General features: G+C 65.0%; 46 protein-coding genes and 2 pseudogenes (1 of these 48 running past the window's edge). 23 read left to right on the top strand and 25 right to left on the bottom strand.

Going from position 1 to position 57,671, the window contains the following annotated elements; genetic code table 11:
- Nucleotides 1-103: 103 nt before the first annotated feature.
- Nucleotides 104-1,528 (bottom strand): hybrid sensor histidine kinase/response regulator, encoded by a 1,425-nt coding sequence (locus tag V3314_RS16460; protein ID WP_338459300.1) that lies wholly within the window; start codon nucleotides 1,526-1,528, stop codon nucleotides 104-106.
- Between the two features lie 45 nt (nucleotides 1,529-1,573).
- On the opposite strand from V3314_RS16460, the gene V3314_RS16465 reads away from it, so the two are divergent.
- The 15 genes and pseudogenes from V3314_RS16465 (at nucleotide 1,574) to V3314_RS16535 (ending at nucleotide 19,116) form a co-directional block, all read left to right on the top strand.
- The gene (locus V3314_RS16465) at nucleotides 1,574-2,539 is read left to right on the top strand and encodes an endonuclease (protein WP_015270262.1); all 966 of its coding nucleotides are present in this window, start codon (nucleotides 1,574-1,576) and stop codon (nucleotides 2,537-2,539) included.
- A gap of 146 nt (nucleotides 2,540-2,685) precedes the next feature.
- Nucleotides 2,686-2,994 (top strand): hypothetical protein, encoded by a 309-nt coding sequence (locus V3314_RS16470; protein WP_338459301.1) that lies wholly within the window; start codon nucleotides 2,686-2,688, stop codon nucleotides 2,992-2,994.
- A 48-nt stretch (nucleotides 2,995-3,042) separates the two neighbouring features.
- The gene (locus tag V3314_RS16475) at nucleotides 3,043-3,594 is read left to right on the top strand and encodes a YbhB/YbcL family Raf kinase inhibitor-like protein (RefSeq protein WP_338459302.1); all 552 of its coding nucleotides are present in this window, start codon (nucleotides 3,043-3,045) and stop codon (nucleotides 3,592-3,594) included.
- Nucleotides 3,595-4,149: 555 nt separating this feature from the next.
- Nucleotides 4,150-5,205 carry a 3-deoxy-7-phosphoheptulonate synthase gene (locus V3314_RS16480; protein ID WP_338459303.1) on the top strand — a complete coding sequence of 352 codons (1,056 nt, stop codon included), beginning with the start codon at nucleotides 4,150-4,152 and terminating at the stop codon, nucleotides 5,203-5,205.
- Nucleotides 5,206-5,285: 80 nt separating this feature from the next.
- Entirely contained in the window at nucleotides 5,286-5,567 is a 282-nt protein-coding gene (locus V3314_RS16485) for a peptidylprolyl isomerase (RefSeq protein ID WP_016715592.1), read from the top strand.
- Nucleotides 5,568-5,584: 17 nt separating this feature from the next.
- Nucleotides 5,585-7,522, top strand: a complete 1,938-nt coding sequence (locus V3314_RS16490) for an extracellular solute-binding protein (protein ID WP_230384958.1) — start codon at nucleotides 5,585-5,587, stop codon at nucleotides 7,520-7,522.
- On the top strand, nucleotides 7,519-8,577 hold the full coding sequence (locus tag V3314_RS16495) for a microcin C ABC transporter permease YejB (RefSeq protein WP_046616674.1): 1,059 nt from the start codon (nucleotides 7,519-7,521) through the stop codon (nucleotides 8,575-8,577). Before V3314_RS16490 ends, V3314_RS16495 begins: the two co-directional genes overlap by 4 nt.
- The gene (locus V3314_RS16500; protein ID WP_025339234.1) at nucleotides 8,577-9,593 is read left to right on the top strand and encodes an ABC transporter permease; all 1,017 of its coding nucleotides are present in this window, start codon (nucleotides 8,577-8,579) and stop codon (nucleotides 9,591-9,593) included. Before V3314_RS16495 ends, V3314_RS16500 begins: the two co-directional genes overlap by 1 nt.
- A gap of 140 nt (nucleotides 9,594-9,733) precedes the next feature.
- Complete coding sequence (locus V3314_RS16505) at nucleotides 9,734-11,128, top strand: sigma 54-interacting transcriptional regulator (RefSeq protein WP_338459304.1); 1,395 nt, start codon at nucleotides 9,734-9,736, stop codon at nucleotides 11,126-11,128.
- 285 nt (nucleotides 11,129-11,413) lie between these two features.
- Nucleotides 11,414-12,805, top strand: coding sequence for a GntP family permease (locus V3314_RS16510; protein WP_153671335.1), 1,392 nt, complete (start codon nucleotides 11,414-11,416; stop codon nucleotides 12,803-12,805).
- Nucleotides 12,806-12,815: 10 nt separating this feature from the next.
- Nucleotides 12,816-13,586 carry a 3-hydroxybutyrate dehydrogenase gene (hbdH, locus tag V3314_RS16515; RefSeq protein ID WP_046616677.1) on the top strand — a complete coding sequence of 257 codons (771 nt, stop codon included), beginning with the start codon at nucleotides 12,816-12,818 and terminating at the stop codon, nucleotides 13,584-13,586.
- A gap of 55 nt (nucleotides 13,587-13,641) precedes the next feature.
- Entirely contained in the window at nucleotides 13,642-14,121 is a 480-nt protein-coding gene (gene eco / locus V3314_RS16520) for a serine protease inhibitor ecotin (protein ID WP_046616679.1), read from the top strand.
- 147 nt (nucleotides 14,122-14,268) lie between these two features.
- Nucleotides 14,269-16,221, top strand: coding sequence for an acetoacetate--CoA ligase (locus V3314_RS16525; RefSeq protein ID WP_338459307.1), 1,953 nt, complete (start codon nucleotides 14,269-14,271; stop codon nucleotides 16,219-16,221).
- A 94-nt stretch (nucleotides 16,222-16,315) separates the two neighbouring features.
- A complete protein-coding gene (locus tag V3314_RS16530) occupies nucleotides 16,316-16,591 on the top strand; it encodes a peptidylprolyl isomerase (RefSeq protein ID WP_013972552.1) in 276 nt (91 codons plus the stop codon).
- Nucleotides 16,592-16,689: 98 nt separating this feature from the next.
- Nucleotides 16,690-19,116, top strand: a pseudogene (locus V3314_RS16535) (autotransporter outer membrane beta-barrel domain-containing protein).
- On the opposite strand, the gene V3314_RS16540 reads toward V3314_RS16535, so the two are convergent.
- Nucleotides 19,113-19,736 (bottom strand): LysE family translocator, encoded by a 624-nt coding sequence (locus V3314_RS16540; RefSeq protein WP_046616681.1) that lies wholly within the window; start codon nucleotides 19,734-19,736, stop codon nucleotides 19,113-19,115. The pseudogene V3314_RS16535 and the gene V3314_RS16540 sit on opposite strands and share 4 nt — an antisense overlap.
- Nucleotides 19,737-19,867: 131 nt before the next feature.
- On the opposite strand from V3314_RS16540, the gene V3314_RS16545 reads away from it, so the two are divergent.
- Together V3314_RS16545 and V3314_RS16550 are read left to right on the top strand one after the other, a co-directional pair.
- A complete protein-coding gene (locus V3314_RS16545; RefSeq protein WP_046616682.1) occupies nucleotides 19,868-20,677 on the top strand; it encodes an AraC family transcriptional regulator in 810 nt (269 codons plus the stop codon).
- Nucleotides 20,678-20,887: 210 nt separating this feature from the next.
- Nucleotides 20,888-21,502: a LysE family translocator gene (locus V3314_RS16550; RefSeq protein WP_338459308.1), complete on the top strand. Its 615-nt coding sequence runs from the start codon at nucleotides 20,888-20,890 to the stop codon at nucleotides 21,500-21,502.
- On the opposite strand, the gene V3314_RS16555 is transcribed toward V3314_RS16550, so the two are convergent.
- Nucleotides 21,450-22,175 (bottom strand): metallophosphoesterase, encoded by a 726-nt coding sequence (locus V3314_RS16555; protein ID WP_108480975.1) that lies wholly within the window; start codon nucleotides 22,173-22,175, stop codon nucleotides 21,450-21,452. The two genes, V3314_RS16550 and V3314_RS16555, sit on opposite strands and share 53 nt — an antisense overlap.
- A 75-nt stretch (nucleotides 22,176-22,250) precedes the next feature.
- Between V3314_RS16555 and V3314_RS16560 the strand changes: the two genes are divergently transcribed.
- The 3 genes from V3314_RS16560 (at nucleotide 22,251) to V3314_RS16570 (ending at nucleotide 23,825) form a co-directional block, all read left to right on the top strand.
- Nucleotides 22,251-22,766, top strand: coding sequence for a DUF3016 domain-containing protein (locus V3314_RS16560; RefSeq protein ID WP_338459309.1), 516 nt, complete (start codon nucleotides 22,251-22,253; stop codon nucleotides 22,764-22,766).
- 76 nt (nucleotides 22,767-22,842) lie between these two features.
- Nucleotides 22,843-23,586 (top strand): carbon-nitrogen hydrolase family protein, encoded by a 744-nt coding sequence (locus V3314_RS16565; protein ID WP_046616686.1) that lies wholly within the window; start codon nucleotides 22,843-22,845, stop codon nucleotides 23,584-23,586.
- Nucleotides 23,583-23,825, top strand: a complete 243-nt coding sequence (locus V3314_RS16570; RefSeq protein ID WP_046616688.1) for a hypothetical protein — start codon at nucleotides 23,583-23,585, stop codon at nucleotides 23,823-23,825. Before V3314_RS16565 ends, V3314_RS16570 begins: the two co-directional genes overlap by 4 nt.
- Before the next feature lie 4 nt (nucleotides 23,826-23,829).
- Here the strand turns inward: V3314_RS16570 and V3314_RS16575 are convergent, their stop codons facing one another.
- From V3314_RS16575 to V3314_RS16610, 8 genes are all read right to left on the bottom strand, one after another.
- The gene (locus V3314_RS16575; RefSeq protein ID WP_338459310.1) at nucleotides 23,830-24,330 is read right to left on the bottom strand and encodes a methylated-DNA--[protein]-cysteine S-methyltransferase; all 501 of its coding nucleotides are present in this window, start codon (nucleotides 24,328-24,330) and stop codon (nucleotides 23,830-23,832) included.
- A 268-nt stretch (nucleotides 24,331-24,598) separates the two neighbouring features.
- Nucleotides 24,599-26,239, bottom strand: a complete 1,641-nt coding sequence (locus tag V3314_RS16580; protein WP_338459311.1) for a fatty acid--CoA ligase — start codon at nucleotides 26,237-26,239, stop codon at nucleotides 24,599-24,601.
- Nucleotides 26,240-26,250: 11 nt separating this feature from the next.
- Nucleotides 26,251-28,029, bottom strand: coding sequence for an acyl-CoA dehydrogenase C-terminal domain-containing protein (locus V3314_RS16585; RefSeq protein WP_338459312.1), 1,779 nt, complete (start codon nucleotides 28,027-28,029; stop codon nucleotides 26,251-26,253).
- Complete coding sequence (locus V3314_RS16590) at nucleotides 28,022-30,556, bottom strand: MMPL family transporter (protein WP_046616692.1); 2,535 nt, start codon at nucleotides 30,554-30,556, stop codon at nucleotides 28,022-28,024. Before V3314_RS16590 ends, V3314_RS16585 begins: the two co-directional genes overlap by 8 nt.
- Before the next feature lie 15 nt (nucleotides 30,557-30,571).
- Complete coding sequence (locus tag V3314_RS16595) at nucleotides 30,572-31,567, bottom strand: YCF48-related protein (protein WP_196173910.1); 996 nt, start codon at nucleotides 31,565-31,567, stop codon at nucleotides 30,572-30,574.
- A 21-nt stretch (nucleotides 31,568-31,588) separates the two neighbouring features.
- A complete protein-coding gene (locus V3314_RS16600; RefSeq protein WP_046616694.1) occupies nucleotides 31,589-32,947 on the bottom strand; it encodes a DUF1329 domain-containing protein in 1,359 nt (452 codons plus the stop codon).
- 38 nt (nucleotides 32,948-32,985) lie between these two features.
- Nucleotides 32,986-34,941 carry a DUF1302 domain-containing protein gene (locus V3314_RS16605; protein WP_046616695.1) on the bottom strand — a complete coding sequence of 652 codons (1,956 nt, stop codon included), beginning with the start codon at nucleotides 34,939-34,941 and terminating at the stop codon, nucleotides 32,986-32,988.
- Between the two features lie 74 nt (nucleotides 34,942-35,015).
- Entirely contained in the window at nucleotides 35,016-35,594 is a 579-nt protein-coding gene (locus tag V3314_RS16610) for an alpha/beta hydrolase (RefSeq protein WP_046616696.1), read from the bottom strand.
- 206 nt (nucleotides 35,595-35,800) lie between these two features.
- Here V3314_RS16610 and V3314_RS16615 point away from each other — a divergent pair, with 206 nt between their 5' ends.
- Nucleotides 35,801-36,811, top strand: coding sequence for an AraC family transcriptional regulator (locus V3314_RS16615; protein ID WP_046616697.1), 1,011 nt, complete (start codon nucleotides 35,801-35,803; stop codon nucleotides 36,809-36,811).
- A gap of 155 nt (nucleotides 36,812-36,966) precedes the next feature.
- Here V3314_RS16615 and V3314_RS16620 read toward each other — a convergent pair.
- The 7 genes and pseudogenes from V3314_RS16620 to V3314_RS16650 all read right to left on the bottom strand — a co-directional run.
- Nucleotides 36,967-37,194 (bottom strand): annotated as a pseudogene (locus V3314_RS16620) (putative sulfate exporter family transporter); the annotation flags it as partial.
- 79 nt (nucleotides 37,195-37,273) lie between these two features.
- Nucleotides 37,274-37,600: a Rieske 2Fe-2S domain-containing protein gene (locus V3314_RS16625; protein ID WP_046616699.1), complete on the bottom strand. Its 327-nt coding sequence runs from the start codon at nucleotides 37,598-37,600 to the stop codon at nucleotides 37,274-37,276.
- Complete coding sequence (locus tag V3314_RS16630) at nucleotides 37,597-38,250, bottom strand: DsbA family oxidoreductase (RefSeq protein WP_338459314.1); 654 nt, start codon at nucleotides 38,248-38,250, stop codon at nucleotides 37,597-37,599. The genes V3314_RS16625 and V3314_RS16630 overlap by 4 nt, the downstream gene beginning before the upstream one ends.
- Entirely contained in the window at nucleotides 38,247-39,560 is a 1,314-nt protein-coding gene (locus V3314_RS16635; RefSeq protein WP_046616701.1) for an MFS transporter, read from the bottom strand. Before V3314_RS16635 ends, V3314_RS16630 begins: the two co-directional genes overlap by 4 nt.
- 188 nt (nucleotides 39,561-39,748) lie before the next feature.
- Nucleotides 39,749-40,801: a 3-keto-5-aminohexanoate cleavage protein gene (locus V3314_RS16640; protein WP_338459315.1), complete on the bottom strand. Its 1,053-nt coding sequence runs from the start codon at nucleotides 40,799-40,801 to the stop codon at nucleotides 39,749-39,751.
- Nucleotides 40,802-40,855: 54 nt separating this feature from the next.
- Nucleotides 40,856-41,704, bottom strand: coding sequence for a TauD/TfdA family dioxygenase (locus V3314_RS16645; RefSeq protein ID WP_046616704.1), 849 nt, complete (start codon nucleotides 41,702-41,704; stop codon nucleotides 40,856-40,858).
- A 13-nt stretch (nucleotides 41,705-41,717) separates the two neighbouring features.
- Nucleotides 41,718-42,698, bottom strand: coding sequence for a quinone oxidoreductase (locus V3314_RS16650; RefSeq protein WP_338459316.1), 981 nt, complete (start codon nucleotides 42,696-42,698; stop codon nucleotides 41,718-41,720).
- Between the two features lie 229 nt (nucleotides 42,699-42,927).
- On the opposite strand from V3314_RS16650, the gene V3314_RS16655 reads away from it, so the two are divergent.
- Nucleotides 42,928-43,134 carry a hypothetical protein gene (locus V3314_RS16655; protein ID WP_080958527.1) on the top strand — a complete coding sequence of 69 codons (207 nt, stop codon included), beginning with the start codon at nucleotides 42,928-42,930 and terminating at the stop codon, nucleotides 43,132-43,134.
- 183 nt (nucleotides 43,135-43,317) lie between these two features.
- Here the strand turns inward: V3314_RS16655 and V3314_RS16660 are convergent, their stop codons facing one another.
- Nucleotides 43,318-43,497: a hypothetical protein gene (locus V3314_RS16660; RefSeq protein ID WP_322492727.1), complete on the bottom strand. Its 180-nt coding sequence runs from the start codon at nucleotides 43,495-43,497 to the stop codon at nucleotides 43,318-43,320.
- On the opposite strand from V3314_RS16660, the gene osmE reads away from it, so the two are divergent.
- On the top strand, nucleotides 43,480-43,836 hold the full coding sequence (osmE, locus tag V3314_RS16665; RefSeq protein WP_135003059.1) for an osmotically-inducible lipoprotein OsmE: 357 nt from the start codon (nucleotides 43,480-43,482) through the stop codon (nucleotides 43,834-43,836). The genes V3314_RS16660 and osmE overlap by 18 nt on opposite strands.
- Nucleotide 43,837: 1 nt before the next feature.
- Here the strand turns inward: osmE and V3314_RS16670 are convergent, their stop codons facing one another.
- From V3314_RS16670 to V3314_RS16695, 6 genes are all read right to left on the bottom strand, one after another.
- A complete protein-coding gene (locus tag V3314_RS16670) occupies nucleotides 43,838-44,197 on the bottom strand; it encodes a hypothetical protein (protein ID WP_046616707.1) in 360 nt (119 codons plus the stop codon).
- Between the two features lie 185 nt (nucleotides 44,198-44,382).
- Entirely contained in the window at nucleotides 44,383-44,805 is a 423-nt protein-coding gene (locus V3314_RS16675) for an anti-virulence regulator CigR family protein (protein ID WP_046616708.1), read from the bottom strand.
- A gap of 239 nt (nucleotides 44,806-45,044) precedes the next feature.
- Complete coding sequence (locus tag V3314_RS16680; protein ID WP_085598810.1) at nucleotides 45,045-46,232, bottom strand: HlyD family efflux transporter periplasmic adaptor subunit; 1,188 nt, start codon at nucleotides 46,230-46,232, stop codon at nucleotides 45,045-45,047.
- On the bottom strand, nucleotides 46,222-48,384 hold the full coding sequence (locus V3314_RS16685; protein ID WP_338459317.1) for a type I secretion system permease/ATPase: 2,163 nt from the start codon (nucleotides 48,382-48,384) through the stop codon (nucleotides 46,222-46,224). Before V3314_RS16685 ends, V3314_RS16680 begins: the two co-directional genes overlap by 11 nt.
- Nucleotides 48,374-49,645 (bottom strand): TolC family protein, encoded by a 1,272-nt coding sequence (locus V3314_RS16690; RefSeq protein WP_338459318.1) that lies wholly within the window; start codon nucleotides 49,643-49,645, stop codon nucleotides 48,374-48,376. Before V3314_RS16690 ends, V3314_RS16685 begins: the two co-directional genes overlap by 11 nt.
- Nucleotides 49,645-57,671: the 3' portion of an Ig-like domain-containing protein gene (locus V3314_RS16695; protein ID WP_338459319.1), read on the bottom strand. Its footprint extends 355 nt past the window's final position; 8,027 of the gene's 8,382 nt are visible here — the last part of the coding sequence; its start codon lies off the right edge, out of view — the gene reads right to left on this strand; it ends in the stop codon at nucleotides 49,645-49,647. Before V3314_RS16695 ends, V3314_RS16690 begins: the two co-directional genes overlap by 1 nt.

Genomic DNA, 57,671 nt, shown 5'->3' on the forward strand with positions numbered 1-57,671 from the left:
TAGCTTGAACGGGGCTGCCATGCAGCCCATCGCCGGCAAGCCAGCTCCCACAGGTACAGCGTTGCTCTCGAGGTTGTCGCTGTACCTGGGGGAGCGGCCTTGCTCAGCCAGGCTTTGCCTGCGGCAGCTCGATGCGCACCCGCAACCCGCCACTCGCGGCAGCCAATGCGGTGATGCTGCCGCCGTGCAAGGCAACGGCCCGCTGGGCAATCGCCAGGCCCAGGCCAAAGCCGTCACCGTCATTGTCGGTGCCGCGGTCGAATGGCTCGAAGATGCGCTGCAGGCGCGCCGGCTCGACGCCCGGGCCATGGTCGCTGACGCTGACCTGCAACCATTGCCCGCCCGGTGCCAGCGCGGCCTCGACCAACACCTCGGTACCCGCTGCGGTGTAGCGCACGGCATTACGGATGATGTTCTCGAACGCCCGGTACAGCAGTTCTTCATGCCCATGAGTGATGAACGTGCCCTGGGCCTGCAAGCAAACCTGGCACTGTTTCATGCCAGCCTCGAAGCGGGCGTCTTCGACGATTTGCGCCAGCAGTTCGACCACATCGAGGCTGGCGAAGTCGTCCCCCTGCCGGGACTGGGCGCGGGCCAGGGTCAGCAACTGCTCGATCAGGTCGTCCATGCGGCGCGACTCGCGCTCCACCCGTTCAAGCATGTCCAGCCGGTCCGGTTGCTGGCGCATCAGGCCGATGGCGGCATGCATGCGGGTCAGCGGCGAGCGCAGTTCGTGGGAAATATCGTGCAGCAGGTTCTGCTGCGCCTGCACCAACGCCTTGAGCTGACCGGCTATGCGGTCGCAGTCTTCGGCCAGTTCGACGATTTCGTCGCGGCGCTTGCCCAGCCTGGGCTTGACCCGCACCTCGAAACGGCCCTGGGCGACCTGGCCCATGGCTTCGCGCAGCCAGGCCAGTGGGCGGGTCAGGTACAGGCTGCACAGCAAGGCGAACAGCGCGCTCATCAGCGTGCCGGTAAACAGCGGGCCCATGCCGCGCGGGCGTGGTGGCTCGCCAATGGTCGTGGCCACCGAAGCGCGCAGCACCAGCGGGCGGCCGTCACGGTCGCTCAGCGCCTGCTCGAACCGCGCCACTGATACCGCCCTGCCGGCCAGCAAACGGCCCTGGCTATCGTAAAGGCCCACCTGCACATCCGGCGGCTGCGGCAATACCTCGAGCAACTGTCGGCCAGCCTGCTCGCCGTAACGTTGCAACAGCTGCAGTTCGGTGGCCAGCAGCGAGCGCAGCGCCGGGGTATCACCACGCAGGTCGATGTTGTCGCCCCGGGCTGTCAGCAACAGCACCGGTACCTGGCTGCGCGCACGCACGCGCCGAAGCACTTCGATGCCCGAAATGCCCGGCAGCATCACGCCCAGCACCACCACCTGATAGTTGCCGGTCAATGCCTGGGCTTCGCCCTCCTCGCCAGTGTCGACGGCGGTGGCCTGGAACCCTTCGCGGGCCAGGTACAAAGGCAGCGACGACCCGCGCCGCCCACTGGTGTGGATCAGCGAGCTGGCCTGCCCCAAGGAAATGATTACAATGCATGCCCCAACCTGAAATATGTTTTTCCCATGAAATCACTGCTTTACGCCGTATCCTTACTGTTTTCCTTCACCCTCCCTGCCCTGGCCAGCCCACCGGCGACCTTCACCGAAGCCAAGGTGGTGGCCAAGCAGAAGGTGTACATGGACCAGGCCAGCAGTGCCATGGGCGACCTGTACTGCGGTTGCAAATGGGCCTGGGTGGGCAAGTCTGGCGGGCGTATTGATGCCGCCTCGTGCGGCTACCAGACCCGCAAGCAGCAGAACCGCGCCGAACGCACCGAATGGGAGCACATCGTGCCGGCCTACACCTTCGGCAACCAGCGCCAGTGCTGGAAGAACGGTGGCCGCGAGCATTGCGTGGATGACGACCCGGTGTTCCGCGCCATGGAGGCCGACCTGTTCAACCTGTACCCGGCAGTGGGTGAGGTAAACGGCGACCGCAGCAATTTCAACTACGGCATGGTTGCTGGCAATGCAGGGCAATATGGGCAGTGCACCACCAAGGTGGACTTCGTGCAGCGTGCTGCCGAACCACGTGACGAAGTGAAAGGGCTGGTCGCCCGCACCACCTTCTACATGTACGACCGTTACAAGCTGAGCATGTCGCGCCAACAGCAGCAGTTGCTGATGGCCTGGGACAAACAGCACCCAGTGTCGGCCTGGGAGAAAGAGCGTGACCGGCGCATTGCCGCGATCATGGGCCATGCCAACCCCTTCGTCACCGGGGAACGCAAATGGACCGCCAACTACAAGCCAGTCGGCAGTGGCGTGGTACAAGCGGTGCCAGCGAAGGCCGCCAAGCCTGAGGCCAAGCCGAGCCTGGCCAGTGCCGGGTCGGTGGGGGCTGTGCTTGGCAACCGCAACAGCCATGTCTATCACCTTTCCGTCGGCTGCCCGGGCTATACCCAGGTTACCGCGAAGAACCAGGTCACCTTCGCCACAGAGGGTGAGGCGCAGGCAGCGGGTTATCGCAAGGCGGGCAACTGCCGCTGAGCGCCTTCCTCGGGGCCCGCGCGGCACCTTTGCAATCGAGCGGGCTGCACAGCAGCCCGCAACAATGACCATCCGTCGCCCAGACGGCACCCCACTCCCCGCCCCCAGCCCAACGAATGACAGATCATCCGTAAAGGAGACGTTCCATGATCCGCATTCGCCCACTCTCACTGTGCCTTGCCCTTGCCCTGGCCAGCGTCACTGGCACCAGCTTCGCTGCCACTGACACAGACACCGACAGCCGCCCGCAAACCGACCAGTACGGTGGCAAGACCGCCGGTGAAGACAGCAGCGTCAACAGCCCAGGCAGCAGCAAAGCCAACGACAGCAGCGACACCGGCAGCAACAGCGGTGCCGCCGACGGCGCCGCTGGTGGCTCCAACAGCACCGGCGAAGCCACCGGCTCCGGCGCCGGGCACTCGGGTGGCACCGCCGAGGACCAGGACAGCCATTGAGACCGGCCTGGGCTACACTGCGCCGGAACGCCCTGCCAAGGATTCACCATGAACCTCAAACCCTGGCTGCTCGCCGCCCTGCTGCCGTGCAGCGCCCTGGCCGTCGCTGGCGGCCAGGGCGCACTGTCGATCAGCTCTTCGTCGTTCACCGATGGCGGCGTGATCGCCTTGCAACAGGTTGGCCCGGACCCGGCCTGTGGTGCCGGCGAAGAGCGCACCCCGCAACTGAGCTGGGACAACCTCCCCGCAGGCACCCAGTCGCTGGCCCTGATCATGTTCGACCCGGACGGCGGCAAGGGCATTGGCGTGGTCCACTGGATCGCCTACAACATCGACCCGGCCCAGGATGGGCTGAAGGAAGGCGCCGCAGGGTTGACCGGGCAAGGCGTGACCGTGGGGCGCAACTCGCGGGGCACACTCAGCTACCGAGGCCCTTGCCCACCCGCCGGCGACAACCCGCACCACTATGCACTGACGCTGATCGCCACCGACCTGCCATTGGGCACCCTGCCTGAAGGCCTGGACCGCAGCGGCCTGCTGCAACTGCTGCAAGGTCACGCGCTAGGGGCGCAGAGCCTGGTCGGGCGCTATGGCCATTGAACCGTGCGGTACAAAAACAATTGATCACCCCCATAACATTTATCCATTGAATGGCCCGGCCGAACTGAAGTAAGCTCGGGCTCATTCACTGGAGAGCAACATGCCGAAACACACCCGCAACCACGCCAACCACACCGGTCGCAGCCTGCGCCCTGTGCTGGCCGTTGCCGGCTGCGTGGCACCTGCCAGCTATTACTTTGGGTATTGGTTTAGCCACTAGGCGCCGATACCCACACGGCGCCCACCTTCGAGGGGCCGCCGAACATGAGAATACTCAAACCCCCGGTCGGCTCCCCGACCGGGGGTTTTGCTTTTCAGGCCTTTGAACAACACCGATTCACATTGAGGACAGATTCATGAACTACGCCACTTATTACTACGCAAACACCTACGCCTGGCGATTTAGCCAATCCCGTTCGGGCCAGCCTGCCGCCTCCGTTCGGTCTTCCACAGGTGGCAATGCAGCAGCCAATACGAATTCAACGATCTGTCGAACACCTCGATAGGGCCGACCATGCGGGCCAGAACCCGCCGTCCGCCCAGGGAAAAAACGCCATGCAAGCTTCCAGCCTCGCCCTGACCCAGCCGCAAGCGGCCAACACCACCGTCAGCCAGCGCCTGCCCAGCCCGCACCTGCTCAAACAGCAAATGCCGCTGTCCAGCGAACTTACCCAGCAAGTCCATGCCCACCGCCAGGCCATCCGCGACATCCTCGAAGGCCGCGACCAGCGCCTGCTGGTGATCGTTGGCCCGTGCTCGATCCACGACCCGCGCTCGGCCCTGGAATACGCCGACCGCCTGGCCGCGCTCAGCCGCGAAGTCGACGACAAGCTGCTGCTGGTGATGCGCGCCTACGTCGAAAAACCCCGCACCACGGTCGGCTGGAAAGGCCTGGCCTACGACCCGCACCTCGATGGCAGCGACGACATGCACGCCGGCATCGCCCTGTCCCGCGGGCTGATGCTGAACATGATCGAACGCGGCCTGCCGGTTGCCACCGAACTGCTGCAGCCAATGGCCGCCGGCTACTTCGATGACCTTCTGGCCTGGGCCGCGATTGGCGCGCGCACCACCGAGTCGCAGATCCACCGCGAAATGGTCAGTGGCCTGGAGCTGCCGGTCGGTTTCAAGAACGGCACCGACGGTGGCATCGCCATCGCCAGCGACGCCATGCGCAGCGCCGCCCACCCGCACCGCCACTTCGGCATGGATGCGCAGGGCTACCCGGCCATCATCGAGACCTTGGGCAACCCGGACACCCACCTGGTGCTGCGCGGCGGCCACAAGGGCCCGAACTTTGACGCCAACAGCATCGCCATGGCCCGCCAGGCGCTGGCCAAGGCCGGGCTGCAGGCGCGGATCATGGTCGATTGCAGCCATGCCAACAGCGGCAAGGACCCGGCGCGCCAGCCGGCGGTTTTCAACGATGTGCTGGAGCAGCGCCTGGCCGGCGACCGTTCGATCGTCGGCGTTATGATCGAAGGGCACCTGTTCGACGGCTGCCAGGCGCTGGGCAAGGGCGCGCTGAAATACGGCGTGTCGATCACCGACGGTTGCCTGGGCTGGGCCTCGACCGAAACGCTGTTGCGCCAGGCGGCACAAAAACTCTAGGTAGCGGGACGCAAGCCTGGCGAGACATACCCCGGACAAGTGCGCTAGGCTTGCCTTTTTTACCCCAAGGAGCAGTACCCATGGCCCGTGCAACCGCCCGCCACATCCTGGTCAGCAGCATCGATAAATGCAACGAACTGAAAGCCCAGATCGAAGCAGGCGCCGACTTCGCTGAAATCGCCAAAGCCAATTCCACCTGCCCGTCCAGCCGCCAGGGCGGTGACCTGGGCTCGTTCGGCCCGGGCCAGATGGTCAAGGAGTTCGACACCGTGGTGTTCAGCGCCCCGGTCAATACCGTGCAAGGCCCGGTAAAGACCCAGTTCGGCTACCACCTGCTGGAAGTGACCAGCCGCCAGGACTAAGTAGCCAGTAGCTGCTCATGTCCCCTGTGGGAGCGGCGGTGCGCCGCTGCGCTTTACCCGCGAATGCGTCCGTTCACGCAACGTCGTTGCCTGATCTGGCGCTTTCGCGGGTGAACCCGCTCCCACAGGCCCTGTGTTACCTTTTTCTGCTTTGTTTTTCCTTCAATAGCCAGGCTGCACCCACCCACGCCCTCACCGTCTACGGCGAAGCCCCCCGCTACAACGCCAGCTTCCAGCATTTCGACTACGTCAACCCCGACGCCCCCAAAGGCGGCATCCTGCGCCGCTCGGCCATCGAGATCGGCCAGTTCGACCATATCCTGCCGTACATCGACAAAGGCATCGGTGTCAGCGAGGTCGATGGCCTGTTGTACGCGCCACTGGCCGTGCGCTCGTTCGATGAACCCTACACCGTCTACGGCCTGATCGCCCGGCGCATGGAGCGCGGCCCGGAGGATGCCTGGCTGCGTTTCGAGATCGACCCGCGCGCCACATTCGCCGATGGCAAGCCGGTGCGCGCCGAGGACGTACGCTTTACCTTCGAGCTGCTGATGAGCAAGGGCAGCCTCAAGTACCGCACCCAGTTCGCCGATGTCGCCGCCGTCATCGTGGAAAGCCCGCACAGCGTGCGCTTCGACTTCAAGCCCGACCACGGGCGCACCCTGCCGCTGGACCTCGCCAGCCTGCCGGTACTGCCCGAACACGACTGGCAGCAGCGCGATTTTGCCAACGGTGCTGGCTTCGACAAGCCGGTCGGCAGCGGGCCGTACCGTATCGGGCGCATCGACAACGGCCGCAGCATCACCTTCGAGCGGGACGCCAACTGGTGGGCGCGCGATCTGCCGGTCAGCCGTGGTCGCTACAATTTCGACAAGCTGCGCATCGAGTACTTCGGCGATACCGAAGTGGCGCGGCAGGTGCTCAAAGGCGGCGGCTATGACTACAACCGCGAATTCTCCGCCACCGCCTACACGCTGGGCTACAACGGCGCGCAACTGGACGACGGCCGCCTGCAGCGCGCCCACCTGGGCCCGGCCAAACCGCAGGTGGCCCAGGGCTTCGTGTTCAACCTCGACCGGCCGCAGTTCAAGGACCGTCGCGTGCGCCAGGCGCTGGGCATGCTGTGGGACTACGAGTGGAGCAACCGGCAGATGATGCGCAACATGTACATCCGCCAGCAGAGCGTGTTTTCCAATACCCCGCTGGCTGCACGTCAACTGCCGGATGCCGACGAGTTGAAACTGCTCGAGCCGTTGCGCGGCAAGGTACCGGACGAAGTCTTCAGTACCGTGTTCACCGCCCCGGTCACCGATGGTTCGGGGATAATCCGCAAGCAGCAGCTGCAGGCATTGGCGCTGCTCGAGCAAGCCGGCTGGCGGCCCGAAGGCGACCGCCTGGTGAACAGCCAGGGCACGCCGCTGGCGTTCACCTTCCTCAACGGCCAGGCAGGCATGGAGCGCCTGCTGCTGCCGTGGAAGCGCAACCTGGCTCAGATTGGCGTGACCCTGGAAATCCGCAACGTCGATTCGGCCCAGTACGTCAACCGATTGATGGCACGTGACTACGACATGATCGTCACTGGCTACCCGGTCACCCTGTCGCCTGGTGCCGAACTGTACAACTACTTTGGCTCGGCAGCGGCCCACGACCCTGGGTCGAATAACCTGATGGTGCTGCAGGACCCTGCCGTGGACCGGCTGATCGACGGCCTGGTGCGCGCCGACACCCAGGCCGACATGCTGCATCACGCCCGTGCCCTGGACCGGGTTCTGCAATGGAACTATTACTGGATCCCCAATTACTACCCGCCCGGCAGTTCCACTGCCTGGTGGAACCGCTTCGGCCTGCCCAAGGTTCAGGCTGCCTATGACGAAGGCCTGGACACCTGGTGGGAAGTCAGCCCTACCGCGCTGACCAACGCGCAAATGGCCGAACGCCGGAAATCCTCGCCATGACCACCTACATCCTGCGCCGCCTGTTGCTGATCATCCCGACCCTGCTGGCGATCCTGTTGGTCAACTTTGCCATTGTCCAGGCCGCGCCGGGTGGCCCGGTGGAGCAGGCGGTGGCGCGCCTGCAAGGCATCGGCGGCGGCGCCCCCGGTGCCCGGGCCGAGGTGGTGCACGGCGAGTCACGTGCCACCCGTGGCCTGGACCCGAAACTGATCGAGGAGATCAAGCGCCAGTACGGCTTCGACAAGTCCGCCCCCGAGCGCCTGTGGTTGATGCTGGGCCAGTACGCCCGGCTGGACTTCGGCAACAGCTTCTTCCGCGGCGCCAAGGTCACCGACCTGATCCTCGACAAGTTGCCGGTCACCCTGTCGCTGGGCTTCTGGGCCACGCTGATCACCTACCTGGTGTCCATCCCGCTGGGCATCCGCAAGGCAGTGCGCCACGGCAGCCGCTTCGATGCCTGGAGCAGTGCACTGATCGTGGTCGGCTATGCCCTGCCCTCGTTCCTGTTTGCCCTGTTGCTGATCGTGCTGTTCGCCGGCGGCACCTCGCTCAGCTGGTTCCCGGTGCGCGGCCTGGTCTCGGACAACTTCCACGAGCTGAGCCTGTTGGGCAAGGTCGCGGACTACTTCTGGCACCTGGTGCTGCCGGTCGGCGCCCTGGTGATCGGCGGCTTCGCCACCCTGACGCTGCTGACCAAAAACGCCTTCCTGGACGAGATTTCCCGGCAATACGTGGTTACTGCCCGCGCCAAGGGCCTGAGCGAGCGTCGGGTGCTGTATGGCCACGTGCTGCGCAATGCCATGCTGCTGGTGGTGGCCGGCTTGCCGCAGGCGTTGATCACGGTATTCTTCGCCGGCTCGTTGCTGATCGAGGTGATCTTCTCCCTCGATGGCCTGGGCCGCATGAGTTACGAGGCGGCCGTGTCGCGCGATTACCCGGTGGTGTTCGGCACGCTGTTCATCTTCACCCTGGCGGGCCTGCTGATCCGCCTGATCGGTGACCTGTCGTACACCCTGCTCGACCCGCGTATCGACTTCGACACGAGGGCCCGCTGATGCTTTCACCGATTTCGCGTCGTCGCCTGCAACGCTTTCGCCGCAACCGCCTGGGCTGGGTTTCGCTGTGGCTGTTCGCCGCCCTTCTGCTACTGAGCCTGTGTGCCGAGCTGGTGGCCAACGACAAACCGCTGCTGCTGGGCTACAAGGGCGACCTGTACGTGCCGGCGCTCAAGCGCTACACCGAGCAGCAGTTCGGTGGCCAGTTGCCCTTCCAGCCAGACTACCGCAGCGCCTATGTACGCCAGCTGATCGAGCAGCAAGGTGGCTGGATGTTGTTCGCCCCGATCCCGTTCAGCGCCGATACCCCCAACTACGACCTGCAGGTGCCCACGCCCAGCCCGCCAAGCGCGAGCAACTGGCTGGGTACCGACGACCAGGGTCGCGACGTGCTGGCCCGGGTGCTGTATGGCACCCGGGTATCCTTGCTGTTCGCCTTCGCCCTGACCGTGGTCAGCGTGCTGATCGGGGTGGCGGCCGGTGCCCTGCAGGGCTACCACGGCGGCTGGGTCGACCTGGTCGGCCAGCGCCTGCTGGAGGTGTGGTCGGGGTTGCCGGTGCTGTACCTGCTGATCATCCTCAGTGGGTTCGTCGAGCCGGACTTCTGGTGGCTGCTGGGGATCATGGCGTTGTTCTCCTGGCTTACCCTGGTCGATGTGGTGCGCGCCGAGTTCCTGCGCGGTCGCAACCTGGAGTACGTGAAAGCCGCCCGGGCGCTGGGGTTGCCAGACAGCCAGGTGATGCTGCGGCATATCCTGCCCAATGCCATGAACGCGACGCTGACCTATGTGCCGTTCATGCTTACCGGGGCAATCACCACCCTGACTGCACTGGATTTTCTCGGTTTCGGCATGCCGGCCGGGAGCGCTTCGCTGGGAGAGCTGGTGACCCAGGGCAAACAGCACCTGGAGGCGCCGTGGCTGGGCTTTACCGCGTTCTTCGCGCTGGCGGTGATCCTGTCGCTGCTGGTGTTTATCGGGGATGCCTTGCGCGAGGCGTTCGACCCCAGGGGATAGGTTTTCAGGTCTGGCCTCTTCGCGGGTAAACCCGCTCCTGCAGGGTCACCACAAACCTTGAGGACTGTGGGGTACCTGTGGGAGCGGGTTTACCCGTGAAGAGGCCGGCCCTGCTTTTACAGATTTCAGGATTTCTACCCATGCACGACAGCGACAGCCTCAAGGACTACCCTCAGGTACGGCAACTGGCGATCCGCTCGTTGTTCGAGATCATCGAGCAGTCCAGCGAGGGCACGGTAATCGTCGACCGCCAGGCGCGCATCGTCTGGATGAACGAGCGCTACGCCCGGCGCTTTGGCCTGGCCGACGCGGCCAGTGCCATCGGCCAACCATGCGAGGCAGTAATCCCGGGAAGCCTGATGCGCGAGGTAGTGAGCAATGGCCGGCCAATCCTGCTGGACATGCTCGACACCCCGAACGAGCCGCTGGTGGTCATGCGCCTGCCCATCCACGATGACCAGGGCGCGCTGATCGGCGCCATCGGCTTTGCCCTGTTCGATGAGTTGCGCAGCCTGTCACCGCTGCTCAAACGCTACTCCAGCATGCAGCAGGAGCTGGCCTCGACCCGCTCGCAGTTGCGCGCCCGCCAGGCCAAGTACAGCTTTGCCCAGTTCGTCGGCAGCAGCGCCGCCAGCCTTGAGGCCAAGCGCCGAGCCCGGCGTGGCGCGAGCAGTGATTCGCCGGTGTTGCTGCTGGGCGAAACAGGCACCGGCAAGGAACTGCTGGCCCATGCCATCCATGCAGCGTCGGCGCGGGCGCACAAGGCGTTTGTCAGCATCAACAGTGCGGCAATCCCCGAGACACTGCTGGAAGCCGAATTCTTCGGTACCGCCCCCGGCGCCTTTACCGGCGCCGATCGCAAGGGCCGCAGCGGCAAGCTGCAATTGGCCGAAGGCGGCACGTTGTTCCTCGACGAGATCGGCGACATGCCGCTGGCCCTGCAGAGCAAGCTGCTGCGGGTGTTGCAGGAGAAGGAGTACGAGCCGGTAGGCTCGAACCAGATGCTGCGCAGTGATGTGCGCATCATTGCCGCCACCTCCATCGACCTGCAGGCCGCCATCGCCCGCGGGGCATTCCGCGCCGACCTGTATTACCGGCTGAATGTGCTGCCGATCGAGGTGCCGCCACTGCGGCAACGGCTGGAGGACCTGCCGGCGCTGTGCGAGGCCATCCTGGGGGAACTGGGCAGCCAGTATGAGCTGGAGGCCGAAGCGCAGCAGCTGTTGGCGAGGCATGCATGGCCGGGGAACATTCGCGAGCTGCGCAATGTGCTGGAGCGGGCCACGCTGCTGGCAGATCAGCCGCGGCTGGGGGTGGCGGATCTGCGGGCGGCATTGGGGCCGTTGAGCCCGGTGGCGGGTGAACCTATGCGGCAGACTTACCGTGAGGCGTGTGAGGCATTTGAGCGCGAGCTGATTGCCGGGGCATTGGCCGAGTATGCGGGAAATGTGCCGCAGGCCGCGCAGGCATTGGGGTTGGGGCGGTCGACCTTGTACAAGAAGATGGTAGCGCTGGGGATTTCGTCTCTAAATTGAGACTTATGTTTCTGATTTGAGATCGCTGCGAGGGCTTCGCCCTCGATCGCCGGCAAGCCAGCTCCCACAAGGTATTGCACCGCTTTCAGAACTTTTGGATAACCCTGTGGGAGCTGGCTTGCCGGCGATGGGCTGCAAAGCAGCCCCTACAGTCTCAAAATGTAGACAAGATATTTAGAAAAACAAAATTAATCATTTAAAATCATCAACTTACCCATCTGGCACGATTCCCGCTTTCTCCTGCTCACCCGATAAAAACAAGACTCACCCAGGAGACCCACCCCGATGACCGTGCTCATCGCCCTCGCTGCGCTGGCCCTGCTGATGCTGGCGGCCTATCGCGGCTACAGCGTAATCCTCTTCGCCCCCATCGCCGCCCTCGGTGCGGTACTGCTCACCGACCCGTCCGCCGTGGCTCCCGCATTCACCGGGGTGTTCATGGAGAAAATGGTCGGCTTCATCAAGCTTTACTTCCCGGTGTTCCTGCTGGGCGCCGTGTTCGGCAAGCTGATCGAACTGTCCGGCTTCTCGCGCTCGATCGTCGCCGCCGCCATCCGCGTGCTCGGCACCCGCCAGGCGATGCTGGTGATCGTGCTGGTCTGCGCCCTGCTCACCTACGGCGGCGTGTCGTTGTTCGTGGTGGTGTTCGCGGTGTATCCGTTCGCCGCCGAGATGTTCCGCCAGAGCAATATCCCCAAGCGACTGATCCCGGCAACCATTGCCCTGGGCGCGTTCTCGTTCACCATGGATGCCCTGCCCGGCACCCCGCAGATCCAGAACATCATCCCCAGCACCTTCTTTAACACCACCGCCTGGGCCGCGCCCTGGCTGGGCCTGATCGGCACGCTGTTCGTGTTCTGCACCGGCATGGCCTACCTGCAGCGTCAGCGCAACAAGGCCCAGCGCGCCGGTGAAGGCTATGGCAGCGACTTGCGCAACGAACCGGAAACCGCTGCCGACCTGGCGCTGCCCAACCCTTGGCTGGCCCTGTCGCCGCTGCTGCTGGTGGGGGTGATGAACCTGTTGTTCACTCATTGGATCCCGCAGTGGTACGGCACCAGCCACAGCCTGCAACTGCCCGGCATGAGCGCGCCGGTACAAAGCGACGTGGCCAAGCTCACTGCCATCTGGGCGGTGCAGGCGGCGTTGCTGGTGGGCATCCTGATGGTGCTGGTGTGTGCCTTAGGCGCCATCCGCACCCGCCTCGCCGAAGGCACCAAAAGCGCCGTGGGCGGCGCCTTGCTGGCGGCAATGAACACCGCCTCGGAATACGGTTTCGGCGCGGTGATCGCCTCGCTGCCCGGCTTTCTGGTATTGGCCGACGCCCTGCGCGGCATCCCCAACCCCCTCGTCAACGAGGCCATCACCGTAACCTTGCTGGCCGGCATCACCGGCTCTGCCTCGGGCGGCATGAGCATCGCGCTGGCGGCCATGGGCGACAGTTTCATCGCCGCCGCAAATGCCGCCAACATCCCCCTCGAAGTGCTGCACCGGGTGGCCGCCATGGCCAGCGGTGGCATGGACACCCTGCCGCACAACGGTGCGGTCATCACCCTGCTGGCCGTGACCGGGCTGACCCACCGTGAGGCCTACAAGGACATTTTCGGTATTACCCTGATCAAGACCCTGGCGGTGTTCGTGGTCATCGCCACGTTCTACGCCACCGGCATCGTCTAAGGAGCTTTGCATGACCCTCAAAGGCAAGACCGCACTCGTCACCGGTTCCACCAGCGGCATCGGCCTGGGCATTGCCCAGGTGCTGGCCCGAGCAGGCGCCAACCTCGTGCTCAACGGCTTCGGCGACCCTGCCCCGGCGCTGGCCGAGATCGCCCGGCACGGGGTGAAGGCAGTCCATCACCCGGCCGACCTGTCGGACGTGGCCCAGATCGAAGCGCTGTTCGCCCTGGCCGAGCGCGAGTTCGGCGGCGTGGACATACTGGTCAACAACGCCGGCATCCAGCACGTGGCGCCGGTGGAGCAGTTCCCGCTGGAAAGCTGGGACAAGATCATCGCCCTCAACCTGTCGGCCGTGTTCCACGGTACGCGCCTGGCCCTGCCTGGCATGCGAGCGCGCAACTGGGGGCGCATCATCAATATCGCCTCGGTGCATGGCCTGGTCGGCTCCATCGGCAAGGCGGCCTATGTGGCGGCCAAACACGGCGTGGTCGGCCTTACCAAGGTGGTAGGTCTGGAAACCGCCACCAGCAACGTCACCTGCAATGCCATCTGCCCTGGCTGGGTGTTGACCCCGCTGGTGCAGAAGCAGATCGACGATCGTGCTGCCAACGGTGGCGATCCGCTGCAAGCGCAGCACGAACTGCTGGCAGAAAAACAGCCCTCGCTGGCCTTCGTCACCCCCGAACACCTGGGTGAGCTGGTACTATTCCTGTGCAGCGAGGCCGGTAGCCAGGTTCGCGGTGCCGCCTGGAACGTCGATGGTGGCTGGTTGGCCCAGTGACGGGCGGCCTGGGCCTGGCGACGGTCTTGCATTCGTTTATCTGCAAGGAGGCCCTATGCGCCCAACCCCGATGACCGCGATCCTGGCCCTGACCCTGGCTGCCGCCGCACCTGCGATGGCAGCCAGCCTGAAGGACGTCGCGCCCTACCCCGAGGCGGAAAAAGGCTTCACCCGGCAGGTTATCCACCTGCCGGCCCAGGCTGATGAGTCGGCCTACCAACTGGAAATCCTCGCCGGCAAGACCCTGGAGGTGGACTGCAATCGCCAGCGCCTGGGCGGCAGCCTGGAGGAACGTACCCTGGAAGGCTGGGGCTACAGCTACTACCGCCTGGACAAGGTCAGCGGCCCGGCCAGCACACTGATGGCCTGCCCCGATGGCAAGAAGACCGAGGCCTTCGTGCCAGTGGTCGGTGAAGGCTTCATGCTGCGCTACAACAGCAAGCTGCCGGTGGTGGTGTATGTGCCCAAGGACGTCGAAGTGCGCTACCGCGTCTGGACCGCGTCGCAGGACGTGCAAAAGGCTAAAGTAGAGTAACGCGCAAGCCCCTGCTGCCAGGGGCTTCTTCGCGGGCACGCCCGCTCCCACAGGCTATCACCAGGCTGGACATCTACGCTGTACCTGTGGGAGCGGGCGAGCCCGCGAAAGCGCCCTCGAATCCAAATGATCATCTGGAGGTTCGGCATGAACGATGTGCTCTGGCGCCCCTCCACGGCGCAGATCGAGGCCAGCCGGATGGATGCCTTCCGCCGCCGGGTCAACCTGCGCTACAACCTGCAACTCGACGACTACCAGGCGCTGCACCGCTGGAGCATCGAGCAGCGCCCTGCCTTCTGGCAAACCCTTGCCGACTATTTCCACGTTCACTGGCATACCCCGCCGAGCCAGGTGCTCAGCGAAGGGCCGCAGATGCCCGATGCCCAGTGGTTCAGCAATGCCACCCTCAACTTCGCCGAACACCTGCTGCGCCGTCGCGACGACCGCCCGGCCCTGGTCGCCGTGCGCGAGGACGGCCAACGCCAACTGTTCACCCATGCCCAGCTGGCGGCCCAGGTGGCGGGCTTGCAAACAGCCTTCAAGGCCGCCGGTATCGTCCCCGGCGACCGGGTCGCCGCCATCATGCCCAATACCTGGCAGACGCTGGTCGCCATGCTTGCCTGCACCAGCCTCGGTGCGGTGTGGTCCAGCTCTTCGCCGGAGTTTGGCGTCCACGGCATCATCGACCGCTTCGGCCAGATCGAACCCAAGCTGCTGATTGCCTGCGCCGGTTACCAGTACGCCGGCAAAGCTGTCGACCAGGTGGACAAGGTCAACCAGGTATGCGCGCAACTGCCCGGGCTGGAACGGCTGATCGTGGTGCCCCATACCCGCAGCGGGACGCGTGTCGACCAATTCAAGGCCGCCAACGTCAGCTTGTGGGACGAGTTCTATCAGCCCGGCGGCGAGCCGCGCTTTACCCCGCTGCCCTTCGATCACCCGCTGTACATCCTGTATTCCAGCGGCACCACCGGTGTGCCCAAGTGCATCGTCCACCGCGCCGGCGGCGTGTTGTTGCAGCACCTGAAGGAACATGGCCTGCACAACGACCTGAAGGCCGATGACGTACTGTTCTACTACACCACCTGCGGCTGGATGATGTGGAACTGGCTGGCCAGCGGCCTGGCGGTGGGCGCCACGCTGGTACTGTACGACGGCTCACCCTTCCACCCCGGCCCCGAGCGCCTGCTGGACCTGATCGATGCCGAGGGCATCCAGGCCTTCGGCACCAGTGCCAAGTACCTTGCGGCGCTGGAGCAGGCGGGCCTGGAGCCTGCGGCAAGCCACCGCCTGACGCGCTTGCGCCTGCTGTTGTCCACCGGCTCGCCACTGTCGCCACACAGCTACGACTACGTGTACCGCAAGATCAAGGCCGACCTGTGCCTGGCGTCGATGTCCGGCGGCACCGATATCGTCTCCTGTTTCGTGTTGGGCAACCCGACCCTGCCAGTGCGCCGTGGCGAGATCCAGTGCAAGGGCCTGGGCATGGCGGTGGAAGTGTGGAACGAGCATGGCCAGCCGGTGCAGGGCGAAAAAGGCGAGCTGGTGTGCACGCGCAACTTCCCGTCCATGCCGCTGGGGTTCTGGCAGGATACGGACGGCAGCCGCTATCACGACGCCTACTTCAGCCAGTTCCCGGGGGTGTGGGCCCAGGGCGACTATGCCGAACAGCGTGCCGACGGCGGGCTGGTGATTCATGGCCGCTCCGATGCGGTGCTCAACCCCGGTGGCGTGCGCATTGGCACGGCGGAGATCTACCGCCAGGTAGAAAAGGTCGAGCAGGTGCTGGAAAGCGTGGCAATCGGCCAGGACTGGCAAGGCGATGTACGGGTGGTACTGTTCGTTCGCCTGCGTGACGGCCTGCAGCTGGATGACGCCCTGCGCCAGCACATCCGCCAGGTTATCCGTCAGTACACCACGCCCCGCCATGTACCGGCGGTGATCGCCCAGGTCGATGACATCCCGCGTACCATCAGCGGCAAGCTGGTGGAGTTGGCGATTCGCAATGTGGTGCATGGTCTGCCGGTGAAGAACACCGATGCCTTGGCCAACCCCGAGGCGCTGGAGCAGTTTCGGGATCGCGAGGAATTACAAACCTGACCCTTGTTACCGTCCCTGTAGGAGCGTAATCGCCTCAGCACAAAACTATGAGGCATAATGCCCACCTTTTTCGCCTCTGAAGCACAGGTACTCCATGAAAGCCCAAGCCCGTCACATCCTGGTCAAGACCGCTGACGAAGCCGAAAAGCTCAAGCAGCGCATCGCCAATGGCGAGGCTTTCGACGTGCTCGCAAAAAAGTTCTCCACTTGCCCTTCGGGCAAGCGTGGCGGCGACCTGGGTGAAATCCGCCCCGGGCAGATGGTCGGTGCCATCGACCAGGTGATCTTCAAGAAACCCCTGCGCGTGGTGCACGGGCCGATCAAGAGCAAGTTCGGTTATCACCTGGTGCAGACGTTCTACCGCGACTGATAGCCCCGGGCCACCTGACATTTTTGCCAGTTGTCCCCCTACCGTACAAAACATACAACTCAGGCAGTGGCCCCTCTAATGGACTTGGAGATTTGTCTATGCGCTGCCCTCGCCTGCTTGTACCTGCCGTACTCCCTCTGCTCACCTTGCCTTTGCTGTCTCATGCCCAATCCATAACCGTTGCAGAGGGTGAGAACCTGGGCGCCATCGTCCAGACGCCAGATGCTGATCAGGCCACCATCACCGGCGGCAATGTTGGGTCGTTGCAACAAGGCGACGGGCAGGACAAGTTCACTATGTCTGGTGGCACGCTAGAGACGCTCAATCAAGGCGGTGCCATGGACGAGTTCGTGATGACCGGTGGCACCATCACCGGTGCCTTCGAAGATGGCGACGAGGCCTGGTTCAAGGGTGGCAGCATTGGCCGCATCGACCTCAAGATGGCTGATAACTTCCTCGAAATGTCGAAAACCTTGGCGTGGAAACCATCGTTGTTGCCAACGTGGTCAGCGGCCTTGGCAACGATACTTACATCCTGACTGGCGGCACCATCGGTGGAGATCTCCGTACCAGCAGCGGCAACGACAAGATCAATGTCGAAGGCGTCAATCTTAAAGGCGAGATACGTGCCGGCCAGGGCGAGGATGAACTCAACTGGACGAGCGGCAAGATCGGCAATAAAGTCGACATGGGCGCCCACAACGACACGGCCACTGTCAGCACACTCGACTTGAGCAGTTCAACAGTGCTGTTGGACGGCGATTCGGGCACGGATACCCTGACGTTTCAGCAAGCCAAGGTCGGTCAGGGTGCCTTGTATATCAACTGGGAGACCATCAACCTGAACCAGGGCAGTCAGTTGACCCTGGACGACAGCTTGGCCCTGGGTGACCTGGGCTCCGATCAGCCACCGCTAGCCGCACCCACGGGGGACCGGTACCCTGCAAATTGACTCGACCAGCACACTGATCAGTCGCCGCGGCAGCATCGTCAGCATCCAGAATGGCAGCAAGGCATCCGTGGTAAACGCCGGCACCATAGACCTGAGCGGTGGCAGCGACGCTCAGGGTCGCCTGACCATCCAGGGTAACTACACCGGCATTAACGGCACCCTGCGCCTTAACAGCGTGCTGGCCGGCGACGGTGCCGCCTCCGACCGCCTGGTGGTCAGCCGTGGTGCGATTGACGGCTCTACCCAGTTGCTCATCAACAACCTCGATGGCGCCGGTGCAACCACCGCGCAGAACGGCATTCAAGTCGTTGAAGCGCGTGAAGGCGCGGTCAGCACGGCCACCGCATTTGTCCAGACCCAGACCCTTTCAGCCGGCGCTTACGACTACCGGTTGTTCAAAGGCGGCGTGACTGCAGGCAGTGAGAACAGCTGGTACCTGCGTTCCACCCTGGTTGCGCCACCCGCGCCAACCCCTGCGCCGGAACCGGGCGAGCCGACACAGCCAACGCAACCGGGCGAGCCAGTGGTGATCGCACCCGCCGCTACCCCGCCTGTCGCGGCCCCGGCCCCCGGCCAGGTCGATCTGCCAGCACCGGTGCAAGGCGAAAGCCTGCCGCTGTATCGCCCGGAAGTTGCGGTGTATGCCGCAGCGCCACGGGGCGCCGCGATCATCGCGCGCCAGGCACTGGGCACGTTCCACCAGCGTCAGGGCGACCAGCAGCTGCTGCAGGGTGACGGCGCCCTGCCCGCCAGTTGGGGCCAGGCCTATGGCGGCGCGCTACGTCAGCATTGGAGCGGCACGGTCAGCCCGAGCCTGGATGGCGATCTGTACGGCTTCAAGGTGGGCCAGGACCTGTACGCCAAGGTTGGCGACAGTGGTTATCGCCAGCATGTCGGTATCTACGTCAGCTATAGCCGCCTGGATGCCGACGTCAAAGGCTTCGCCCTCGCCGTGGAGAACCGCAGCGTCGGTGACCTGGAGCTTGATGGCGACAGCGTCGGCGCCTACTGGACGCTGGTCGGACCGCAAGGCGGCTACCTCGACGCCGTGCTGCAGTACACCCACCTGGATGGCCGGGCGCGTTCGGACCGGGGTGACAAATTGAACATCGACGGCCACGCCTGGACCGCCTCGCTGGAGTCCGGCTATCCCATCGCCCTGTCCGACCGCTGGGTACTGGAGCCGCAGGCTCAGTTGATCGCGCAAAAAGTCTCGCTCGACAGCGCCAGCGATAGCGTCTCGCACATCAGCCACGACGCCCAGGTCGAGCTGACCGGCCGGTTGGGGGTTCGGCTCGAGGGGGCGTTCAAAGGCAGCAGCGACCGCCTGTTGCAACCCTATGCGCAAGTCAACCTGTGGCACGGCGACGGTGGCCGCGATACCTTGACCTTCGATGGCGTCGACAAGATCAAGACCGATTACCGCTATACCTCGGTGCAACTTGAAAGCGGCGTGGTAGCACAGGTCAACGAAGCGCTGAGCCTGCATGGCGGCGTGCAGTACACTGCCAACCTGGACAGCCGCCAGCAGGAGGCCAGCGGCGTGAACCTGGGCCTGCGCTGGCAGTTCTAGCGCCGCGCAGCCAGCAGCCCGAGTCCGGCGCAGCCCAGCAGGGAGGCGCTGACCCGGTTGAACAGCCGGCGTGGGCCGGGCTGGCTGAACCAGCGCTGCAGGTACGCCCCCAGGCCGGCGTAGATGGCGATGGCGGCCCATTCCAGCAACAGGAACAACACTCCCAGCCAGAGGAACTGCTCGCTCACCGGGGTGGCGCTGCCGACCGAGACGAACTGCGGCAGGAAGGCGGTGAAGATCAGGATCGCCTTCGGGTTACCAGCGGCCACCCAGAACTCCTGACGTGCCAGGCGCCAGGTGCCGCGTGGGTGATCGCTTGCCACCACCGCCTCGCCCACCGGTGCCCGCCACAGTTGCCAGGCGATATAGAACAGGTACGCCGCCCCCACCACCTTGATGGCCAGGAACAGGTATTCGCTGGTGTGCAGCACCACTGCCAGGCCCATGGCCGCCAGGGCGATCATGCCGCTGAAGGCGACGATACGCCCGCCACCGGCCACGCAGGCCGTGCGCAGGCCGTAACGGCTGGCATTGTGCAGCGACAGCAGGTTGTTCGGCCCCGGCGCCATGTTCAGGGCAAAGCAGGCGGGGATGAAAAGCAGCAGGCTTGAGAGGTCCATTATTGTTTTCCTTGGGCAACAGGCGTCTATTTCGGCGGGTAGCGGGACTTGTGGTCAAGTTACAGCCAGAGGAAAAAACTGTATGGGTGCGTAGCGCCTGATAAGCTGCCGCGTATACCGAGGACCCTGCGATGCCCCGTTCCCATGCCGCGCTGTGGCGCGACCCGGCCCTGCCGCATGTCGAAAGCCGCCGCGCCTGCCATAGCCGCGCCTGCTACAAGCACCACAGCCACCCGACGTTTTCCATCGGTGTGGTGGACGCCGGCCACAGTCATTTCACCGGTGCCGGCGACGGCCAGCAACGCCTGACACCGGGAACGCTGGTGCTGGTCCCTGCCCGCCGCGTGCATGCGTGCAACCCAGAGCCTGGGCAAGCGTGGAGCTACCAGATGCTGCATGTAGATGCCGACTGGCTGGCGCAGCTACACATGGAGTCGGGGCTGGAGGGGGCCGGGCCTGGCGAGCCGGCACGTATCTGCCAGGTGCCGGAGGTGTATCGGCAGTTCTGCGAACTGAACAGCCTGCTGTTCTCCAGCGCCAGCAATGGCGAGAAGGATGCGGCGCTGATCGCCTTTCTGGGTGACATGGACTTTGCCAGACACGCGCCGCTGGCGCCGGCACCGGCACTGGCGGCGACCGCGTTGAGTGGGCTGATCGCGCACATCGAAGGTCAGGACCCGGCGCAGCTGAGCCTGGCGGTACTGGCGCAGCAGGCCGGGCTTGGGCGCTACCAGTTGATTCGCGCCTTTCGCGCCGCTACCGGTTTTACGCCGCATGCCTACCTGCTCAATGCCCGGGTCAACCGTGGGCGCCAATTGTTGAGTGAAGGGCAGCCACTGGCGGAGGTGGCCTATCAGCTCGGATTCGCCGACCAAAGCCATTTCCAGCGAGTGTTCAAGGCCCATGTGGGGGTGACGCCGGGGCAGTATCGGGGAGACTGAAGGCCTGTGCGGTCTCTGTAGGAGCGGCCTTGTGTCGCGAAAGGGCTGCGCAGCAGCCCCGGCAATCTGTACTGCGGAGCTGAAAACCTGGGCCGCTTCGCGCCCCATCGCGACACAAGGCCGCTCCTACAGGGGCCTGCAATATTGTTCAATACGGCATGAGCGCCGAGGGGCAGAGTCAGGCTTTTCCGCCAGAGCAGCCTCACCCCGATGCAACAGTTCCTGATCATCGCCCTCGCCCACTTTCTCGCCCTGCTTTCTCCCGGCCCGGACTTCTTCCTGGTCGCACGTACCTCGGTCAACGCCGGCTGGCACGTCGCGAGCGGCACATGCCTGGGTATCGCCCTGGCAAACGGCGTGTTCATCGCCATGGCTTTCACCGGCCTGTCGGTGCTGCAGGAAGGCAGCCTGCTGTTCACCATCCTGCAACTGGCCGGCGCCGGCTACCTGCTGTACGTCGGCACCCTGTTCCTGCGCCATGCCGGGCAAACCAGCCTGGGCGCAGTCGCTGGCAAGCAAACAGTGCACGGTTGGTGGCGGGGATTGGGCATGGGGTTCCTGTCCGGCATCCTCAACCCGAAAAATGCGCTGTTCTATGCCAGCCTGGTGAGCATGGTCGCTAGCGCCAGCATTGCCTGGAAATCAATCTATGCCCTGTGGATGTTCAGCATCGTGCTGCTGTGGGATCTGCTGTTTGCCGTGGCCATCGGCAACCCGCTGGTACTGCGGCGCTTTGCCCGCTGCCTGCCGTGGCTGGAGCGGGCCTCCGGGGTCATGCTGGTGCTATTGGCTGCGGCACTGTTGTTTCACCTGGCCTGGGGCTGACCAGTTGCAGGGTCCGCATGTCCATCAAGGTGAAATGGCCACTGGCCCAGCCACCGGTATCCAGGTGCCAGACGTTGCCCAGCAGCTTGGCTTCCAGTACCGGCGTGTGGCCCACCAACAAGGCACGCAGGCCCTGCACGGGCTGGGTATCTCCTACCTTCAGGCGCCGCCGCGACCATTGGCACACTTCCCGTATTTTGGGGTCGTCATCCAGTTCCAGCCAGGTCCTCAACACCGTCCAATCGGCATATGGGCTGTCGGCATGCAGCAGGCCAACCAGGCCCGCCGCACTTTCAACTTCTATCGCGATCGGCAGCTGCTCGAAGCGCTCCACGAAACGCAATTGCCGGGCCCTCGGCAGGTCCAGAAACCAGCCACCACCGGCGGCGCGGTACATATCCAGATCGAGCCGCCCGCCGCGCACGCGTGTGATTGCCAGGGCCTCGTGATTTCCCTGCACGGCATGGAACCAGGGCTGCGCCAGCCATTCCAGCGCCGCCTCGCTGTCCGGCCCACGGTCGACCAGGTCTCCCACGCTGAACAGGCGGTCCACGGCCGGATCGAAACCTACCCCATCCAGGCATTGCTGCAAGCGCTGGAAGTGACCATGGATATCGCCCACCGCCAGGTCACGCCCCCGCAGGTTGGCAATCAGACGCCGAAACCGTGCCATTACAATCTTCCTCTGCTGGTAGCGCCATGCCAGGGGTAAAATGAAGGCACACGCAATCTGCCCCGGAGGTGCATCATGCGTACCGCCCTCGTGTGTGCCGTGCTCATGGCGCTGTCACTGGACAGCATGGCACAAGGTGCCCCGGCCGCGCAGGTCGAGGTACGTTTCGAGCATCCGGAAAAATTCCGCGATGCCAGCCTCGACAGCCACGGGTACGAGCGTGGCGCCGACGCCTATGTGATGAACACCCTGACCCAGTACCTGCAGAAGCTTGGCCAACGCTACCTGCAACCTGGCCAGCAATTGGTCATCGATATTCGCGACATCGACCTGGCCGGGCGTTTCGAGCCCTGGCACAGCCAGGCCTACGATGTACGTTACATGCGCGAAATCACCTGGCCGACCATCGACCTCAGCTACACCCTCAGCCAACCGGGCAAACCCGACCAGCAGGCGCAGGAGCGGGTCAGCGACAAGATGTACCTCAGCCGCCCGGGCCGGGTCACGAGCAGCAGCGACCGCCTGTATGCCGAAAAGGCCATGCTCGACGACTGGTTCCGCCAGCGCTTCGCCGTGCACCCGGCATCCTGAAACTCCCTTCACTGGTACAGGCGCAGGTGCCGGTAGTATGCTCGGCCTTTCAACCTGTACCAGGGAAGGGTTTTTCATGAAGTTGTGCGCCGTGCAACTGGCGTCGCTCAAGGGCGATGTGCAAGCCAACCTCGAACGCCACCTGGCCTGCATCGAACAGGCTGCAACCCTTGGCGCGGAACTGGTGGTATTTCCCGAACTGTCACTGACCGGCTATGAGCCAACCCTCGCGCGCCAGGTCGCCCTCCCTGTCAGTTCGGCGCGGCTGGACCCGCTGCAGGCAGCCTGCGACCGGCTTGGTATCACCGTGGCCGTGGGCCTGCCACTACCGACACCTGATGGCATTCGTATCGGCATGCCAATTCTCAGCCCCGGTGTACCGCGCCAGGCCTATGCCAAGCGGCGCCTGCATGACGATGAACTGCCCTGGTTCACCCCAGGCGATCAAGCCTTGCTGCTGCAGGTCGGCGCCCACCGGGTAGCGCCTGCGATCTGCTACGAATCGATGTTCATGGCCCATGCGGCGGCCGCACGGGAACACGGTGCCGACCTGTATCTGGTCAGCGTGGCGAAGACGGCCAAGGGCATCCGCGAGGGTTATCTGCACTACCCCGAGGTGGCTCGTGAGCTGGGCATGACGGTGTTGCTGGCCAACTGCGTGGGGCCGGCCGATACCTTCATTGGCGCCGGTGGCTCGGCGGCATGGGACAGCCAGGGGCACCTGCTGGCCCGCCTGGACGACCGCAGCGAAGGGCTGATCGTGCTGGATACCGCCAACGCCAGTGCCATGGCGGTGCCTTTGGCACCGCACCCAGCATGATCTACTTGTTCCTGGCGTTGCTGAGTTATGCCTGTACCTACTACCTGACGGGGCTGCTGATTCAGGGGCAACTGGCCGATGTGGCCGAGGGTTTGCGCCACCGGCCCGATGCGCCGACGCCCGGCGAGTACCTGCGTGCAGTCAAGCCACATGCGCGCCGGGCTCATCGGCAGTACACCCTGGTGGCTGGCTCAGCGTTGGCCGTGCTGGTCTGCCTGGTCGCCAGCTGGTTCTGCTGACGCCTTACAGGTCCAGTGCCAGGCTTTGCCGGCCCTCCAGCGCCAACAGGTACTGCTTGGCCGCCAGGCCGCCGGCAAAGCCGGTGAGGCTGCCCGAAGCACCGATCACCCGATGGCACGGGGCGATGATCGAGATCGGGTTGCGGCCATTGGCGGCGCCTACCGCACGCACCGCAGTGGGGTTGCCGACCTGCCGGGCGATGTCGCTGTAGCTGCGGGTTTCACCGAACGGTATCGCCAACAGCGCGGTCCACACCTGGCGCTGGAATTCGGTGCCGGCAAAGTCCAGTGCCAGGTCGAAGCGCTGGCGTTTGCCGGCAAAGTACTCGCCGAGCTGGCGGGCGGTTTCAAGCAGTACCGGGCACTGGTCATCACGGTGCAGGGCGCCAAGGCGAACGCGGTTTTCCCGCTCCTCTTCCCAGAGTACGGCTGCCAGGCAATCGCCACGGGCTACCAGGGTCAAGGTGCCGACGGGCGACTGCATGAAGGTGAATGCGCTGGACATAAGCAGGCTCCTGCCAGGTTGCGATCAACCTACTGTACGCATCCACAGCCCTGCCTGCATCCGCTTTCTTGCTCAGGCAATCACGCTAGCGGAACATCGGCGTCGGCATATTGCCCGGGCCAGAGTGCCATCCACCGCGTCGCCTGCTTCGCGGGTGAACCCGCTCCCACAGGGACCCCACCAGCTGAAGGAATGTGCTGTACCTGTGGGAGCAGGCGCGCCCGCGAACACCGGCGCAGCCGGTGCCATCAGCCGGTTCTGCCAGCATTCAGAGAAAGGCCTGCCGGATCCGCTTCTTGTCGATCTTGCCAACGCTGGTCTTGGGGATCTCGTCCACGAAACGCAACTGCCGCGGTACCGCCCATTTGTTCAGGTGCCCGCTGTCGACAAACGGCTGCAGATGCCCGGCCAATTCTGCCCGGTCAAACTGCATGCCGTCACAACAGACTACCAAGGCCAACGGTTGCTCACCCCACTGCGGGTCCGGGATGCCGATCACCGCCACCGATGCAACAGCCGGGTGCTGGCTGATCAGGTTTTCCAGCGCCACCGAACTGACCCACTCGCCTCCGGTCTTGATCACATCCTTGATCCGGTCACGAATACGCACCACACCCGCCGGGTCGATGCAGGCCAGGTCGCCGGTATGCATCCAGCCCCCCAGCCACAACGCGGCACCCTGCTCCGGTTCATGCAGGTAACCCTGGGTCAACCACGGTGCACGCACCACGATTTCACCCAGGCTTTCGCCATCGCGGGGCACATCATTGCCTTCAACGTCGACGATGCGCAGGTCCACTAAAGCAATCGGCACGCCAGCATCGATACGCAGCGGCAGTTGTTGCGCCATGGGCAGTGCCAGCAGGTCGGCGCTCAGGTGGGTGATGCTGAGCAACGGGCAGCTTTCCGACATGCCGTAGCCACAATGCACGCTGATACCGCGCTCGCTGGCACGCTGCGCAAGGCCCAGGGTCAGGGCGCTGCCGCCCAGCAGCATCTTCCAGCCGCTCAGGTCGGCGCGGCGTCCTTCCTCGCTGTCGAGCATCATCTGCAGTACCGTGGGCACGCAATGGGAGAACGTCACGCCTTCGTCGCGGTACAGGCGCACCAGGCGGTTGGGCTCGTAGCGCCCGGGGTAGACCTGCTTGATGCCCAGCGCCGTAGCCACATAGGGCACGCCCCAGGCATGCACGTGGAACATCGGCGTGATGGGCATGTACACGTCGCCGCTGCGCAGCAGCGGCACCTCGCCGCACGCAGCCAGGGTGCCCTGCTCGACCAGGGTATGCAGCACCAGTTGCCGGTGGCTGAAGTACACGCCCTTGGGGTTGCCGGTGGTTCCGCTGGTGTAGAACAGCGTGGCCAGCGAGTGCTCGTCGAAATCCGCGAAGTCGAACTGCGGCTCGGCAGCCGACAGCAGCGCTTCGTACTCACCCAGCAACGGCACATCTTGCGCTGTGGGGCCGCCTTCGCCGAGGCGGATGAAACCCTCGACCGTCGGCAAATCATCGCGCAATTGCGCCATTAATGGCAGGAAGTCGTCATGCACCAGTACCAGCCGGTCCTCGGCATGCTTCATGGTGTAGCGCACCTGCTCGGTGGAAAGGCGAATGTTCACCGTGTGCAGCACCGCACCCAGCATCGGCACGGCAAAGAAGCACTCCAGCGCCCGGTGGCTGTCCCAGTCGAGCAAGGCAACGGTGTCGCCAGGCTTGACCCCGGCGGCGGTCAGCACATTGGCCAGGCGCTGAATGCGTTCGAGCAGCGTGGTGTAGGTGTAGCGCAGCTTGTCGGCGTAGACGATTTCCTGGTTCGGCTGGTAGCGCACGCCCGACAGCAGCAGGCGCTTGATCAGCAGCGGATAGGCGTAGGCCTGCTCGGCCGCGGGCATGATGCGAGTGGTGATCATGTCGGCGGCCCTCACAGTTGCCCGGCCTCGAGCAGGTACAGGCAGTCGCTACCGGCCCTCACACTGGCGCTCAGCGAATGAATGCGTGGCAGCAGGCGGGCAAAGTAGAACCGCGCGGTGCCCAGCTTGCCAAGGTGGAACGGCTCGGGGGCCGCATGACACTGGCATACCACGGCCATGCGTGCCCACAGGTAGGCGTAGAAGGTGTAGCCAAACACCTGCAGGTACTCCACCGCTGCCGCGCCAAGCTCGCGCGGGTTGCTCTGGGCGCGGTCGAGCAACCAGGCGGTGAGCTCGTCGAGGTTGCGCACGGCAGCCAGCAGCGGCGCACCGAACTCGGCGCACGCCGCAGGCAGCATCTTGGCAAAGGCGGTAATTTCCTCGGACACGCTGCGATAGGCCTGGCCGCCATCGGCAAACAGTTTGCGCCCCACCAGGTCGAGGGCCTGGATGCCGTTGGTGCCCTCGTAGATCTGGGTGATGCGGCAGTCGCGGATCAACTGCTCCTGCCCCCACTCGCGGATATAGCCATGACCGCCCAGCACCTGCTGGCCGTGCACGGTGGTTTCCAGCCCCATGTCGGTAAGGAAGGCCTTGGCCACCGGTGTGAGCAACGCCACCTTGGCCTCGGCCTGGGCGCGTGCGACCGGGGCCTCGCTGTACTTGGCCAGGTCCAGCTGCAGTGCCACATAGGTGGAGAATGCCCGCCCGCCTTCGTTCAGCGCTTTCATGGTCAGCAGCATGCGCCGCACGTCCGGGTGGACGATGATCGGGTCAGCGGCTTGCCCCGGCGCTTCGGTGCCGGTCGGCGCACGCCCCTGCTGGCGATCACGGGCATAGGCGATGGCACCCTGGTAGGAGCGTTCGCCCAGGGCCAGGCCCTGGATACCTACGCCCAGGCGCTCGTAGTTCATCATGGTGAACATCGCGTTGAGGCCGTTGTTCGGCTCGCCGATCAGGTAGCCGATTGCACCGTCGAAGTTCATCACGCAGGTGGCCGAGGCCTTGATGCCCATCTTGTGCTCGATCGACCCGCAACTCACCGCGTTGGCCTCGCCCAGCACGCCGTCGGCGTCAACCAGCACCTTGGGCACCAGGAACAGCGAGATGCCCTTGGGCCCGGCTGGCGCATCCGGCAGCCGCGCCAGCACCAGGTGGATGATGTTCTCGGTCAGGTCCTGCTCACCGCCAGTGATGAAGATCTTGGTCCCGCTGATGCGGTAGCTGCCGTCGGCAACCGGCTCGGCGCGGGTGCGAATCAGGCCCAGGTCAGTGCCAGCGTGCGGCTCGGTCAGGCACATCGAACCGGCCCAGCGCCCTTGGTACATGGGCGGCAGGTACAACGCCTTCAACGACTTACTGGCATGGTTGAGCAGCGCCAGGCAGGCCCCGGCGGTCAGCATCGGGTACAGGCCGAACGACAGGTTGGCGGCATTGAGCATTTCTTCGAGCTGGGCGCCGATCACTTTCGGCATGCCCATCCCCCCATATTCCGGGGCACCAGCCACACCCACCCAGCCATCTGCGGCGAATGCCCGGTAGGCATCGGTGAAGCCATCGGGGGTACGTACCTGGCCCGCCTCCCAGCGGCAACCCTGCTCGTCACCACTGCGGTTGAGTGGCGCCACCACCTCGGCAATCAGCCGGCCGGCCTGTTCGAGCACGGCCCGGGCAGTATCCCCATCGACCTGCTCGGCCAGCGCGGGCGTTTGCGCCCACCAGGCCGGGATGTCGAACACTTCGTTGAACAGAAAATCCATGTCGCGCAGTGGCGGAAGGTAATCAGACATGAGGCGAACACTCGGTTTCTTGGGTTTGCGGAAGCGACGTGGCCTGGGCCTCGGCAGGTGCCGGGGCGGCCTGGCCACGCAGGAGGAAATGCGACAGCGCAGGGATCAACACCAGCGCGCCGAGCATGTTCCACAGAAACATGAAGGTCAGCAGCAGGCCCATGTCGGCCTGGAACTTGATCGGCGACCACGCCCAGCCGACCACGCCGGCTGCCAGGGTGATGCCGACCAGCCCGACCACCCGGCCGGTGAAGGCCACGGCTTTCTGGTAGGCCTGGGCCAGGCTCAGCCCGGCGCGCTGGTAGTGCAGTTGCACGCTGAGCAGGTACAGCGCGTAGTCCACGCCGATGCCTACGCCCAGTGCGATCACCGGCAAGGTGGCGACCTTGACGCCAATGCCCATGGCTACCATCAGCGCCTCGCACAGTACCGAGGTGAGTATCAACGGCAGGATCGCCACCAGCGTGGCGCGCCAGCTACGGAAGGTGAACAGGCAGAACAGCGTGACTGCCAGGTACACCAGCAACAGCATGCGGTGGTTGGCCTCGCTGACCACCACATTGGTGGCGGCCTCGATACCGGCGCTGCCGGCGGCCAGCAGGAACTGCTGTTCGGTGCTGCTGTTGGCCTGGGCAAAACGCTCTGCCACGGCGGCCACCTGGGCCAGGGTGTCGGCGCGATGGTCCTTTAGGTAGGCGATTACCGGCATCAGCGAGCAATCGTTGTTGAACAACTCAGGGGCGTTGACCGATGCCTGCTGGGCGGCGTAGTTGAGCACGTCCTGGTTGCGCTGCAGGCTGTTCAGGCGCGGGTTGCCTTCGTAGGTGCCGGCGGTGATCTGGCGCACGGCATTGGCCAGCGACACGGTGGTCTGCACACCCGGCAATTGCTGCAGCTCCCAGGCCAGGCGGTCGGCAAGCACCAGTGTCTGGTATTGCAGGCAGCCTTCCGGAGCGGTCTTGACCATCACCGCGAAGGTATCGCTGGACAGCGCGTAGTGCTGGGTGATGTAGGCATTGTCGAGGTTATAGCGGGAGCCGGCGCGCAACTCGGGGGCACCGCTGTCGAGGTCGCCGATTTTCAGTTGCAGGCTGCCCCAGATACCGAGGGCGCCCAGGGCCAGCGCCACCAGCAGTGCGACGCTGGCCCATTTGCGTTCGGTGAAGCGGTCGAGCAGGTCCCACAGGTTGATTGGGGCTGCGTTGCAGCCCTTCGCGGGCATGCCCGCTCCCACAGGTATCGCGCCGTCCCCGTGGGAGCGGGCGTGCCCGCGAAGGCCCCAGCGCGCATCGATAGCCAGGGCTCGTTCAGCGGCCCTGCGGCCCACGCCAACATAAGACAGCGCCACCGGCATCAGCAGCAGCGAGGTGAAGATCAGCACCGCCACGCCGATGCTGGCGGTGATCGCCAGGTCCTGAATCACCGGTATGTCGATCAGCATCAGCACGGCAAAGCCCACCGCATCGGCCAGCAATGCAGTCACCCCGGCCACGAACAGGCGGCGGAAGGTATAGCGCGCTGCCACCTGACGGTGGGTGCCACGGCCGATGTCCTGAAGGATGCCGTTCATCTTCTGCGCCGCGTGGGATACGCCGATGGCAAAGATCAGGAATGGCACCAGGATCGAATACGGGTCGATGGCGTAGCCCAGCCAGGCCACGATGCCCAGCTGCCACACCACTGCGGTCAGTGAACACAGCACCACCAGCAGGGTGCTGCGCAGGCAACGGGTGTAACAGTAGATGATCAGCAGGCTGGTCAGCACCGCCAGGGCGAAGAACGCCATCACCTGGATCAGCCCGTCGATCAGGTCGCCCATCAGCTTGGCAAAGCCGATCACATGGATGCGGTACTGGCCGCTGGCCTGGCACTGGCTGCGCAGTTGCTCGAGCTTCTGCGAGAAGGCGTGGTAGTCGAGGCCCTTGCCGGTGGCCGAATCCTGGTCGAGCAGCGGCACGACCAGCATGCTCGACTTGAAGTCCCGCGCCACCAGGCTGCCGACGATGTTGGCGCGCTCGATGTTCTGCCGCAGCTGCTCGATGTCACCCGTAGCGCCTTGGTAGCCGTCGGGCATCACCGGGCCGCCCTGGAAGCCCTCCTCGGTCACCTCGGTCCAGCGCACCGCAGGGCTCCACAGCGACTTCACCCAGGCCCGGTCCACGCCCTGGCTGAGGAACAGCTCGTCGTTGATGTGGCGCAGGGTCTGCAGGTAGCCCGGGTCGAAGATGTCGCCCTGGGTGTTCTCCACTACCACCCGCACCGCATTGCCCAGGCCACGCAGTGATGGGCGGTTTTCCAGGTAGTTTTGGATGTAGGGGTGGCTCTGCGGCAGCATCTTGTCGAAGCTGGGGCGCAGCTCCAGGCGGGTCAGCGCCATGTAGCCCAGTACCAGGGTCGCCAGCAGCATGCACAGCAGGAACGGCAGGCGATGGTTGAACACCAGGCGCTCCAGGCAATTGCCCGAGCGTGGGTCGAAATCGTCGAGGTTGCGGATCACCGGCAGGGTGTCTTGGCGGGTTGCGGCCATCAGGGTCTTCTCTTGTTATGGGTGCAGCGTGGGGTTGCCGGCCTGGTTGCGCACGCCCCGCTCGCCCACCAGGACCAGGCCGTTGCCGGTATCGGTGGCGAGCGCGGTCACCGGGCCACGGGCGCTTTGCGGCACCGGGCTGAAGCTTGCGCCATCATCCCGGCTGAGCAGCAGGTCGCCAGCCTGGCTGGCCAGCCATAGCTGGCCGTCACGGTCGACACCGGCGGCGGTGAGGCTGGTGTTCACACCCGTGCTGACCGGTTGCCATTGCCGGCCGCCGTCGGTACTGCGGTAGGCATGCCCGCGCAAGCCGTAGACCAGCAGTACGCCAGGCTTGCCGACAGCACCGAACAGTGTGCCGGCGTAGGGTGTCTCGACACGGCTGAAACGCTCACCGTCCTGCTTCAGCAGCAGGCCTTGCTCGCCGGTGATGTACAGCTCGTCACCCACCGCGGCCAGGCTGGTCAGGTGCAGGCCTTGGGGGTTATCGCTGTGGTCGAGCCAGGGCTGCCAGTGCTCGCCGCCATCAACGGTGCGTAACAGCAGGTTGAACACGCCGACCGCATAGCCATTGCGGGCATCGCCGAACCAAACGTCGAGCAAGGCATTGTCGCTACCTGTGCCCGGCAGTTGCTCGGCCAGCGCCCGGCCATCCAGCTGCTTCTGCCAGTGCACGCCGCCATCACGGCTGTGCAGCACCACGCCATCGTGGCCAACCGCCCAGCCGAGCTCGGGCGTGGCGAAGCTCACGGCATTAAGATCGGCGCTGACCGGCACCTGGGCCTGCTGCCAGTGCGTGCCATGGTCGTCGGAGTACAGGATGTGCCCACGCGGGCCCACCGCGACCAGGCGCTGCCCAGCCAGGGCTACATCGCGCAAGGCGCTGCTGGCGACAAGGGCGCTGGGCATGGCGGGCAGGTCCAGCACATCGGTGAAGGGCGCAGCCTGGGCCGCGCCCTGCAGCGCGGCCCAGGCCAGAACTACCACGCTGCATCGTTTGAAGACAGACATTGCCACCTCTGCTCCGTGCGCTCAGCGAATGCCGTTGCCGGCCAGCGACTCGGGCGACCACTGGGTTTTCGACAGCGGGTCGATGTAGCGGATGCCGCCGTAGGCACCGACTACGCCATTGAGGTTGTAGGTGCCGCCGATCAGGTCGTAGATCATGAACGGCGTGGCGTCCGGGGTCTGTTTGTCGTAGCTCTGGGTGAGGAAGGCGAACGAGCCGCGGTACAACTGGCCACGGGCGTCGTACTGGTCCGAGGCCAGAGCGATCCAGCTGTCTTCATCGAGGTAGAAGCGGCGCTTGTGGTAGATATGGCGCGCACCGTCCTTGAGCTTGCCTTCCACCACCCACACCCGGTGCTTCTCCCAACGCACGAACTGCGGCGCCAGGTGGTTGGGGGTGATCACCTGCTTGACGTCGGTGTTGTAGGTCAGCTGATAGGTGTTGTACGGCACGTACATTTCCTGCTTGCCGACCAGGGTCCAGTCGTAGCGGTCCAGCGCACCGTTGAAAACGAACACATCATCGTAGGTGCCCGAACCCGAGGTGCCCGGGTTGGGCGTGTCGTAGGCCAGGTTCGGCGCCAGCTTGACCCGGCGCTGACCCGGCAGGTACTGCCAGGCGCTGCGTGGTTGCACCAGCGGGTTGGCGGCGTCGCGCAACATCATTGCTTCGCCGGCACGGCGTGCGGGCCCGGTGTACACCAGCTTCATCTGGTAGTAGGTGTCCTTGGCACCGATCGGCTTGGTCATGTCTTCGTATATCGGGTAGCTGATATTGGCCTGGCCGGTGGTCGACAGCGATGGTTTGCCAGCAGCGTCGACGTTCCACGAGTCGTACTTGGCAGTCATGCTCACGCCCTGATAGCGCAGCAGGAAGTTCCACATGGCCTCGGCGCCGTTCTGCGGAATGGGGAACGGGATGCCCGGCAGCACGTTGTCTACCGCAGTGCCGCCCTCCTTGCTGTTGGCGCCGGTGGCGTTCTTGCGGGTGTTGTCGAGCACCGCTTGCGGCAGCGCCACGCTACGGTGGGTCGGGTACACATCGACGCGGTAGCTGGGGTAGCGCTTGAGCAGCTCCAGGGTGGTGGCGGTCAACTGGCCCTTGTACTGCTCGGCGTTCTTGCCATCGATGACCAGCAGCGGCTTGTCGCTGGCGAACGGGTCGGGGCGCATGCTGGCGCCGCTCTGGTAGCTGGCTGGCGGCGTCAGCAGGCCGCCCTGGTAGGCCGGGATCGAGCCATCGGCGTTGCCGGCCTTCTCCGCGCCGATGACGGTCAGGCTGGTGCCCAGGCGCGCCGCCTGATCAGTGGAAACAGCGGCCTGTGCAGCGTTCAGGGCGGCCAGTGACAGGCACGAGGCCAGCAGGGTACGTACGAAATTCATGATGGTTGTCTTCCTGTGCAGGCTGTAGGAAACATGACTCAGAAGGTCGTCTTGACGGTCAGGTACAGGGCGCCACGGTCCTCGGTGGTGGCACCACCGCCGGAGAAGGAGGCGTAGCCGCCGCCGTAGCAGGTGTAATCCTGTTCGCCGTCCAGGGCGTTGGGGGTGCTGCCGTCGGTCTGGCCGTCCTTGCAGGCCTTGGTCTCACCGAAACTGTCGACGTACTTGAGGTCGACGAAGTACTGGTTGTAGATCGCGGCGCTCACGCCCACCGCATAGTTGCCAGTGTTCTCGGCGCCACCGCCCTGCACCGGCGACACGCCGTCGAGGCCGACGTTGACCGATAGCGGCATGCTCAGGTCCATACCTGGCAGCACCTGGTACCAGGTAGGGGTGAAGTTGACGGCGATGCCCCAGTTGTCGCGGGTGGCCTTGTCGATACCGCGGTAGCTGCTCTTGCCCTTGTACAAGGCCTCGTTGTGGCTATCGAGCTTGAGCAGGTTGCTGTAGAACAGCTCGCCGAGCAGGGTTGCCGAATCGAACAGCGGCGTATCGCCAATGGTCATCAGGCCGTTCAAGGTCCAGTGCAGGGTGTCGCCGGTGGCGCTCAGGCCGTCGCCATCCTTGGGTACGTCGTAGATCACCCCGCTGCTGGGCAGGCGTGCCGGCAGCAAACCAAAGCCGCCACCCAGGCCACCCTGGCCGGGGGCGCTGACGATTGCCGGGATGCTCGCCAACGGCATGTTGTGGCGAATGTTCAGGTCGCTGCCGACACTGATGCCGCCCACATCCTTGGACAGGCTCAGGCCATAGATGTCGATGTCATCGGAGTAGGCGAACTGGTAGGTAGTGCTTTGCAGCGAGTTGTACAGGTTGCCGACTGCACCTTGGCGGCTGCCCGGCGGGTTGCCGAACGGGCCGTTGGCGACGGTCATGCCGCGTGCGTCGAGCCAGGCCTGTGGGAGGATCTCGGAGGTCTTGCGGTAGTAGAAACCGAGGGTGCCGCCCAGCCACTCGGGCGACCACTTGGCCATGATGCCCCAGTCGCCGCTCTTGCCGGGGTTCAGGTCATGGCCACGGCGGATGGTGGTCAGCGCACCGCGCACCGGGATCAGCCCCGGGGTGCCGGTGTGGCCGAGCAGGAAGCTTTGGGCGCCCTCGCCTACCACGTCCGAGCCGCCATAGTAGGTACCGGCTTCGGGCAGGCGGGCGGCGTCCCAGTCGAAGAAGTACTGGGCGCCCAGGGTCAGTTCGGAGTTGACCAGGAACGAGGTCGACAGTTGGTTGCGCGGTACGAACAGCTCCTTGGCCTCGGTGCCCGGCGAGGCAGCCAGCTTGGCCAGGTCGAGGCCCGACTGGCCATAGCTTAGCGAGTGCACCGGGTTGAGCAGGGTTTCACCCCAGAACAGGTTGTGCTGGCCCAGCTTGGCGCTGACCTGCGAGGCCTCGCCGACTTCACGGCTGAAGAACACGAAGGCATCCAGCACTTCACCGGACGGGCCGCTGTAGTAACGCTGGGCGTAGTTGCTCAGGTGCGGGCTGCCCAGCGGCACACCGGTGCCGGGCAGGCCATTGAGGCTGGGGTTGATGCCGGACTGGTCACCGTTGCCGTTGACGAACGGGTTGCTATTGGAGCCGGTGTTGTCATAGGCCTTGTCGTACCAGCTGGCGGTGCTGAGGCGAAACCCGGTGTTGCCCTGGTAGACCACGTCCAGTTCGGTCAGCAGGTCGACCCTGTTGGTGATGTTGGTGCCGGCCTTGCGGAAGTTGTAGTCACCGTCGTTGCTGTTGGGCGTACCTAGCATGCGCTTGTCGGCGCTTTCGGTGCGTACGCCGTAGTTGTACTTGACGGTGTTGTCGAAGCGCACGGCCCAGTTTTCATTACCGGTATCGACTTCGAACGCCTGGGCGGCGGGCAGCGTGAGCAGCCCGATGGCGCAGGCGAGCAGGCAGCGCTGTGGTTTCACAGCACGGTGAATGCGGTGTTCTGGCATTACGATGGCTCCACGTATTGTTATTGTTCTTTTCGCCGCCCGTCTTTTGCGAGCGTGGCTGGGGCGTCCATGCGCTATTGCAGGTTGGGCTGGTCCAGTCGCAGGATGAAGGCCTCGGCCTGCGGCCAGGGGCCGAAGCCGGAGGCCGGATTGAGGTGGCCGACGGCCCCCAGTGCGACCAGTTCACTACCCCAGCCTTGGGCCAGGGTGCTGGCTGCGGCAAAGCTGGCCAGGTGGTCGTTGCTACTGGCCGCGACAATGCTGGGGAACGGCAACGGCTGCTGGGGCAATGGCGACCAGCCGTGCTCGGCCAGGCTGGCCGGGCTTGGGTAGTGGGCCGGCCATGGCGCGTTCAGGTCGGGCGGTGCCGCCAGCAATGCACCCTTGATCGGCCGCCGGTAGCGCGCCGCCCAGTGGGCGACCATCAACACGCCAGCGCTGTGCGCCACCAGGATCACCTCACCATCGATCTGGCCCAGTTCGCGCTGGATCGCCTCGACCCGGGCCGTGCAGCTCAGGCCGTCGACTTGCAGCGGCGGGACGCTGCGTACCTTGGCCAGGCGGCCTGCGAGCAGGGTCTGCCAGTGTTCGGCGACATGGTCGCGCAGGCCGGGGACGATCAGCACGGTGGCGGTGGTTTGCAGTTTTTCCACGGTGAACCTCGTGTGCGGTGTAGCTCTTGAGGTTCACAGTAAACAGCCCACCCACCGGGTGCTTCACATTGGGCGTCAGGGACTTTTCATTTGATGACAATGGCCATGACGGGGCTTTGCTTTTCAATTCATGACACGCAGGCTATAAGACACAAAACGCATGTCGGCATACCCAACAACAAGAAACCGCATGGAAAACAAAAAAAATGCCTGCCCTAGTCCGTGCCGCCAGCTTGACCAACTATCTTGAGGTGTCCCGCCACCTGGGCCTCAATCCCCAAGCGCTGTTGGCACAGGTTGGCCTAAGCGCCGCGTTGCTCGAAGACCCCAACAGGCGTATTCCGGTTGCCAGCGTCATCGCCTTGCTGGAAGCCTCCGCCAACGCCAGCCGCTGCGAAAGCTTCGGCCTGCGCATGGCCGAATTGCGGCAACTGTCGGACTTCGGCGAAATCAGCTTGCTGCTCAGCCACCAACGCACCCTGCGTGATGCACTGCAGGTGATCGTGCAATACCGTCACCTGCTCAATGACGCACTGGCCATTCATATCGAGGAAGCCGGCAAGACCGTGGTCATTCGCGAGGAAGTGATCAACGAACGCGCGCCCTGCAGCCGCCAGGCCACCGAGCTGGCAATCGGCGTGATGATGCGCCTGTGCGCGGCGCTGCTGGGTGCGCATTGGCACCCGATCAGCGCCAACTTCACCCACGCGCCTCCTGCCGACCTGTCCACCCACCGGCGCATTTTCGGCTGCACGTTGGTGTTCGGCAGCGAGTTCAACGGTATTGTCTGCCCGGCCGCCGACCTCGACACCGCCAGCCCGCAGGCCAACGAGGCCATGGCGCGCCTGGCGCAACGCTATCTGGACAGCCTGCCAGCGGGCGGCACGCCGTCCCTGGAGCTGGAGTTGCGCAAGACCATCTACCTGCTGCTGCCCATGGGCCGTGCCACTATCGAGCAGGTGGCACAGACCCAGGGCATGAACGTGCGCACCCTGCAGCGTCGCCTGGAAGAAAGCGGGTTGACCTTCAAGGACCTGATCAACAGCGTGCGCCGTGACTTGGTGATGCGCTACCTGGAGAACCCCGGCTATTCGCTGGGGCGTATCGCCGACATGTTGGGTTATTCGATGCCCAGCTCGTTCACCCGCTGGTTCATCGCACAGTTCGGCATGCCGCCGGCCAGTTGGCGGGCACAGCGGGATGATCAAGGGCTTTAGCTTGATCCTGGTACGGCCCGTGTAGGAGCGGCCTTGTGTCGCGATAGGGCTGCGCAGCAGCCCCGGGGGTTCAGTACAGACGCCCATATTGCCGGGGCTGCTGCGCAGCCCTTTCGCGACACAAGGCCGCTCCTACAATCGACCGCGTCAAGCAGTCAGGCAAGGCCCCAGTGCATCAACGCCAGCACCAAAAGCACAAGAAACACGCTCTCCCCCACCATCAGCGCAATAGGTTTTACCCCGACCGAGGCCAGCGACTTGAGTTGGGTTTTAATGCCCAGGGCACTGATCGCCAGCAGCAGGAAGCCGACCGCGAACCATGGCAGCAAGGGCGGCCGCTGGCCACCGGCCTCGAGGCCCTGGCGACGGTAGAGGATCATCGCCAGGGTCGACAGCGCCGACACGCCGATCACGGTGAGAGGGTGCGAATACGCTGATGGGTAGCGCCAAGTGCCAGTGTATTCATTGTCCCGCTTCCTCACCGTCAAATACGATGTAGACCTGACCGCCCTGCTGCTCGACCGGGTAGCAGGCAACCTTCAAAGCCCTGGAATTGACCAGGTAGCCGCTGGCCAGGTCAAAGCGCAGGCCATGCGCGCAGCACTGGATGACACGGCCTTCCAGCCGGCCGCCGCACAACGACGCGCCCTGGTGCGGGCAGCTGTCTTCGATGGCATAGAGCGAGTCGGCAACGTTGAACAGCGCCACGCTGCGCCCTTCGCAGGCCAACAGCACACGGCCGCCACGTTCCGGCACCTGATGGGGGGCCAATGCAATACGCCGGGTCATGCCCTCTCGACCTCTTGCAGCGCTTCGGTCATGGCCGCATACAGCACCTCGGCAGGCTGTGCACCCGCGACGAGCGGCCCATGATTGAAACGAAAACGCGGCACGGCACTGCCAGCGCGCCCGGCCCCATCGAGGAACGGGCTGCCGTCCTCACGCAGGCAGTCGACTACCTGCGCGGCATCCAGCCCGCAACACTGTGCGATGTCGAGCAAGGTGCGGCTATCCCCCAGGTCGCGGCCCTGGTGGAAATAGGCAATGAACAGACGTGCCAGCAAGGCTTCCAGTTGCGCTGCTTCCAGCAACTGAGCAGCCCGTTGCAGCAGCCGATGGGCGTTGCCGGTGTTGGGCATGCGGCGGATACGCGAGAAATCGATGTCCTCGCCTACCACACGGGCAGCGGCGCGCACCTGGGCCTGGCGCTCGCGTATCGCCTCCTCGCTGCCCAGGCGCTGCAGATAGAAGGCATGGAACGGCAGGCCGCTGGCTGGCAAGCCAGGCAACAACTGCACACCTCGCCATTGCAGTTGTACTTGCACTTGCGGCTGTTCGCGCTGCAAGTGCAACAGGGCGGCCTGCAGGTGCCGCTGGCCAACCAGGCACCAAGGGCAGACGAAATCGAAGAACACTTCGATGGACAACAGCTGTTTCACGGTTTCAACTCCCGGGGTGCGCCAGCGTCACCTGCCGGTGAATGCAGGCGCTCCATGTCTCGGTGGTAATGGCGTTTGGCAAGGAAAAACACCGCCGCAGCGCCGATGCTCATCAGCGGCACCAGCTGGAAGGCGGCATCCAGGCCGACCAGGTCGGAAACGCGCCCGGTGATCAGCGGCCCGGTGGCCAGACCCAACAGGTTGTTGGCCAGGGTCAGGGTGGCAAAAGCGGTGCCGTGCACCGAGGCATGGGTGAGGTTGGCCACCATGGCACTGGACGGGCCGTTGGTGCCGGCGGCGATCATCATGCCCAGGCAGATCAGCACCAGCTGGGCGGTGCCGACTGGCAGTGCGAAAGCGAGGGACAACAGCACGCAACTGCCCAGGCAGTAGGCAATGGCCAGGCTGATCTTGCGGTCCGGGCGCTGCCGCCCGAGCCGGTCGCAGAGCATGGCGCAGAGAATCATGCCGATGCCACTGCACAGCACGATGACTGCGGCAATCGCCCCGGCGCGGTCGGTGCCCATGGCGTAATAGCGATTCAGGTAGCTGGGCATCCATACCATCACGGTGCCGCCAACGAACAGCTGCAGCCCGCTGCCGACGTAGGCCGCGATGACCGAACGGCTGCTGTACAGGGTGCGCAGCGGGCGGCTGGCGTTGCCTTGCAACTGCTGCGCGCATCGAGGCGCAATACGTGCCTCCTTTACGATCAGCGGGTAAAGCATCGCCAGCACCAGGCCGAACAGCGCCATGCCGGCAAATGCCCAGCGCCAGCCCAGGTGCTGGGCCAGTACACCGCCCAGGGCCATGCCCAGCACCGAGCCGAACATGCCACCGGCCATGAACGCACCAGCCAGGGTCGAGCGCATGTCGCGGGGGAACACGGCGACCACCACGGCAATGCCGACACTGCCGTAGGCCGCCTCGCCCACCCCGACCAGAAACCGCGCGACGAACATTTGCGGGTAGTTTTCCGCCAGGGCGCAGCCGAGGGTGGCCAGGCTCCACAGAACCGCCATCAGCACCAGGCTGCGCACCCGGCCGAAGCGGTCGGCCAGCAGCGACAGCGGGAATGTCAGCAGGCCGACCATCAGCGCGACAATACCGCTGAGCAAACCGAGCTGGCTGTCGCTCAATGCCCATTCGCCCTTGAGCAGCGGGAACACCGCGTTGAGCACCTGGCGCGACATGTAGTCGGAGATCAACAGGCCAAAGGTCAGGGCGAAGACCACCCAGGCATAGCGCCGGGGGACGCTGTGGGCGGTGTCGGTGCCGGAATCTTCGGCACTGGCGAGATAGGTGGCCATGTTGCCTCCTTGGGTGCGGGGCGTGAGGTTGTTCTTGTTGTTATGGGTTACAGCCAACATTCATGTTGCTTTTGCGGGCCTCTTCGCGGGCTCGCCCGCTCCCACAGGGACAGCGTCGACCTTTGGGCCGGTGCCGCACCTGTGGGAGCGGGCATGCCCGCGAAGAGGCCGGGCCTGCCGTACCAGCATCAGCCGCGCTGCGGCACGCCCTTCACGCCCGGCTGGCGATTCGGCGCCATGCCGTTGGCCTTGAGGGTCTGCTCGATGCTGTCGTACTGCTGCCCGATGCGGTAAATGGCGCGTGCTTCCTTGCCGTTGGCAATCTCGCGGCCCAGCTCATGGGCCACACGCACGGTCTGCTGGATCTGCTGCACCGAGGTAAAGCGCTTGCCATGCTGGTCGATGATGGTGTCTTCGTTGCCGCAGCGTGGGTGCAGGCCCATGGCCAGGGCCATGGTGTTAAACGGCAGCACGTTCTTCAGCAACGATTCGGCGGTCAGGGTGCAACCGTCCGGCGCGCGGTGGATGAAGTTGAAGAAGTTGAACGGGTTGGGGCCGTCGAAGCCGCCGCCAATGCCGATCCAGGTCAGGTTCAGCGGGCCCATGTAGTCACCACGGCGGACGATGCGCTCGAGCGTCTCCAGGGCATGCATGCCGGTCAGCTGGAAATGCGGCTGGATGTTGCTGGCCTGCAGGCGGCGCAGGTGTTCGCGGACCCAGGCCGGGCCGGCCGGCACGGTCATCTCGCTGTACGCGGCATGAATCGCCGGGCTGGCCAGCGAGGTGCCCTCCAGGTACTCGGGGTACAGCAACTCCATGATGTTCATCTGCGTGGTGTTGATGGCCACGGTCACCTGGTCAGGGCGTGGCGTCAGCTCGGCGAGCATGTGCCGGGTGTCGTCCGACAGCCACTTGGCCGCCTCGCCTTCGCCTTCCGGAGCAAAGGAAATCGACCCGCCAACCTGGATGATCATGTCCGGCACCGCTTCGCGCACCCCGGCGATCAGCTCGTTGAACTTGGACAGGCGCTTAGAGCCCTTGCCATCCAGTTCGCGCACGTGCAGGTGCAATACCGTGGCACCGGCATCAAAGCAGTCGACGGCCTTCTGCACCTGCTCATCCATGGTCAGGGGAATGTCTTCAGGGAAGTCTTCGGGCATCCACTCCGGGCCATAGGGAGCAACGGTGATCACCACCTTTTCCATGTTTTCCGGGTGCAACGAATCGTCGAAGAATTGCATGCTGTAGTCCTCGCTATTGTTTTTGTGCGGTTGCCGCCAGCGACGGCGACGAACTCAGAACGTGGGGCTGCCCTTGATCCCGGCGCGTTCCATCTTGCGGTGGCACGGCGGGTAGTCCATGACGGCGTAATGCTGTGTGCTGCGGTTGTCCCAGATCGCCACGCTGTTGGGCTTCCAGCGCCAGCGCACCTGGTACTCCGGCAGGTAGGCCTGGCTTATCAGGTAACGCAGCAGGTCGCTGGCACCGGGGTTGGCGTCCTGCCCGAAGCGCACCCGCTGCGGGGTGTGGTAGTTGCTGAAATGGGTGGTGAAAGCGTTGACGAACAGCACCTGCTCACCGGTTTCCGGGTGGGTGCGCACCACCGGGTGCTCGGCATCAGGGAACTGCGCCTTCAGCGCCAGGCGTCTTTCCAGCGGCATGGCGGCGCCAAAGCTGGCCTCGATGCTGTGACGGGCGCGCAGGCCTTCGATCTTGGCCTTCACATCGCCTGGCAGGTTTTCATAGGCCAGCACCATGTTCGCCCACATCGTGTCGCCGCCCACGGGCGGGCATTCGATGCAGCGCAGCACACAGCCCATCGGCGGTGCCTCGCGCCAGGTGGCGTCGGTGTGCCAGGCATTTTCATAGCGGTCGTTGGGCTGGTCGGGGCGCTTGTAGATCTGTACCAGGCCCGGATGCTCCGGGTCGCTGCCGGCCACCGGGTGGTCCTCCAGGTCACCGAAGCGGCGGGCGAAAGCCACGTGTTCGGCGCGGCTGAAGTGCTGGTCGCGCAGGAACAGTACACGGTGCCGGAGCAACTGCGCGCGAAGCTGGGCGAACAGGTCGTCGTCGTGGATCGCGTCGGCCAGGTTGACCCCACTTACTTCGGCACCGATCGCGCAGGTCAGTTGTTCGATGTGCATGCTGTTGCCCTCTTCAGATGACGAAGATCGACGAGCCGGTGGTCTTGCGCGCTTCCAGGTCACGGTGTGCCTGGACGGCATCCTGCAGTGCGTAATGCTGGTTGATCTCGATACGGATGCGCCCGCTGCCAACGTGATCGAACAGCTCGCCGGCCAGGTCGGCCTTCTCCGCCGGGTCGGCGATGAAGTCGGCCAGCGCCGGGCGGGTGAGCTGCAGCGAACCCTTGATCGCCAGCAACTGCGGGTCGAACGGCGGGATGGTGCCCGACGCCGTACCGACGCAGACCATCAGGCCGCGACGCTTGAGCGCATCGAGCGAGCCCATGAAGGTGTTCTTGCCAACGCTGTCGAACACCACGTTCACCCCTACCCCATCGGTCAGTTCACACACGCGCGTGGCAACGTCCTCGGCGCTGTAGTTGATGACGTGGTTGCAGCCATGGGCGCGAGCCACTTCGGCCTTGGCCTCGGTGGACACCGTGCCGATCACGTTCAGCCCCAGCAACTGCGCCCACTGCGCGACGATCAGGCCGACCCCGCCAGCGGCAGCATGCAGCAGCACGCTGTCGCCGGGTTTGAAGTCATGGAGCCGACGCAGCAGGTAGGCGGAGGTCAGGCCGCGCATGGTCATGGCGGCGGCGGTTTCGAAAGCGATGGTATCCGGCAGCTTGATCAGCGCCGCCGCGGTGATCAAGCGCTCGGTGCAGTACGCGCCAAGTGTGTTGAGGAAGCCGGTATAGGTGACCCGGTCACCGACCGCCACCTGGGTCACGCCCTCGCCCAGCGCCTCGACCACGCCGGCCGCTTCCACGCCAATGCCGTTGGGCAACGGGATCGGGTAGGTGCCGTTGCGGAAATAGGTATCGGCATAGTTCAGGCCCACCGCCACCTGGCGCAAGCGCACCTGCCCCGGGCCGGGCTCGCCGACCTCGGCGTCCTCGTAGCGCAGCACCTCGGGGCCACCGGTCTGATGGAAACGTACGACTTTGGACATGCTTGTCTCTCCAATCATCGATCTGGACGCATGGCGTCAGTTCTGGGTGATTGGACTGTATGCCCTTGGTGTGTGGGGCGCTTCGCATCGGACGACAGCGGGTTTTCATTTGATGACAGTACAGCTGTCGACCTGCCGATCACGAAAACCGAGTTTTATTCATGAGTCTCCTTGATGGTTATCCATGGTCAGACTAATACTTAAGTCTCTGCCTGGGGAGGCACGAAAAATGCAACCAAGATTCGTTATCGTTCCCGCTGTACCGATCGAAAAGGAATCGTTCCGCGTGGGTAGCCGCTATTACGCCGCTACCGTTTGTGGGGGGTTCGACATTTACGATAACCAAGCGAAGGAGCGGCTCAAGCCCAGTTATCCAAGCAGGACGGATGCACTGGTGCAGTGCGAACAGATGAACAAACGCGGTGATGCAGGCTGATCGCGGGCGCGACTGTCTTACCCAGAATCCAGACGCCTGCGCGATCCCTGTAGGAACGGCCTTGTGTCGCGATGGGCTGCGTAGCAGCCCCCGGATCTTGCGTTGATGCACAGATTGCCGGGGCCGCTACGCAGCCCATCGCGACACAAGGCCGCTCCTACAGGGGGGCCACGTGTTCGTGGACTAGCCCTGCTGCCAACCGGCAATCAGGCGCTGGGCATTCTCCTCGCAATCCATCCCTTGCGGCTTGTCTTCCATGCCCGCAATAACCGCCAGCAACTGCGCGCGGCTGTGCGCCAACCGCTGCTGCATCACTTCATCGGCGTCTTCTACCGGAGCACGGCCATGAACAAACCCCTTCACGCGCTGATCCTTGCACTGGCAGCGCTTTCTGCCTGCTCGTCCAACTCCGCGCTTTACCACGACCAGCCGCTGGTGGCGAAAGTCACCAACGGCATGAGCCGAGACCAGGTCATGCAGGTCGGCGGCAAGCCTGATGCCGAGACCGCACGCACCGTGGTACCCGGCACCTGTTTCGACTACATGCTGACCAAGGCCGACAACCGCCACCCCTACAGCGTCAGTTTCGATGGCACCGGCAAAGTGGACAATACCGCTTTCACGACCTGCGCCGAGTGGAGCAATGCCCAGCGCAGGGCCCGCCTGCCGAGCATGGGCGGCTCCAGCGGCTCGGGTTACTGAGTCAGTCCAGGCATTCCCTGGCAGCCTGGCGCAATTTGTCGCCAGACAGGAAGCTGCCCTTGTAGAAAGTCGCGCGGCTGCCCTCGCGGGAGTCGACTACGTCCAGCACATCATCGGATGCCACGGCGCTGGGGGCCGTCAACCGGTAGCCGTGGGCAATCGATTTCTGCGTGGCCTGAGGCGCCAGCGCTTGCCACTTGGGTAGTACGCAGGCGGCGTACTGCTGGGGCGATTTGTGGGTCAGCTTGCTGGCAGTGGGTTTGCCAGGGGTCGCGCAGCCGGCAAGGCCGGTGATCATTACAGCGGACAGAAAGAGACGAAACGTAGACATTTGCAATTGGCCATCAAGGATACGCTGCATTCTAACGGGGGTTGTATTGGCTTACCAATCAACCAAAGTCTGGCTGCACGGAGCGGGTTCGCCCGCGAACACCGGCGCAGCCAGTGCCAGCCACCGCGTCGCCTGCCGAGGGGCTGCTTTGCAGCCCATCGCGACACAAGGCCGCTCCTACAATTGACGGCGCTCGCCGACACCTGCGCCTGACGTCAATCCAGCGCGCCGTTGAGCACCTCGTAGATGATCCCCGTAGCGACTGCCACCAGGATCAGGTCCGCACCCGCCTGCATCCATTCATAGCCATCGTAATGAGGGAGCTGCCCCAGCAGCCTGCCATCGAGCTTCTTGGCGATACCCGGCGGCAGTGGTTTGCCACGGGCCAGGTTCTTCTGAATGCCAGGGGGCAGCGCCGGCCCAGGGCTCCAGTAACCACGGTGCCCGTCAATAATGCCAAGCACATCGCCACGGTTTATCGACGGGCCACCATACGCCCCCCCGTGACCTTGACCATGCTGGCCCTTGTCCTTGCCATGGCCCTGCCCTTTACCATTACCCGGGTCGGCATAAGTGAGCACTGGCCCTAATGCCAGCGCAATGGCGGTAGCGACAACTGCCAATCGACGCATTGTCATAGCTGTTTCCTTACACCAGGGACGTCCCAGCACTGTAGACCAAAACCCGGTTCAGGGTGAAAGTCCCCAAACGCGGGTCAGGGCTTGGCACTGCGATAGAGCAAGATGGCTGCCACATCAAGGGTCAGCACTGCTATGGCGAAGAGAACCATGAAGTACAGATCTTCCGGAAACATGGCCGTACCCCCAAATAGACAGGTTTGCTGGGATGCTGCAATTCCCGTTCCTGATGCCCCGGCTCAGTAGAGACGGGCCTTGATCAGCGGGCGCAGCAAGTAATTGAGCACGCTTCGCTTGCCACTGAGAATATCCACTTCGGCAACCATGCCGGGGATGATCGGCAGCACCTCCTCACCGCGCTTGAGCTGGCTGCCGTCAGTGCGGATCAGCACCTGGTAGTACGACTCCTTGCCGTGAGGCGTGTCCTCCTCGATGGTGTCGGCGCTGATCTGCTCCAGGGTGCCCTTGAGGTCGCCATAGATGCTGAAGTCATAGGCGGTGATCTTCACCTTGGCCGGCATGCCCGGCACCAGGAAGGCCACGTCGCGCGGCTTGATCCTGGCTTCTACCAGCAGGCGGTCCTCTACCGGAATCACTTCCATGATCGCCTCGCCGGGCTGGATCACCCCGCCACGGGTATTGATCAACACGGTGTTGACCCGCCCACGCACCGGCGAAACGATCCCGGTGCGGCGCAGCTGGTCCTGGCGCTGCTGGACAATCGGCTCCAGGGCACTGAGGTCGGCCTTGCGCTGTGAGCGCTCGGTGTAGGCGTCCTGGAAGTAGCTGCTCTTCAGCTCGGTCAGCTTGCCGTTGAGGGTAGCGATGTCCTGGCTCAGCCGCAGCGCCTCCATCTGGCTCACCGCACGCTTGGCTACCAGCGGGCGGACCAGGTCGAGCTGGCTCTGGGCCAGGCTGATCTGCCGCTGGATTGCCTGGCTACCTTCGAGCAGTTTGTCCCGCCGCGACTTGAACAACTCGCGCTCGGAACGCGCCAGCGGCCCTTGCGGATCGATGTCTGGCGGGAACTCGATGGCCGCCTTGCCCAGCACCTCGGCGTCCAGCCGGGCAATGGCCGCCCGCAGCACGCCGGCCTGGTTGGCCGACTCCTGGAAATTGGTCAGAAAGCGTGTCTCGTCCAGGCGCAGAAGTGGCTGGCCAACCTCCACCAGGTCGCCCTCCTGCACCAGCAGGCGGTCTAGAATGCCCCCTTCCAGGCTCTGGATCTTCTGGATGCGGCTGAACGGCACCACACGCCCGTCGCCGCGCGTCACTTCATCGAGCTCCGCCCAGGCGGCCCAGGCGACGAACAGCAGGACGCTGCCGAGCAGGGTCCAGAGCAGCGGGCGATAGACCGGGTGAGTGGTTGCCAGCAAGGGGTCGGCCAGTTGCCGACGCAACACTACAGAACTATTTTCAGCTGCCATGGCCGGCTCCTTCGGCGACCTGTGGCGCCTGCACTTGGTTGCCCAGCACTACCTGGTTCAGCGGGCCGTCCATGATCACCTGGCCGTTGCGCAGCACCACTGCACGGTCCACCAGGGCCAAGACGCTTTTCTTGTGGGTGGTGATGATCAAGGTTCGCCGGCCCAGCCATTTCTGCAGGTAGTCGATGACCTGTTTCTCGCTGTTCTGGTCGAAGGCTGCGGTCGGCTCGTCGAGCAGCAGGATAGGCGGGTCCTGCAGCAGTACCCGGGCCAACCCCACCGCCTGGCGCTGGCCGCCGGAGAGGCTGGCGTTGCCCTGGATCGGCATGTCCAGCCCCAGCGGGTGGGAGCGTACGAAAGTACCCAGCCCCACGCCATCGAGGGCCTCCAGCAATTCCTCGTCGCCCAGCGCGGCATTCGCCAGGTTGAGGTTTTCCCGCAGGTTGCCGTGGAACAGCGCCACATCCTGCGGCAAGTAACCGATGCCACGCTGGCGGTCGGCCGGGTCGAGCTGGCTCAAAGCGATGTCGTCCAGCAGCAGCCGGCCGGATTGCGCGTCAAGCAGGCCACTGAGCAGCCGCAGCAGGGTCGACTTGCCGGCGCCGTTGCCGCCGAGCAGCGCCACCCGCTCGCCGGCCTGGATGTTCAACGCATGCACATCGACCACCGGTGGGCTGTCGCCATGGGCCAGGCGCAGCGCCTCCAGGCGGTAATGCCCGTGCAGCCGGTCGCGGTGCACGAAGCGCTTGCCGGCGGGCCGCTCCTGCTCGGCGGACATCAGCTGGTCGAGGCCCTCCAGGGCCACCTTGGTATGTTGCCAACGGCCAAGGATGGCGGCAGCCTGGGACAGCGGAGCGATGGCCCGCGAGGCCAGGATCGAACAGGCCACCAGGGCGCCGACGGTCATCGCGCCGTCGCTAATCCGGTAGACGCCGAACACCACCACCCCGACGTAGCACAACTGCTGGACGATGCTCGCCGAATAGCTAAGGGTCGAGGCCAGGGCGTGGGTCTTCATTGCGGTACCGGCCAGTTCCCCGGTGAGCATCTCCCACTGCTGGCGGCAGCGGCCCTCGGCACGCGCGGCCTTGACCGTCTCAAGGTGTTCGAAGGCTTCCAGCAGCACGCTGTTCTTCATCGCACCCTCGCGCAGGTTCTGCCGTGACAGGTGCCCCAGCAGGCGCTGGGTCAGCAGCCCCGGCAGCAGCATCAACACGCAGGCCACCAGCGGCACCCAGACCACATGGCCACCGATCACGGCAATGATCAACAGGAAGATCGCCACGAACGGCAGGTCGCTGATCAGTGCGGCGCTGGAGGAAGTGAAGAACTCGCGGACCGACTCGAACTCACGCACCTGGGTACTGAACGCTCCCATCGACGCCGGCTTGGCGGCGATCCGGGTGCTGAGCACGCGCCCGAACAGCAGGCTCGACAACTGCAGGTCCAGGCGCTTGCCAAGTACGTTCAGCAGGTGCCCGCGAAGAATCCGCAGTACCCCGTCGACGATGATCGCCAGGGCCACGCCGCTGGCAAGTATCCATAGGGTATCGAAAGCCGCGTTGGGCACCACACGGTCGTAAACCTGCATGGCGAACAGCGCCGAGGCGACAGCCAGGACGTTGGCCACCAGGGCGGCCGCCGTGACTTCGGCATAGGAGCGCCAGAGCCGCTTGAGCGGCCCGAAGAACCAGTGCTCCGGCAGGCCACTGGCGTAGTCGCCCACCCGCCCATCGGGGCGGTAGCGGCACTTGGCGAACACCGCCGAGCCGCTGTAAAGCGCCTCCAGAGCAGGCAGCGTCATGCACTCGCGGCCGCCGTCGCTGTGCGGTACCAGTACCTCATACTGCTCACCCTCTACGCCAACCAGCAGCAGGCTGCGACCATCGTCGAGCAACAGCAGGGCCGGCAGCAGGTAGGCATCCATCTGCCGCAACGGCAGCTCCGCGACCCTGGCGGTGATGTCGGCGCGGCGCAGGGCGCGGGAGACCAGGCGCAGCGGCAGGCGTCCGTGCTCCAGCGCAAGGCCGTCGACCAGCTCGGCGTCGCCCAGCGGCCGGCCCAGTTGTCGGCACAGCAGCAGCAGGCCCTGGCGCAGCGGGTCGTCGTGGTTCAGGCTCACGACATTGTCCGGGGATTGTTCAACTTCCATGATTCAACCGGTTCTCCAGTAATGCCCCCAACAGCCCGACCTGCGCGGCCGCCCGGTACTCGATGCGCTTGCGCTCGATATGCAGATTGATCAATTGCCGCTCGGCCTCGAAGCGCTCGCGCTGCACGTTGAGCAAGTCGATCACATCGCGCCGGCCAACCTCGAATTGCTCGCGGTACAGCTCGCCAACCTGCTCCGACTCCGTCACCTGCTGGCTCAGCGACTGTTCCCGCCAGCGCAACGTGTCACTGTTGTCGAACAGCGTCTGCAACTGCCGGCGGATGTCACGCTGCATCGCATCGGCCGTCCATCGCGCCGACTCCAGTCGCTGTTGCGCAGCAGTCGGCCGACGGAAGTTGGAAAGCCCCTGGAAGGTGTCCATGCGAAAGCGCAGCGACATCACCGAGTCGCTTTCCGGGCGACCGCCGATCTCCCGGCGCAACGCGGAGGCCTCCAGGTTCAACTGCGGCAGCAACGAAGCCTTGGCCTCGCGGACTTGCGCCTCGGCGACATTGGCGTCCTCCAACGCCTTGCGCTGCAACGGCGACTCGCGGATCACCCGCGTCATGTCGCTGGCAGCCAGGTAGCGCTGCAGCGACATCGGCTCGGGCTCCACCAGCTCGGAGGGGTCCTGGCCAACCAGGATCGCGTACTGGTTGCGCGCGTCCTGCAGGTTGCCCTTCTCCAGCGACAGCTGTTCCTGGGCACGCGCCAGTTCGAGGTTGGCGCGGTCCAGTTCGCTGCGGTCGGCGTAACCGTCGCTACCGCGTGCCTGGGTCATCTCGCGGATGCCGTCCAGGCGCTGGATGTGCTGGCGCACCGTCTCCACCCGGCGTTCCGAGGCAAGCACGTCGAGGTAGGTTTCGACTATATCCAGCGCCGCATCGTCGCGCGCCACCAGCACCGCCTCGGACAGCTTGCGCTGGGTGGCGCTGGCGCTGTCGACCTTGCTCGTCACCCGTCCCCAGTCATACAGCATCTGCGATACGGTGACGTCGTAGACGACCTCGCCGACGTCGAACTCCTGCGGCCCCCCGGACATGGTGACAGAGGGGTAATAGCCGCCCTTGGCGATCTCAACCTCGGTGCCCGCCCGGTCCGCCTCGGCCATCGCCGAACGCACCTGCGGGTGGATCGCCAACCCTGCCCGCACCGCCTGGTCGAGCGGGATGGCCGGGGCGGACAACGGCAGCCCGAGGCACAGGAGCCACAGGGCTCCCGCGCCACGGCGCCTCCCCCTGAGCACGGACAAGCCGCGCATCAGACCACGACCTGTACCGTGTTGTCCTCGATCAGCAGGGTACTGCTGCCAAAGTTGTAGACATCGTAGGTAATGCCGTTGAGCTGCTGCGTGGTCCCGGTGTTCACGGCACCCACCACGTTGAGGGTGTCGTTGCTCTCGCCGGTAATCTGCAGCACGTTGTTGGCATCGGTGATGGCGTCGACCTCCGCTGCGGTCAGGGTCAGCACGCTCCCCGAGTCGCCCTTGCCGAGATCGATACGCTCGATGTTGGAGAGCGTGCCGACGCCGACGGCGTTGTAGTCGAGGTCGATGCCGTCGGCCAGGACCAACGTGTCGAAGCCGGCGCCGCCGTCGATGCTGACGAAGTTGGTCGCGGTGATCTGGATGGCATCGTTGCCGTTGCCCGCCACCACGTGATCACCGGTCCCCACGTTGAAGATCAGGTCGTTGCCATCACCTCCATTGATGTGCTCCGAACTGCCGCTCGCCCCGGACATGACATCGTCCCCCGAGGTGCCGTTGACGTCGATCTGGCCGATATTCAGCGACAGCCCGTTGGGGGTCAGGGTGATGCCGTAGGCCGAGCTGTCGTTGCCATTGGTATCGGTGGCGACGATGTTGAACGAGATCTGCGAACCGAGGTTGAGGATATCGGTGATGTTCAGCCCCAGCTGGGTGAGGACGGTCGGGCTCAGCAGGTTCAGCGAGAAGTTGCCCGAGCTGTCCGCCTGGATCGGCAGCAGCTCGACGTTCAGCGCCGGGGTGATGACACGGATCACCACGCTGGAGTCCGGCTCGGTGGTACCGCTGAAACCGAACCGCGGGTTCAGCGGGTTGAGGCTGACATCGACACCGAAGTTACCGATGGTGACTGGCTGCTCGATGCTGCTGCCGACACCGATGGTTGCCACATTGCTCGGGTTGCCGGCCGGATCCTCGCCGGTGACCGAGACCTGGGCATTGAGCAACTGGTCCAAGGTAAGGTCGATGTCCAGGTCGGTGAGCAGGTTCAGCGAAGCCAGCCCGCTGTTGTCGGCAGTCACCGTGGCGGTGGCAGTGACGCCGCCGATGTCCACTTCGACCGTCAGTTCGGTTCCCGGATCGGTCGAGATGGTCAGGATGCTGCCCACCAGCGACAGCACCGGGGTCGCAGGCGGGATGGTGTCGACGGTGAACGGCACCGGGGTCGAGGCAGTACCGCCATTGATGTCTGCAGTGACGGTAGAAGCGCCCTCCGGGAACGGCCCCATGCCACTACCAGGGGGAATGGTCACGGTGACGCTGCCGGCCAGGATATCGCCAGCTGTGATGGTGTGCGTTGCCTGGGTCTCGTAGCCGTTCTGCCCGGCGAAGGCGACGGTGATAACCTGGCCGACCTGCATGGTCGGGCGGATCGTCACGTCGACCTGGATGCCATCGCTGATCTCGGCAGCGTTGATCCAGGTATCGGCTGCCTCCGGCACGCTGATGGTCGGCGGTGCCAGGTCCGGCGCGTTGATCGTCGCCGGGCCGCTGATGTTGCCGGCAGCGTCGGCGGTGACCCCGCTGATCAACTCGCCCGTGATCAGCGGTGGTGCCAACGGCAGGCTGAAGTTGCCGCTGCCATCGACATTCACCGTGATCGGGTTGGCGGTATCGCCGTCGATCACGAGGCGCACCTGGCTGTTCGGCTCGGCGGTACCGGTCAGCAGCGCACCGTCGGCACTGATGCTCAGCAGCGGCGCCGACGGCGCCACCGTGTCGACCGTGGTACTGGCCGGGCCACTGGTATTGCCGGCGGCGTCCTCGGCCACTGCGGTGACCACGGTGCCATTGGCCAGCGGCGTGGCCGGGGTGAAGCTCCAGTCGCCACTGCCGTCGGCGGTCGTCTCGCCGATCGGGTTGCCACCACCGTCGGTGAGGATGACGGTGGCGCCAGGCTCAGCGGTACCCGTGAGCACTACACCATTGCTCGGCTCGATAGTCGGTGCGGTCGGGGCGATGGCATCGACGGTGGCGCTGGTCGGCCCGCTGGTATTGCCGGCAGCATCCTGGGCGACGGCATTGATGACTGTGCCGTTGGCCAGCGGCGTACCGGGCGTGAACGACCAGTTGCCGCTGCCATCGGCGGTGGTCTGGCCAATCGGGTTGCCGCTGCCATCGGTGAGGATTACCCTGGCGCCGGCTTCAGCGGTACCACTGATCTCGGTACCGTTGCTCGGCTCGATCGTCGGCTGGCCAGGGGCTACCGCATCCACCGTGGTGCTGACTTGTGGGGTGCTGGTGTTGCCAGCGGCGTCCTGGGCCACGGCATTGATGACCGTGCCATTGACCAGCGGCGTACCGGGCGTGAACGACCAGTTGCCGCTGCCGTCGGCAGTCGTCTGGCCGATCGGGTTGCCGCTGCCGTCGGTGAGGATCACCCTGGCCCCGGCCTCAGCAGTACCACTGATCACCACCCCGTTGCTCGGGTTGATGACCGGTGCGGCCGGCGCGACGGCGTCAACGGTGGCGCTAGTCGGCCCGCTGGTGTTGCCGGACGGGTCCTGGGCCACGGCGTTGATCACCGTGCCGTTGCCCAGCGCAGGCGAAGGCGTGAAGGCCCAGTTGCCACTGCCATCGGCGGTCGTCTGGCCGATCGGGTTGCCGCTACCGTCGGTGAGGATTACCTCGGCTCCGGCTTCGGCGGTACCACTGATCACCACCCCATTGCTCGGGTTGATGATCGGTGCGGCCGGCGCGATGGCGTCCACGGTGACGCTGGCCGGCCCGCTGGTATTGCCGGCCGGGTCCTGGGCGACGGCATTGATGACTGTGCCGTTGGCCAGCGGTGTACCAGGCGTGAACGACCAGTTGCCACTGCCATCGGCCGTGGTCTGGCCGATCGGATTGCCGCTGCCATCGGTGAGGATCACCCTGGCGCCGGCTTCAGCGGTACCACTGATCTCGGTACCGTTGCTCGGCTCGATCGTCGGCTGGCCAGGGGCTACCGCATCCACCGTGGTGCTGACTTGTGGGGTGCTGGTGTTGCCAGCGGCGTCCTGGGCCACGGCATTGATGACCGTGCCATTGACCAGCGGCGTACCGGGCGTGAACGACCAGTTGCCGCTGCCGTCGGCAGTCGTCTGGCCGATCGGGTTGCCGCTGCCGTCGGTGAGGATCACCCTGGCCCCGGCCTCAGCGGTACCACTGATCACCACCCCGTTGCTCGGGTTGATGACCGGTGCGGCCGGCGCAACGGCGTCAACGGTGGCGCTGGTCGGCCCGCTGGTGTTGCCGGACGGGTCCTGGGCCACGGCGTTGATCACCGTGCCGTTGCCCAGCGCAGGCGAAGGCGTGAAGGCCCAGTTGCCACTGCCATCGGCGGTCGTCTGGCCGATCGGGTTGCCGCTACCGTCGGTGAGGATTACCTCGGCTCCGGCTTCGGCGGTACCACTGATCACCACCCCATTGCTCGGGTTGATGATCGGTGCGGCCGGCGCGATGGCGTCAACGGTGACGCTGGCCGGCCCGCTGGTATTGCCGGCCGGATCCTGGGCGACGGCATTGATGACTGTGCCGTTGGCCAGCGGCGTACCGGGCGTGAGCGACCAGTTGCCGCTGCCATCGGCGGTAGTCTGCCCTATCGGGTTGCCGACGCCGTCGGTGAGGATGACAGTTGCGCCGGCTTCGGCAGTACCACTGATTTCCGTGCCATTGCTCGGCTCGACCACCGGCGCGGCCGGTGCCACGCCGTCCACGGTAATGACCGCTGGCGCACTATCGATCCCTCCGGGGTTGCGCGCCACCGCGTTGACTACGGTGCCATCGGGCAGCGGTACGCCAGGTGTGAACGACCAGTTACCGCTGCCGTCGGCGGTGACCTGGCCGATCGGGTTGCCGTTGCCATCGGTGAGGATAATGGTGTTACCGGCATCAGCGGTACCGCTGATCACCGAGCCGTTACTCGGATCGACCTGCGGAATCGACGGCAGCGACGAGTCCACCGTGGTGCTACCTGGAGCACCAGTATTGCCGGCGGCATCGGTCGCCGTGGCGTTGACCACGGTGCCATCGGGCAGTTGTGTGCCCGGTGTGAATGTCCAGTTGCCGCTACCGTCAGTGGTGGCCTCGCCAATCGGATCACCATTGCCATCGGTGAGGGTCACGGTGCTGTTCGGTTCGGCAGTACCGTTGATCACGGCGCCGTTGCTCGGGTTCACCACTGGCGCGGCGGGTGCGATCGAATCCACCGTGGTGCTGCCCTGCGGGCCGGTGTTGCCGGCCGGGTCCTGGGCCACGGCATTGACCACCGTGCCGTTGGCCAGCGGTGTACCGGGAGTGAAGCTCCAGTCGCCGTTGCCGTCGGCGGTGGTTTCGCCGATGGGGTTGCCGCTGCCATCGGTCAGGATGACGGTGCTGCCCGGCTCTGCGGTGCCGCTGATTTCGCTGCCGTTGCTTGGTCCGACCACTGGTGCGGCCGGGGCTACCGAGTCCACCGTGGTGGCGGCCTGCGGACCGGTGTTGCCGGTCGGGTCGGTTGCCGTGGCGATGATTACGGTACCGTTGGCCAGCGGTGCACCGGGGGTGAAACTCCAGTTGCCACTGCCGTCGGCGGTGACTTGGGCGATCGGGTTGCCGCCGAGGTCAGTCAGGGTGACGGTGGCGCCCGCTTCGGCAGTACCGCTGATGGTCACGCCGTTGGTTGGATTGATTACCGGTGCAGCCGGCGCACTGGAGTCGACGGTGACCGTGGCTGCCGGGCTGGTGTTGCCAGCCGGGTCGCTCGCCGTGGCATTGACCACGGTGCCATTGGGCAGCGGCGTGGCTGGGGTGAATGTCCAGTTGCCGCTACCGTCGGCGGTCACCTCGCCAATGGGGTTACCGCTGCCGTCGGTGAGGGTCACGGTGCTGTTCGGCTCGGCGGTGCCGCTAAGACTGCTGCCGTTGCTGAGATTGATGGTAGGTACGCCCGGAGCCACGCCGTCCACGGTGGTGCTGGCCGGCCCGCTGGTATTGCCGGCCGGGTCGGTCGCCGTGGCGTTGATCACGGTTCCGTCGGCCAGCGGCGTACCGGGGGTGAAGCTCCAGTCTCCGTTGCCGTCGGCAGTGGTCTGGCCGATCGGGTTGCCGCTGCCATCGGTCAGGGTGATGGTACTGCCTGGCTCGGCGGTGCCGCTGATTTCGCTGCCATTGCTCAGTTCGACCACTGGTGCGGCCGGGGCTACCGAGTCCACCGTGGTGGCGGCCTGCGGACTGGTGTTGCCGGTCGGGTCGGTTGCCGTGGCGATGATTACAGTACCGTTGGCCAGCGGTGTACCGGGAGCGAAACTCCAGTTGCCGCTGCCATCGGCGGTGACCTGGCCGATCGGGTTGCCGCCGGCATCGGTCAGGGTGACGGTGCTGCCCGGTTCGGCGGTACCACTGATCGTGGTGCCATTGGTTGGATTGATTACCGGTGCAGTCGGCGCGCTGGAATCGACGGTGACCGTCGCTGCCGGGCTGGTGTTGCCGGCCGGGTCGCTCGCCGTGGCATTGACCACGGTGCCATTGGGCAGCGGCGTGGCTGGGGTGAATGTCCAGTTGCCGCTGCCGTCGGCGGTCACCTCGCCAATGGGGTTACCGCTGCCGTCGGTGAGGGTCACGGTGCTGTTCGGCTCGGCGGTGCCGCTGAGGCTGCTGCCGTTGCTGAGGTCGATGGTGGGCACGCCCGGGGCCACGCCATCCACGGTGGTGCTGCCCTGCCCGCTGGTATTGCCGGCCGGGTCGGTCGCCGTGGCATTGACCACGGTGCCATCCGGTAACGGTGTGCCTGGCGTGAACGACCAGTTGCCGCTACCGTCGGCGGTGGTCTGGCCGATCGGGTTGCCGCTGCCGTCGGTCAGGGTAATGGTGCTGCCAGGCTCGGCGGTACCGCTGATTTCGCTGCCGTTGCTTGGTTCGACCACTGGTGCGGCCGGGGCTACCGAGTCCACCGTGGTGGCGGCCTGCGGACTGGTGTTGCCGGTCGGGTCGGTTGCCGTGGCGATGATTACAGTACCGTTGGCCAGCGGTGTACCGGGAGCGAAACTCCAGTTGCCGCTGCCATCGGCGGTGACCTGGCCGATCGGGTTGCCGCCGGCATCGGTCAGGGTGACGGTGCTGCCCGGTTCGGCGGTACCACTGATCGTGGTGCCATTGGTTGGATTGATTACCGGTGCAGTCGGCGCGCTGGAATCGACGGTGACCGTCGCTGCCGGGCTGGTGTTGCCGGCCGGGTCGCTCGCCGTGGCATTGACCACGGTGCCATTGGGCAGCGGCGTGGCTGGGGTGAATGTCCAGTTGCCGCTGCCGTCGGCGGTCACCTCGCCAATGGGGTTACCGCTGCCGTCGGTGAGGGTCACGGTGCTGTTCGGCTCGGCGGTGCCGCTGAGGCTGCTGCCGTTGCTGAGGCCGATGGTGGGCACGCCCGGGGCCACGCCATCCACGGTGGTGCTGCCCTGCCCGCTGGTATTGCCGGCCGGGTCGGTCGCCGTGGCATTGACCACGGTGCCATCCGGTAACGGTGTGCCTGGCGTGAACGACCAGTTGCCGCTACCGTCGGCAGTGGTCTGGCCGATCGGGTTGCCGCTGCCGTCGGTCAGGGTAATGGTGCTGCCAGGCTCGGCGGTACCGCTGATTTCGCTGCCGTTGCTTGGTTCGACCACTGGTGCGGCCGGGGCTACCGAATCCACTGTAGTGGTCGATGGAGCGCTGGTATTGCCGGTCGGGTCTGTCGCGGTGGCGTTCACCACGGTGCCGTTGGGTAACGGGCTGCCCGGTGTAAAACTCCAGTTGCCACTACCGTCGGCGGTGACCTGGCCGATTGGGTTGCCGCCGGCATCGGTCAGGGTGACGGTGCTGCCCGGTTCGGCGGTACCGCTGATCGTGGTGCCATTGCTAGGGTTGATCACTGGTGCAGCCGGGGCATGCGCATCCACAGTCGTGCTCGTCGGAGCGCTGGTGTTGCCCGCCGCATCCTGGGCCACCACGTTGATCACGGTACCGTCAGGCAACGGTGTGGTGGGTGTGTAGCTCCAGTTGCCACTGCCATCGGCTGTCACCTGGCCGATCGGGTTACCGCTGCCATCAGTGAGGGTTACGGTGCTGTTCGGCTCGGCGGTGCCGCTGAGGGTGCTGCCGTCGCTCAGATTGATGGTGGGAGCGCCCGGCGCCACGCCATCCACAGTGATGCTGCCCTGCGCGCTGGTATTGCCAGCCGCATCCTGGGCCACCGCGTTGACCACGGTACCATCGGGCAGCGGTGTCGCGGGGGTGTAGCTCCAGTTGCCGTTGCCATCGGCCGTCACCTGGCCGATCGGGTTACCGCTGCCATCGGTGAGGGTCACGGTGCTGTTCGGCTCGGCGGTACCGCTGAGTTCGGTACCATTGCTCGGGTTGATCACGGGTGCCGCTGGCGCCACGCCGTCGACGATGATGCTGGCGGGCGGGCCGCTGTTACCGGCGGCATCCACTACTACTGCTTTGACCACGGTGCCATCGGGCAGTGGGCTATCGGGTGTGTACGACCAGTTGCCGTTGCCGTCGGCTGTAGTCTGGCCGATGGGGTTGCCGTCGCCGTCGGTGAGCACCACGGTGCTGCCAGGCGCGGCCGTACCGCTTAGGCTGGAGCCGTTGCTCGGGTTGATCTGGGGCGCATCGGGGAAGTCAGGGGCCTGCACGGTCGCGGGCGGGCTGCTGTTGCCGGCAGGATCGGTCACCACCACGGTAACCGTTTCGCCGTTGGTCAGTGGCGGATTCAGCGGGATCTGGAATTTGCCATCGGGGCCGACCACCACGCTGATGTCGGTTTGCCCGTCGCCGTTGCTGTCGATGCCCACGGTGGCGCCCGGCTCGGCCGTACCGCTGATGCTGCTGCCATCCGGGGCAATTTGCAGTCCGCTGGCCGGCGCTGGGGCCGTGGTGTCAGGCGGCACGCTGCCGTCACTGCCACCACCACCACCGCCACCGTTGCTGTTGGCGATAGCGACGCCGCCGCCAATGATCGCGGCACCAGCCAAAAGGGCACCACCGGGGCTGAGGCCGGCAATGGTACCGTCGTTGCCAG

The sequence above is a fragment of the Pseudomonas sp. TE3-3-F2023 genome, from assembly GCF_036784815.1.
Classification (GTDB): Bacteria; Pseudomonadota; Gammaproteobacteria; order Pseudomonadales; family Pseudomonadaceae; genus Aquipseudomonas; species Aquipseudomonas pudica.

Coding starts and splice junctions, on each gene's coding strand:
- V3314_RS16465 (WP_015270262.1), top strand. CDS start 1,574: ATGAAATCACTGCTTTACGCCGTATCCTTACTGTTTTCCTTCACCCTC.
- V3314_RS16470 (WP_338459301.1), top strand. CDS start 2,686: ATGATCCGCATTCGCCCACTCTCACTGTGCCTTGCCCTTGCCCTGGCC.
- V3314_RS16475 (WP_338459302.1), top strand. CDS start 3,043: ATGAACCTCAAACCCTGGCTGCTCGCCGCCCTGCTGCCGTGCAGCGCC.
- V3314_RS16480 (WP_338459303.1), top strand. CDS start 4,150: ATGCAAGCTTCCAGCCTCGCCCTGACCCAGCCGCAAGCGGCCAACACC.
- V3314_RS16485 (WP_016715592.1), top strand. CDS start 5,286: ATGGCCCGTGCAACCGCCCGCCACATCCTGGTCAGCAGCATCGATAAA.
- V3314_RS16490 (WP_230384958.1), top strand. CDS start 5,585: ATGTCCCCTGTGGGAGCGGCGGTGCGCCGCTGCGCTTTACCCGCGAAT.
- V3314_RS16495 (WP_046616674.1), top strand. CDS start 7,519: ATGACCACCTACATCCTGCGCCGCCTGTTGCTGATCATCCCGACCCTG.
- V3314_RS16500 (WP_025339234.1), top strand. CDS start 8,577: ATGCTTTCACCGATTTCGCGTCGTCGCCTGCAACGCTTTCGCCGCAAC.
- V3314_RS16505 (WP_338459304.1), top strand. CDS start 9,734: ATGCACGACAGCGACAGCCTCAAGGACTACCCTCAGGTACGGCAACTG.
- V3314_RS16510 (WP_153671335.1), top strand. CDS start 11,414: ATGACCGTGCTCATCGCCCTCGCTGCGCTGGCCCTGCTGATGCTGGCG.
- hbdH (WP_046616677.1), top strand. CDS start 12,816: ATGACCCTCAAAGGCAAGACCGCACTCGTCACCGGTTCCACCAGCGGC.
- eco (WP_046616679.1), top strand. CDS start 13,642: ATGCGCCCAACCCCGATGACCGCGATCCTGGCCCTGACCCTGGCTGCC.
- V3314_RS16525 (WP_338459307.1), top strand. CDS start 14,269: ATGAACGATGTGCTCTGGCGCCCCTCCACGGCGCAGATCGAGGCCAGC.
- V3314_RS16530 (WP_013972552.1), top strand. CDS start 16,316: ATGAAAGCCCAAGCCCGTCACATCCTGGTCAAGACCGCTGACGAAGCC.
- V3314_RS16540 (WP_046616681.1), bottom strand. CDS start 19,736: ATGGACCTCTCAAGCCTGCTGCTTTTCATCCCCGCCTGCTTTGCCCTG.
- V3314_RS16545 (WP_046616682.1), top strand. CDS start 19,868: ATGCCCCGTTCCCATGCCGCGCTGTGGCGCGACCCGGCCCTGCCGCAT.
- V3314_RS16550 (WP_338459308.1), top strand. CDS start 20,888: ATGCAACAGTTCCTGATCATCGCCCTCGCCCACTTTCTCGCCCTGCTT.
- V3314_RS16555 (WP_108480975.1), bottom strand. CDS start 22,175: ATGGCACGGTTTCGGCGTCTGATTGCCAACCTGCGGGGGCGTGACCTG.
- V3314_RS16560 (WP_338459309.1), top strand. CDS start 22,251: ATGCGTACCGCCCTCGTGTGTGCCGTGCTCATGGCGCTGTCACTGGAC.
- V3314_RS16565 (WP_046616686.1), top strand. CDS start 22,843: ATGAAGTTGTGCGCCGTGCAACTGGCGTCGCTCAAGGGCGATGTGCAA.
- V3314_RS16570 (WP_046616688.1), top strand. CDS start 23,583: ATGATCTACTTGTTCCTGGCGTTGCTGAGTTATGCCTGTACCTACTAC.
- V3314_RS16575 (WP_338459310.1), bottom strand. CDS start 24,330: ATGTCCAGCGCATTCACCTTCATGCAGTCGCCCGTCGGCACCTTGACC.
- V3314_RS16580 (WP_338459311.1), bottom strand. CDS start 26,239: ATGATCACCACTCGCATCATGCCCGCGGCCGAGCAGGCCTACGCCTAT.
- V3314_RS16585 (WP_338459312.1), bottom strand. CDS start 28,029: ATGTCTGATTACCTTCCGCCACTGCGCGACATGGATTTTCTGTTCAAC.
- V3314_RS16590 (WP_046616692.1), bottom strand. CDS start 30,556: ATGGCCGCAACCCGCCAAGACACCCTGCCGGTGATCCGCAACCTCGAC.
- V3314_RS16595 (WP_196173910.1), bottom strand. CDS start 31,567: ATGTCTGTCTTCAAACGATGCAGCGTGGTAGTTCTGGCCTGGGCCGCG.
- V3314_RS16600 (WP_046616694.1), bottom strand. CDS start 32,947: ATGAATTTCGTACGTACCCTGCTGGCCTCGTGCCTGTCACTGGCCGCC.
- V3314_RS16605 (WP_046616695.1), bottom strand. CDS start 34,941: ATGCCAGAACACCGCATTCACCGTGCTGTGAAACCACAGCGCTGCCTG.
- V3314_RS16615 (WP_046616697.1), top strand. CDS start 35,801: ATGCCTGCCCTAGTCCGTGCCGCCAGCTTGACCAACTATCTTGAGGTG.
- V3314_RS16625 (WP_046616699.1), bottom strand. CDS start 37,600: ATGACCCGGCGTATTGCATTGGCCCCCCATCAGGTGCCGGAACGTGGC.
- V3314_RS16635 (WP_046616701.1), bottom strand. CDS start 39,560: ATGGCCACCTATCTCGCCAGTGCCGAAGATTCCGGCACCGACACCGCC.
- V3314_RS16640 (WP_338459315.1), bottom strand. CDS start 40,801: ATGCAATTCTTCGACGATTCGTTGCACCCGGAAAACATGGAAAAGGTG.
- V3314_RS16645 (WP_046616704.1), bottom strand. CDS start 41,704: ATGCACATCGAACAACTGACCTGCGCGATCGGTGCCGAAGTAAGTGGG.
- V3314_RS16650 (WP_338459316.1), bottom strand. CDS start 42,698: ATGTCCAAAGTCGTACGTTTCCATCAGACCGGTGGCCCCGAGGTGCTG.
- V3314_RS16655 (WP_080958527.1), top strand. CDS start 42,928: ATGCAACCAAGATTCGTTATCGTTCCCGCTGTACCGATCGAAAAGGAA.
- osmE (WP_135003059.1), top strand. CDS start 43,480: ATGAACAAACCCCTTCACGCGCTGATCCTTGCACTGGCAGCGCTTTCT.
- V3314_RS16670 (WP_046616707.1), bottom strand. CDS start 44,197: ATGCAGCGTATCCTTGATGGCCAATTGCAAATGTCTACGTTTCGTCTC.
- V3314_RS16675 (WP_046616708.1), bottom strand. CDS start 44,805: ATGACAATGCGTCGATTGGCAGTTGTCGCTACCGCCATTGCGCTGGCA.
- V3314_RS16680 (WP_085598810.1), bottom strand. CDS start 46,232: ATGGCAGCTGAAAATAGTTCTGTAGTGTTGCGTCGGCAACTGGCCGAC.
- V3314_RS16685 (WP_338459317.1), bottom strand. CDS start 48,384: ATGGAAGTTGAACAATCCCCGGACAATGTCGTGAGCCTGAACCACGAC.
- V3314_RS16690 (WP_338459318.1), bottom strand. CDS start 49,645: ATGCGCGGCTTGTCCGTGCTCAGGGGGAGGCGCCGTGGCGCGGGAGCC.